52 protein-coding genes and 1 pseudogene (1 of these 53 only partly in view) are annotated in these 56476 nt (G+C 70.2%); 25 read left to right on the forward strand and 28 right to left on the reverse strand.

What is annotated here, in order from left to right; translation table 11 throughout:
* From rlmN to D3273_RS03435, 3 genes are all read right to left on the reverse strand, one after another.
* On the reverse strand, window positions 1-1046 hold the 5' portion of the coding sequence (gene rlmN / locus D3273_RS03425) for a dual-specificity RNA methyltransferase RlmN (protein WP_428977753.1). It extends 265 nt beyond the left edge of the window; 1046 of the gene's 1311 nt are visible here — the first part of the coding sequence; the start codon lies at window positions 1044-1046; its stop codon lies off the left edge, out of view.
* Window positions 1047-1093: 47 nt separating this feature from the next.
* On the reverse strand, window positions 1094-1609 hold the full coding sequence (locus tag D3273_RS03430; RefSeq protein ID WP_129223504.1) for a peroxiredoxin: 516 nt from the start codon (window positions 1607-1609) through the stop codon (window positions 1094-1096).
* Between the two features lie 139 nt (window positions 1610-1748).
* The gene (locus tag D3273_RS03435) at window positions 1749-2636 is read right to left on the reverse strand and encodes a protein-disulfide reductase DsbD domain-containing protein (protein ID WP_165359364.1); all 888 of its coding nucleotides are present in this window, start codon (window positions 2634-2636) and stop codon (window positions 1749-1751) included.
* 73 nt (window positions 2637-2709) lie between these two features.
* On the opposite strand from D3273_RS03435, the gene D3273_RS03440 reads away from it, so the two are divergent.
* Together D3273_RS03440 and D3273_RS03445 are read left to right on the forward strand one after the other, a co-directional pair.
* Window positions 2710-3321 (forward strand): YqgE/AlgH family protein, encoded by a 612-nt coding sequence (locus D3273_RS03440; RefSeq protein WP_245500963.1) that lies wholly within the window; start codon window positions 2710-2712, stop codon window positions 3319-3321.
* 86 nt (window positions 3322-3407) lie between these two features.
* Window positions 3408-4283 carry an SDR family oxidoreductase gene (locus D3273_RS03445; protein ID WP_129223510.1) on the forward strand — a complete coding sequence of 292 codons (876 nt, stop codon included), beginning with the start codon at window positions 3408-3410 and terminating at the stop codon, window positions 4281-4283.
* Between the two features lie 20 nt (window positions 4284-4303).
* Here D3273_RS03445 and D3273_RS03450 read toward each other — a convergent pair whose 3' ends face one another.
* Complete coding sequence (locus D3273_RS03450; RefSeq protein ID WP_129223772.1) at window positions 4304-5047, reverse strand: 16S rRNA (uracil(1498)-N(3))-methyltransferase; 744 nt, start codon at window positions 5045-5047, stop codon at window positions 4304-4306.
* A 169-nt stretch (window positions 5048-5216) separates the two neighbouring features.
* On the opposite strand from D3273_RS03450, the gene D3273_RS29015 reads away from it, so the two are divergent.
* Together D3273_RS29015 and ubiA are read left to right on the forward strand one after the other, a co-directional pair.
* Complete coding sequence (locus D3273_RS29015) at window positions 5217-5690, forward strand: hypothetical protein (RefSeq protein WP_245500964.1); 474 nt, start codon at window positions 5217-5219, stop codon at window positions 5688-5690.
* Window positions 5687-6634: a 4-hydroxybenzoate octaprenyltransferase gene (ubiA, locus tag D3273_RS29020; protein ID WP_428977752.1), complete on the forward strand. Its 948-nt coding sequence runs from the start codon at window positions 5687-5689 to the stop codon at window positions 6632-6634. The genes D3273_RS29015 and ubiA overlap by 4 nt, the downstream gene beginning before the upstream one ends.
* Window positions 6635-6679: 45 nt before the next feature.
* Here ubiA and pcaQ read toward each other — a convergent pair whose 3' ends face one another.
* Window positions 6680-7603, reverse strand: coding sequence for a pca operon transcription factor PcaQ (gene pcaQ / locus D3273_RS03460; RefSeq protein ID WP_129223513.1), 924 nt, complete (start codon window positions 7601-7603; stop codon window positions 6680-6682).
* Window positions 7604-7822: 219 nt separating this feature from the next.
* On the opposite strand from pcaQ, the gene pobA reads away from it, so the two are divergent.
* The 10 genes from pobA (at window position 7823) to D3273_RS03510 (ending at window position 17516) form a co-directional block, all read left to right on the forward strand.
* Complete coding sequence (gene pobA / locus D3273_RS03465; RefSeq protein ID WP_129223515.1) at window positions 7823-9025, forward strand: 4-hydroxybenzoate 3-monooxygenase; 1203 nt, start codon at window positions 7823-7825, stop codon at window positions 9023-9025.
* 109 nt (window positions 9026-9134) lie between these two features.
* Window positions 9135-9935 (forward strand): 3-oxoadipate enol-lactonase, encoded by an 801-nt coding sequence (pcaD, locus tag D3273_RS03470; protein WP_129223517.1) that lies wholly within the window; start codon window positions 9135-9137, stop codon window positions 9933-9935.
* The gene (gene pcaC / locus D3273_RS03475; protein WP_129223519.1) at window positions 9928-10386 is read left to right on the forward strand and encodes a 4-carboxymuconolactone decarboxylase; all 459 of its coding nucleotides are present in this window, start codon (window positions 9928-9930) and stop codon (window positions 10384-10386) included. Before pcaD ends, pcaC begins: the two co-directional genes overlap by 8 nt.
* Window positions 10379-11107 carry a protocatechuate 3,4-dioxygenase subunit beta gene (gene pcaH, locus D3273_RS03480; RefSeq protein ID WP_129223521.1) on the forward strand — a complete coding sequence of 243 codons (729 nt, stop codon included), beginning with the start codon at window positions 10379-10381 and terminating at the stop codon, window positions 11105-11107. The genes pcaC and pcaH overlap by 8 nt, the downstream gene beginning before the upstream one ends.
* The gene (gene pcaG / locus D3273_RS03485) at window positions 11107-11733 is read left to right on the forward strand and encodes a protocatechuate 3,4-dioxygenase subunit alpha (protein WP_129223523.1); all 627 of its coding nucleotides are present in this window, start codon (window positions 11107-11109) and stop codon (window positions 11731-11733) included. Before pcaH ends, pcaG begins: the two co-directional genes overlap by 1 nt.
* A 150-nt stretch (window positions 11734-11883) precedes the next feature.
* Window positions 11884-12924 carry a 3-carboxy-cis,cis-muconate cycloisomerase gene (locus tag D3273_RS03490; protein ID WP_129223525.1) on the forward strand — a complete coding sequence of 347 codons (1041 nt, stop codon included), beginning with the start codon at window positions 11884-11886 and terminating at the stop codon, window positions 12922-12924.
* 9 nt (window positions 12925-12933) lie between these two features.
* The gene (locus D3273_RS03495) at window positions 12934-13764 is read left to right on the forward strand and encodes a 3-oxoadipate:acetyl-CoA acetyltransferase (RefSeq protein WP_129223527.1); all 831 of its coding nucleotides are present in this window, start codon (window positions 12934-12936) and stop codon (window positions 13762-13764) included.
* Window positions 13765-14118: 354 nt separating this feature from the next.
* The gene (locus D3273_RS03500; RefSeq protein WP_129223529.1) at window positions 14119-14538 is read left to right on the forward strand and encodes an SWIB/MDM2 domain-containing protein; all 420 of its coding nucleotides are present in this window, start codon (window positions 14119-14121) and stop codon (window positions 14536-14538) included.
* 84 nt (window positions 14539-14622) lie between these two features.
* Window positions 14623-15849, forward strand: coding sequence for a CaiB/BaiF CoA transferase family protein (locus tag D3273_RS03505; RefSeq protein WP_129223531.1), 1227 nt, complete (start codon window positions 14623-14625; stop codon window positions 15847-15849).
* Entirely contained in the window at window positions 15846-17516 is a 1671-nt protein-coding gene (locus tag D3273_RS03510) for a thiamine pyrophosphate-binding protein (protein ID WP_129223533.1), read from the forward strand. Before D3273_RS03505 ends, D3273_RS03510 begins: the two co-directional genes overlap by 4 nt.
* Before the next feature lie 127 nt (window positions 17517-17643).
* Here D3273_RS03510 and D3273_RS03515 read toward each other — a convergent pair whose 3' ends face one another.
* Complete coding sequence (locus tag D3273_RS03515; RefSeq protein ID WP_129223535.1) at window positions 17644-18297, reverse strand: L,D-transpeptidase; 654 nt, start codon at window positions 18295-18297, stop codon at window positions 17644-17646.
* A gap of 243 nt (window positions 18298-18540) precedes the next feature.
* Between D3273_RS03515 and D3273_RS03520 the strand changes: the two genes are divergently transcribed.
* Window positions 18541-19314 carry a P-loop NTPase family protein gene (locus D3273_RS03520; RefSeq protein WP_129223537.1) on the forward strand — a complete coding sequence of 258 codons (774 nt, stop codon included), beginning with the start codon at window positions 18541-18543 and terminating at the stop codon, window positions 19312-19314.
* Between the two features lie 59 nt (window positions 19315-19373).
* On the opposite strand, the gene D3273_RS03525 is transcribed toward D3273_RS03520, so the two are convergent.
* The 9 genes from D3273_RS03525 to D3273_RS03565 form a co-directional block, all read right to left on the reverse strand.
* Window positions 19374-19991: a TetR/AcrR family transcriptional regulator gene (locus D3273_RS03525; RefSeq protein WP_245500965.1), complete on the reverse strand. Its 618-nt coding sequence runs from the start codon at window positions 19989-19991 to the stop codon at window positions 19374-19376.
* 120 nt (window positions 19992-20111) lie between these two features.
* Window positions 20112-20780: a glutathione S-transferase family protein gene (locus tag D3273_RS03530; protein WP_129223539.1), complete on the reverse strand. Its 669-nt coding sequence runs from the start codon at window positions 20778-20780 to the stop codon at window positions 20112-20114.
* A gap of 32 nt (window positions 20781-20812) precedes the next feature.
* A complete protein-coding gene (locus D3273_RS03535; protein WP_129223540.1) occupies window positions 20813-22507 on the reverse strand; it encodes an AMP-binding protein in 1695 nt (564 codons plus the stop codon).
* A gap of 64 nt (window positions 22508-22571) precedes the next feature.
* Entirely contained in the window at window positions 22572-23480 is a 909-nt protein-coding gene (locus tag D3273_RS03540; protein ID WP_129223542.1) for a hydroxymethylglutaryl-CoA lyase, read from the reverse strand.
* A complete protein-coding gene (locus D3273_RS03545) occupies window positions 23477-25495 on the reverse strand; it encodes an acetyl/propionyl/methylcrotonyl-CoA carboxylase subunit alpha (RefSeq protein WP_129223544.1) in 2019 nt (672 codons plus the stop codon). The genes D3273_RS03540 and D3273_RS03545 overlap by 4 nt, the downstream gene beginning before the upstream one ends.
* A gap of 11 nt (window positions 25496-25506) precedes the next feature.
* Complete coding sequence (locus tag D3273_RS03550; RefSeq protein WP_129223546.1) at window positions 25507-26295, reverse strand: enoyl-CoA hydratase/isomerase family protein; 789 nt, start codon at window positions 26293-26295, stop codon at window positions 25507-25509.
* Window positions 26296-26306: 11 nt separating this feature from the next.
* Window positions 26307-27851, reverse strand: coding sequence for a carboxyl transferase domain-containing protein (locus D3273_RS03555; protein ID WP_428977754.1), 1545 nt, complete (start codon window positions 27849-27851; stop codon window positions 26307-26309).
* 49 nt (window positions 27852-27900) lie between these two features.
* Window positions 27901-28479, reverse strand: a complete 579-nt coding sequence (locus tag D3273_RS03560) for a biotin transporter BioY (protein ID WP_129223550.1) — start codon at window positions 28477-28479, stop codon at window positions 27901-27903.
* A 131-nt stretch (window positions 28480-28610) separates the two neighbouring features.
* Window positions 28611-29783, reverse strand: coding sequence for an isovaleryl-CoA dehydrogenase (locus D3273_RS03565; protein WP_129223551.1), 1173 nt, complete (start codon window positions 29781-29783; stop codon window positions 28611-28613).
* Window positions 29784-29979: 196 nt separating this feature from the next.
* Here D3273_RS03565 and istA point away from each other — a divergent pair.
* A pseudogene (istA, locus tag D3273_RS03570) lies at window positions 29980-30774 on the forward strand (IS21 family transposase); the annotation flags it as partial.
* A gap of 446 nt (window positions 30775-31220) precedes the next feature.
* Window positions 31221-31931, forward strand: a complete 711-nt coding sequence (locus tag D3273_RS03575; RefSeq protein WP_129223553.1) for a transcriptional regulator NanR — start codon at window positions 31221-31223, stop codon at window positions 31929-31931.
* Between the two features lie 10 nt (window positions 31932-31941).
* Here the strand turns inward: D3273_RS03575 and apnL are convergent, their stop codons facing one another.
* The 13 genes from apnL to D3273_RS03640 form a co-directional block, all read right to left on the reverse strand.
* Window positions 31942-33870 carry a D-apionate lactonase gene (gene apnL / locus D3273_RS03580; RefSeq protein ID WP_129223776.1) on the reverse strand — a complete coding sequence of 643 codons (1929 nt, stop codon included), beginning with the start codon at window positions 33868-33870 and terminating at the stop codon, window positions 31942-31944.
* Between the two features lie 29 nt (window positions 33871-33899).
* Window positions 33900-34931, reverse strand: coding sequence for a Gfo/Idh/MocA family protein (locus D3273_RS03585; protein ID WP_129223555.1), 1032 nt, complete (start codon window positions 34929-34931; stop codon window positions 33900-33902).
* Window positions 34928-35992: an ABC transporter permease gene (locus D3273_RS03590; RefSeq protein ID WP_129223557.1), complete on the reverse strand. Its 1065-nt coding sequence runs from the start codon at window positions 35990-35992 to the stop codon at window positions 34928-34930. The genes D3273_RS03585 and D3273_RS03590 overlap by 4 nt, the downstream gene beginning before the upstream one ends.
* Window positions 35989-37548 carry a sugar ABC transporter ATP-binding protein gene (locus D3273_RS03595; RefSeq protein ID WP_129223559.1) on the reverse strand — a complete coding sequence of 520 codons (1560 nt, stop codon included), beginning with the start codon at window positions 37546-37548 and terminating at the stop codon, window positions 35989-35991. The genes D3273_RS03590 and D3273_RS03595 overlap by 4 nt, the downstream gene beginning before the upstream one ends.
* Window positions 37545-38204, reverse strand: coding sequence for a DUF2291 family protein (locus D3273_RS03600; protein WP_129223561.1), 660 nt, complete (start codon window positions 38202-38204; stop codon window positions 37545-37547). Before D3273_RS03600 ends, D3273_RS03595 begins: the two co-directional genes overlap by 4 nt.
* 59 nt (window positions 38205-38263) lie before the next feature.
* A complete protein-coding gene (locus D3273_RS03605; protein ID WP_129223563.1) occupies window positions 38264-39217 on the reverse strand; it encodes a D-ribose ABC transporter substrate-binding protein in 954 nt (317 codons plus the stop codon).
* A gap of 79 nt (window positions 39218-39296) precedes the next feature.
* A complete protein-coding gene (locus D3273_RS03610) occupies window positions 39297-40121 on the reverse strand; it encodes a phosphogluconate dehydrogenase C-terminal domain-containing protein (RefSeq protein WP_129223565.1) in 825 nt (274 codons plus the stop codon).
* A 51-nt stretch (window positions 40122-40172) separates the two neighbouring features.
* Window positions 40173-41510 carry a four-carbon acid sugar kinase family protein gene (locus D3273_RS03615; protein WP_129223567.1) on the reverse strand — a complete coding sequence of 446 codons (1338 nt, stop codon included), beginning with the start codon at window positions 41508-41510 and terminating at the stop codon, window positions 40173-40175.
* Window positions 41503-42783: a 3-oxo-isoapionate-4-phosphate decarboxylase OiaX gene (gene oiaX, locus D3273_RS03620; RefSeq protein ID WP_245500978.1), complete on the reverse strand. Its 1281-nt coding sequence runs from the start codon at window positions 42781-42783 to the stop codon at window positions 41503-41505. The genes D3273_RS03615 and oiaX overlap by 8 nt, the downstream gene beginning before the upstream one ends.
* 5 nt (window positions 42784-42788) lie before the next feature.
* Window positions 42789-44120, reverse strand: coding sequence for an MFS transporter (locus tag D3273_RS03625; RefSeq protein ID WP_129223569.1), 1332 nt, complete (start codon window positions 44118-44120; stop codon window positions 42789-42791).
* 146 nt (window positions 44121-44266) lie between these two features.
* A complete protein-coding gene (locus D3273_RS03630; RefSeq protein ID WP_129223570.1) occupies window positions 44267-45274 on the reverse strand; it encodes a dihydroxyacetone kinase subunit DhaK in 1008 nt (335 codons plus the stop codon).
* 96 nt (window positions 45275-45370) lie between these two features.
* A complete protein-coding gene (locus D3273_RS03635; RefSeq protein WP_129223572.1) occupies window positions 45371-46132 on the reverse strand; it encodes a triose-phosphate isomerase in 762 nt (253 codons plus the stop codon).
* 14 nt (window positions 46133-46146) lie between these two features.
* On the reverse strand, window positions 46147-47076 hold the full coding sequence (locus D3273_RS03640; RefSeq protein WP_129223574.1) for a sugar phosphate isomerase/epimerase family protein: 930 nt from the start codon (window positions 47074-47076) through the stop codon (window positions 46147-46149).
* 128 nt (window positions 47077-47204) lie between these two features.
* Here D3273_RS03640 and derI point away from each other — a divergent pair, with 128 nt between their 5' ends.
* The 8 genes from derI (at window position 47205) to D3273_RS03680 (ending at window position 56432) form a co-directional block, all read left to right on the forward strand.
* Window positions 47205-47663 (forward strand): D-erythrulose-4-phosphate isomerase, encoded by a 459-nt coding sequence (gene derI, locus D3273_RS03645; protein WP_129223576.1) that lies wholly within the window; start codon window positions 47205-47207, stop codon window positions 47661-47663.
* A 238-nt stretch (window positions 47664-47901) separates the two neighbouring features.
* A complete protein-coding gene (locus D3273_RS03650; protein WP_129223578.1) occupies window positions 47902-48855 on the forward strand; it encodes a sugar-binding transcriptional regulator in 954 nt (317 codons plus the stop codon).
* A gap of 146 nt (window positions 48856-49001) precedes the next feature.
* Entirely contained in the window at window positions 49002-50576 is a 1575-nt protein-coding gene (locus D3273_RS03655; protein WP_129223580.1) for an FGGY-family carbohydrate kinase, read from the forward strand.
* Window positions 50573-52075 (forward strand): glycerol-3-phosphate dehydrogenase, encoded by a 1503-nt coding sequence (locus D3273_RS03660; protein ID WP_129223582.1) that lies wholly within the window; start codon window positions 50573-50575, stop codon window positions 52073-52075. Before D3273_RS03655 ends, D3273_RS03660 begins: the two co-directional genes overlap by 4 nt.
* A 25-nt stretch (window positions 52076-52100) precedes the next feature.
* Entirely contained in the window at window positions 52101-52754 is a 654-nt protein-coding gene (locus tag D3273_RS03665) for a DUF2291 family protein (protein ID WP_129223584.1), read from the forward strand.
* Window positions 52754-54301 (forward strand): sugar ABC transporter ATP-binding protein, encoded by a 1548-nt coding sequence (locus D3273_RS03670; protein WP_129223586.1) that lies wholly within the window; start codon window positions 52754-52756, stop codon window positions 54299-54301. Before D3273_RS03665 ends, D3273_RS03670 begins: the two co-directional genes overlap by 1 nt.
* Before the next feature lie 49 nt (window positions 54302-54350).
* Window positions 54351-55424, forward strand: a complete 1074-nt coding sequence (locus D3273_RS03675; protein ID WP_428977755.1) for an ABC transporter permease — start codon at window positions 54351-54353, stop codon at window positions 55422-55424.
* Between the two features lie 60 nt (window positions 55425-55484).
* On the forward strand, window positions 55485-56432 hold the full coding sequence (locus D3273_RS03680) for a D-ribose ABC transporter substrate-binding protein (protein WP_165359365.1): 948 nt from the start codon (window positions 55485-55487) through the stop codon (window positions 56430-56432).
* Window positions 56433-56476 lie beyond the last annotated feature (44 nt).

Consider the following 56476-nt stretch of genomic DNA (forward strand, 5'->3'; position numbering starts at 1 on the left):
AGCAACCGCACCAGGTCGCGGGCGTCCTGGGGTGAATCGTTGACGCCCTTCAGCATCACGTATTCGAAGGTGATGCGCCGCGCGTTGGACGCGCCCGGGTAGGACCGGCAGGCCTCCAGCAGCTCGCGGATCGGGTATTTCCGGTTCAACGGCACGAGCTCGTCCCGCAGCTCGTCGCGCACGGCGTGGAGCGAGATCGCCAGCATGGTGCCGACGTCGCGGCCGAGCGCCTCGATCTGCGGCACGACGCCGGAGGTCGACACCGTGATGCGCCGCCGCGACAGCGACAGGCCGTCGCCGTCCGACAGCACGCCGATGGCGTCGCGCACGTTGTCGAGATTGTAGAGGGGTTCGCCCATGCCCATGAACACGATGTTGGACACGGCGCGCACGCCTTCGCCCGACGGGACCAGCCCGTCCGTCGGGGGCGTCAGGCCGGGGAAGTCGCCGAGCCGGTCGCGGGCGACGAGGAGCTGCTGGACGATCTCGCGCGACCCGAGGTTCCGCACCAGCTTCTGCGTGCCGGTGTGGCAGAACGTGCAGGTCAGCGTGCAGCCCACCTGGCTCGACACGCAGAGCGTCCCGCGGTCGGATTCCGGGATGTACACGCATTCGATCTCGGCGCCGCGGTCGTGCGGGCCGGTGGAGGGCATGCGGATGAGCCACTTGCGGGTGCCGTCGATCGACACCTGTTCGGCCACCACGGCCGGGCGGTCGAGCGTGTAGCGCTCGGCCAGGGCGGCGCGCAGGGACTTGCCGATGTTCAGCATGGCGTCGAAGCGCGTCGCGCCCTGGAAATAGATCCAATGCCACAGCTGCGCCACGCGCATCTTGATCTCGCGCTCGGGCAGGTCGAGCCCGCGGAGCGCTTCGGCGAGCTCGGCGCGCGTCATGCCGGCGAGCGACGCCTTGGCGGAACTCGGGAAGGGCGCCGCGACGGGCGGGGGCAGGGTGGCGGCGACGTCCAAGGGCTGAGGCTCTTCTCGATAGGGCGAGGGCTCAGCCGATGGGGCGGGTGTCGCGAGGCGAAGCCTCGACCGGCGCAGCTGAGTGATGGCGACGGTCTATAGTGTCATGTGCCGCCGGGCACAACTCAAGGGGTGGGGACGCGCGGGGCAGGGGCGCCGAGCGCGGCCAGCACGGCTTCGGCGCCGGACACGCCGACCGCGCCCCGGACCTCCTCCAGCGACAGCGACGTCACGACGCCGTCCTCCACGATCATCGCGTAGCGCTGCGACCGGGTCCCGAAGCCGCGCGCCGAGCCGTCGGCTTCGAGGCCGATCGCGCGCGCGAACGTGCCGTTGCCGTCGCCCAGGAAGCTGATGCGGCCGTCGGGATCGGCCTTGGCGGCCCAGGCCTTGAGCACGAAGGCGTCGTTGACGGCCGTGACCGCGATGGCGTCGACGCCCGTGGCCAGGATGGCGTCGGCGTGCTCGACGAAGCCGGGCAGGTGGTTGCGGTCGCAGGTCGGCGTGAAGGCGCCGGGCACGCCGACGAGGACCACGCGCCGGCCGCCGAACACGTCGGCGGTGGACCGCGTGTCGAGGCCGTCGGGCGTGGTGACGAAGAAGTCGACCTGAGGCAGGCGGTCGCCGGGCTGGATCGCCATGGGAAGGTTCCAAACGGTGAAGGGGGGAAGCGGGCGCCCGCCCGGCGCATGCCGTGCCGTCGCCGACGGGAGCCCGCACGAGAAGCCGAGCCCGTCGGGCTCTCGGCGGACGGTCGTGGGCGGGCCCACGCCGCCCTGTCTAAGGCTTCGGCGCCGCCCCGTCGAGCGTCACAGGCACCTCGACGGAGCCGGCCGGGGCCGTCAGCGTCAGGACGAGGGGTGCGGGCGGAACCTCGGCGCCCTTGGGGCGGTCGAGGCGTTTCACGGGAAACACCGCGTCCCCCCCGGCGACCACGGGCGTTCCCGCCGCATAGGCCCAACCCTCGGGCGCTTCCACGAAGAGCGCGGCGCCCCGCCCCGCCCCGGACGCCGTCACCCTGAAGCCGCCGTCGGGGGCGGGTTCGACGCCGCGCACCGCCGGCGTGCCCCCGCCGCCCACGGTGCCGGGCCTCGGCACGGCCGATAGGGCATCGCCCACCCAGGCCGCCTCGGGCGCGGCCCCGCGGCCGAGGGCCAGGCGCAGGTCGGCGTGGGCCGGCAGGCAGATGTCGTGGCAGGCCGCGTAGTCCAGCGTCACGGCGAGCCCGACGGGCTTCGACGGATCGGCCGGCTCGACCAGCACCGGGAACACCACGTCGTCCCGGTAGCCGAAGGCTTCGGCGCCGGCCTCGTCGAACTTCGACGGCGCGGGATAGCGCACCGTCGCGGTCTTCAGGTTGGTCGAACCCGCGAAGGAGAAGGAGGGGGGCACGCCGGCGTCGCCGGGGTCGCGCCAATAGGTGATGAAGCGCGGCTCGAGCCTGATCTCGACGCCCGCCAGCAGCCCGTGGCCGCCCGGCCCGGGCCCTGCGTCGATCAGCCTGGCGCGCGACTGCGCGCCCTCGGACCAGGGCGAGCGTCCGGCGGCTTCCGCCGCCTTGGACGTCACCGGCGCGGCATCCACCGCCTGGGGCAGGGCGGTGGCGAGGAGGGCCGCGCCGGCGCCGAGCAGGGCCGGCCGGAGCGGGATGGGGAGGAGACGCAGCATGGCGCTGCAGGTAGCGCGCCGGAGCGCGTTCGGCCAGCTTGCGGGCGCGGCGGGCGCCGGCCTAGGATCGCGCATGACGACCGCGTCCCCGTTCGACTCCCCCGAAGCCACCTTCCTCGACGGCCAGCTCCTCGTCGCCATGCCGGGCATGGGCGACAAGCGGTTCGAGCGTGCGGTCATCTATCTCTGCGCGCATTCCGCCGACGGCGCGATGGGCATCATCATCAACCATCCCGCCAAGAGGGTCAGCTTCACGGACCTCCTCGTGCAGCTCGACGTCATCGAGCCCGACGAGGCCATCCGCCTCCCGACCAGCGCCGGAAACGTGCCGGTGGTGAAGGGCGGGCCGGTCGACACGGGCCGGGGCTTCGTGCTGCACTCGACCGACTACCACGTCGACAGCTCCACCATGGAGATCGACGGCGGCGTGTCGCTCACCGCCACCGTGGACGTGCTGCGCGCCATCGCCAAGGGCCTCGGGCCCCACCGCGCCATGCTGGCCCTGGGCTACGCGGGCTGGGAACCGGGGCAGCTCGAGCAGGAGATCCGCCAGATGGGCTGGCTGCACTGCCCGGCCGACGAGGCGCTCATCTTCGATCCCGCCCTCGACACCAAATACGACCGCGCGCTGCGCAAGATCGGCATCGACCCCGGCAGCCTGTCGAGCCAGACCGGACACGCATAGGGGCCGGCGGCGGCGCGGGGGTCGCGCCCCGCGGCAGGAACACCCGACCGTCGGATCGGTTGAAGCGGCATATCAGGAGCCGCATCATGACCGACGATCCGCTGAAGAAATACCCGCGCCCGCCCTTCAAGGCGCAGCCGCAGAGCTTCCCCGGCCTCACCAGCAAGATGTCGCCGGAGCCGGACCACGGCGAAGGCAGCTACAAGGGCTCCGGCCGCCTGGACGGCAAGGTCGCCATCGTGACGGGCGGGGACAGCGGCATCGGCCGCGCGGTCGCCATCGCCTTCGCCCGGGAAGGCGCCGACATCGCGCTCTCCTACCTCGACGAGGAAGGAAAGGACGCCGAGGAGGTCAAGGTCTGGATCGAGAAGGCCGGCCGCCGCTGCCTGCTGCTGCCGGGCGACATGTCGGCGGCGAGCCACTGCCGCGCCATGGCCGAGAAGACCGTGGAAGCCTTCGGCAAGATCGACGTCCTGATCAACAACGAGGCCTTCCAGCACCCGAACGAGGGGCTCGACGACATCGACGACGAGGTGTTCGAGAAGCACTTCCGGGTCAACGTCTTCGCGCCCTTCTACCTCACCAAGGCGGCCGTGAAGCACATGAAGCCGGGCGGCTCCATCGTGGTCACGTCGTCGGTGAACTCGAAGCACCCCATGCCGTCGCTGTTCGCCTATTCGGCCACCAAGGGCGCCCTGAGCAACATGGTCATCAGCCTGTCCGGGATGCTGGCCGAGAAGGGCATCCGGGTGAACGGCGTGCTCCCCGGCCCGATCTGGACGCCCTTCATCCCCGCCGGCATGGACGACGCATCCGTGCAAAGCTTCGGATCGCAGACGCCCTTCGGACGGCCGGGGCAGCCGGCGGAGCTCGCGCCCTCCTATGTCATGCTGGCCTCGGACGAGAGCAGCTACACGTCGGGCGCGCTCATCACCGTCGCGGGCGCGATGCCGATCTTCTGACGCCGGCCGGCCGGGCGTCCTCACCCCCCGGCCAGGTCGCCCAACACGGCGCCGACCAGCGCCAGCGCCGCCACCGCGGCCGTGTCGGCCCGCAGGATGCGCGGGCCGAGCGACAGCCGCAGGTGCCGGGGCAGGGCGAGCAGCGCCGCCCGCTCGGCCTCGTCGAAGCCTCCTTCCGGCCCGATGACGACGGCGGCCGGCCCGCGCGGCGCCGCGCGCAGGGCCGCCAGCGGGTCGGCCACCTCGGCATCCTCGTCGCAGAACACCATCAGCCGTGCCGGGTCCCAGCCGGCCAGGAGGGCGTCGAGGCGCGCGGCCGGGCGTACCTCCGGCACCGCGAGGATGCCGCATTGCTCGGCGGCTTCCACGGCGTTGGCGCGCATGCGGTCCTCGTTGACCCGCGCCGCCTGGGTGCGCCGCGTGATCACCGGCTGCAGCACGCCCGCCCCCATCTCGACCGCCTTCTGCACCATGTAGTCCAGCCGCGCGTGCTTCAGCGGCGCGAACAGCAGCTGCAGTGCCGCCGGGGCGGGCTGGGGGCGGGTCGTCTCGGCCGGGTGCAGGGTGGCGGACGCCTTGCGGCCTTCGAGCGTGCAGCGCCACTCGCCGTCCCGCCCGTTGAAGGCCAGCACCAGGTCGCCGTTGCCCAGGCGCAACACGTTGGTCAAATAATGCGCCTGATCCTTCGACAGCGGAACCGGTGCCCCGGCGGCGAGATCGCCCTCGAGATACAGGCGCGGGGCGGAAAAATCGTAGCGGGCCAAGGCGTTCGGCTCCATCGGCTGCGGGCGGGACGCGTCGCCGTGCGCCGACTGGGGCGACACTGTCAAGCCGGTGTGCCATGAAGCTGCCGCTTTTGGGAGGCCTCCATCGGGCCTACCGACGCTTGCTCCCGCGGCCGCCTCCTCGTGCCGCACACGATGAGATGCCCGCATGACCGTTCGCCAGTCCCCTTCGCGTCGCACGACGGCCCTCCTGGTCGACGTGGTCCGGGCTGGCGCGGTCGCGGCGTCGCTGCTCGCGCCGGCGGCGGCCTGGGCCGACTGCAACGTCGACATGGGCGCCCTGGCGGCGAAGCGGGCTTCGGCCAGCGCCATGCTCGACCAGAACAAGAAGGCGCACGGCGGCAAGCTCGACCCCGTGTCGGCCTGCCCGCAGCTGAAGGCGCTGGCCGCCGCGCAGGGCGCCATGGTGTCCTACATGAAGACCAACAAGGACTGGTGCGGCCTGCCCGACCAGATCGTGTCGCAGGGCGCCGCCGCGCAGGCGCAGATCAGCGGCTTCGCCGTGAAGGCTTGCGGCATGATCGCCAAGATGAAGCAGATGCAGGCCGCGCAGGCCACCGCGGCCGCCCAGCAGCAGCAGGCTCAGATCCCCGCGCTGAAGCTTCCCGCCGGCCCGCTGTGAGCGAGGGCGCCGGCCGCCCCGCCCCGCCCCGCCGCATCGCCGACGACCTCCCCGACGCGGCGCTGCGGCGCTGGCCCGCCGCCGTCCGCCCCTATGCCCAGCTGGCCCGCTGGGACCGGCCCATCGGCTGGCAGCTGCTGCTCGCCCCCTGCTGGTGGGGGACGGCGCTGGTGGCCGACGCCGTGCATTCTTCCCCCGACGTCACGCATCTGGCACTGTTCGCCGTCGGCGCCGTCGCGATGCGCGGCGCGGGGTCGACGGGCAACGACATCGTCGACCGCGACATCGACCGCGCGGTCGAGCGCACCCGCGGCCGGCCCCTGGCGAGCCGCCGCGTGTCGACGCGGCAGGCCGCGGCCTTCCTGGTGGCGCAGTCGCTGGTGGGGCTGGCGGTGCTGCTCTGCTTCGACCGCTACACGGTCGCGCTGGGCATCGCGGCGCTGCTGCCCGTGGCCGTCTACCCGTTCATGAAGCGGATCACCAACTGGCCGCAGTTCGTGCTCGGCCTGGCCTTCGCCTGGGGGGCGCTGGTGGGCTGGTCCGCCACCGCGGGGTCGCTCGCCTGGCCGGCGCTGGCGCTCTACGCCGGCGCGATCCTGTGGACCATGGGCTACGACACGATCTACGCGCTGCAGGACATCGCCGACGACGTCGGCGCCGGGATCGGCTCGACGGCGATCCGGTTCGGCCGGCATGTGCGGGGCGGGGTGGCGGCGCTCTACGCCCTGGCGCTCGTGCTGATCGCCGCCGCGATGGCCGGGGTCGGGGTGGGGGCCTGGGCCTGGGCGGGCTTCGCGTGTTTCGCCGCGCATCTCGGCTGGCAGGTGGCCCGCATCCGCCGTGACGACACGGCGCGCGCCCTGACGCTGTTCCGCTCCAACCGCGACGCGGGGCTCGTGCTCTTCGCCGGGCTTGCGATCCAGGCCTGGGCGTCGATGGGCTGACGCGCCGGCTGTTTCACGGGAAACAGCGCCGCCCGTCGAAACCCGTCAGCTCGAGTCCCGATGCCCCGCCGCCACGGCGCGGATGGCGTCGGCCAACGCTTCGGCGGCCGGCGACAGGGCCGCGCCGACGCGCGTCGTCAGCCCCACGGGCCCCAGCGTGTCCCGCGTGTCGACCGGGAGCAGCGCGAGGGCGCCGATCTCGACGTCGTGCGCCACCACGCCTTCGGAGATGATCCACACGGCGTCGGTGGTCGAAACGGTGCCGCGGCCGAAGGCCGTCGACACGGTCTCGACAGCGTCGTCGGGAGCCGCGACGCCGAGCGACAGCAGGAGCCGGTCGACGGCGGGGCGGATGATGGAGCCGGGCGGCGGGAGCAGCATGGGGAAGCCGGCGAGGCGGTCGGGCAGGGCCCGGCCGCCGCACAAGGGGTGCCCCGGCCTCACCGCCAGCACCACCCGCTCCGAATACAGGTGCTCGAAGCCGAGGCCCGCCATGCGGTCGGGCTCGCCCATGCGGCCCACCACCATGTCGACCTCGCCGTGGCGGAGCTGGGCCTGCAGCACGTCGTTCGGCCCCGTGACGACGCGGGCGCGGGCGGCGAGGCCGAGGCGCCGGAAGTCCTCCACGGCGCGGGGCAGGATGCGCGCCGACACGGTCGGCAGCGCGCCGACGACCACCACGGCGACCGCCGGGCCGCGCGCCTGGCGCGCCGCCGCGACGCCCTGGGCGAGCGCGCCGACCGCCGCGGCGGCATGGCGCTGGAACACCGCGCCGAACGCCGTGAGGCGGAAGGGGCCGGCGCCGCGCTCGACCAGCGGCGGCCCGAGCAGGTCCTCGAGCTCGCGGATGGTCTTGGAGATGGCGGGCTGGCTCACGTGGAGCTCGGCCGCGGCCCGCGCGAAGCCCCGGAGGCGCGCCACCGCCAGGAAGGTGGCGAGGTGGCGCAGCTTGATGGCGGGATCGAGCATGGGGGTCCGCGGGCTTCCGGTGACGCCACGACGAAGGCACGCCTTCCTCGTCCCGTGCCGGAGCACGATGGACGGGGAGGCGAAGCCGCGGCGAGGCACGGCGGGTATAACCCGGCGGTTATCGGCCCGCGTCCAAATCTCATTTTACAGCCGCTCCGCCGCGGGTCTAACCTCCCCGCCATGGCGCCGCGGCGCGCCGGGCAGGGGGGGCGACACCGAATGGCCGAGGGGCGGGGCAGGACGCGGCGGCAGGTCGCCGTCATCGGGGCGGGGCCGGCCGGCATGCTGCTCGGCCACATGCTGCGCCAGCACGGCATCGACGTCGTCGTCCTGGAGCGGCGCGACCGCGCCTACGTCGAGGGTCGGGTGCGCGCCGGCGTGCTGGAACAGGGCACCGCGGCGCTGATGGCGCGGCTCGGGCTCGACGGCCGCCTCAAGCGCGAAGGCCTCGTCCATTCCGGCACGAAGCTGTCGGTCGATGGCGACACGTTCCGCATCGACTTCGCCGAACTCACCGCGGGCGCCACCGTCACGGTCTACGGCCAGCAGGAGGTGATGAAGGACCTGTTCGACGCCGCCGAGGCCCGCGGGCTCGACATGGTGTTCGACGCCGAGGATCTCCGGATCGAGGACATCGACACCGACACGCCGTGCGTGCGCTACCGCCGCGCCGGCGCCGACCATGCGGTCGAATGCGACGTGGTGGCGGGCTGCGACGGGTTCCACGGCGTCAGCCGGGCGGCCATCCCGGCGGGCGTGCTCAAGACCTACGAGCGCGTCTATGGCTTCGGCTGGCTCGGCATCCTGGCCGACGTGCCCCCGGCCGACCACGAGCTGATCTACTGCAGCCATGAGCGCGGCTTCGCCCTGGCGTCCATGCGCTCGGAAACGCGCAGCCGCTACTACCTGCAATGCGCCGTCGACGAGCGGATCGAGGACTGGCCCGACGAGCGCTTCTGGGACGAGCTGTGCCTGCGCCTCGGCCCGGAGGTCGCCGCGCGGGTCACGCGCGGGCCGTCCTTCGAGAAGACGGTGGCGCCGCTGCGGAGCTTCGTGGGCGAGCCGATGCGCCACGGCCGCCTGTTCCTGGCCGGGGACGCCGCCCATATCGTGCCGCCCACCGGCGCCAAGGGCATGAACCTCGCCGTGTCGGACGTGACGATGCTGGGCGAAGCGCTGGTCGCGTTCTTCGCGGAAGGGTCGACGGCGGGCATCGACGGCTATTCGGCCCGCGCCCTGGCCCGGGTGTGGAAGGCCGAGCGGTTCTCGTGGTGGTTCACCGGGCTGATGCACCGCTTCCCCGACACGGACCCCTTCGCCCGCAAGATGCAGGTGGCGGAGCTCGCCTACATCCGCGGCTCCCGCGCCGCCCAGACCACGCTGGCCGAAAACTACGTCGGCCTGCCGATGGGGCCGGCATGACTTCGGACACGAGGACGGCCCGTCGGCGTTCCGACCCGCGGGGCTCCGCCCCGCACCCCGCCGAGGGCCGAAGGCCTGCGGAAAGCGACATGAGAAGGACACGCCGGCCATGATCTTCGTCGAAAGCGGCGACGCCGTCATCCACGCCGAGCTGATCGGCGACCCCGAGGAACAGCCCGTCCTCTGCTTCGTGAACTCGCTCGGCACCGACTTCCGCATCTGGGACCAGGTGGCGGCGCATTTCGCCGAGGATTACTGCCTGCTGCTCTACGACAAGCGCGGCCACGGCCTGTCCGACCTCGGGCAGGGGCCCGTCACGATCGACCGGCACGTCGACGACCTCCTGGCGCTGGTCGACCATTTCGGCATCGACCGCTTCGGCGTCGTCGGCCTGTCGATCGGCGGCATGATCGCCCAGCGCCTCGCCGTCCGCGCCCCGGACCGCCTCGCCGCCCTGGTGCTCTGCGACACGGCCGCCAGGATCGGCGACGCCGAGGGCTGGAACAGCCGCATCGCCGCCATCGAGGCGGACGGCATCGACGCCATCGGCGACGCCGTGATGGAGCGCTGGTTCACCCCCGCCTACCGGGCCGAGGAGGACATGCCGCTGCGCGTGTGGCGCAACATGCTGACCCGCCAGTCCGCCAAGGGCTATGTCGCGTCCTGCGCCGCCATCCGCGACGCCGACCTCACGGCCGACGCCGGCCAGATCGACGTGCCGACCCTCGTGGTGGTGGGCGACGGCGACCTGTCCACCCCGCCCGACCTCGTCCGCGCCACGGCGGAGCTGATCCCCGGCGCGCGCTTCGCCGTGATCGAGGGCGCCGGCCACCTGCCCTGCATCGAGCGACCGGACGAGCTCGCCGCCCTCATCGGCGACCTCCTCGACCAGGTGACCGACGATGACTGACGACGCGCTCTACCGGCAGGGCCTCGCCGTCCGGCGCTCCGTGCTGGGCGAAGCCCACGTGGCGCGGGCGTCGGCGAGCGTCACGCCCTTCGACGCCGATTTCCAGCGCTTCATCACCGAAGGCGCCTGGGGCTCGGTGTGGTCGCGGCCGGGCTTCACCCGGCGCGAGCGGTCGGTGGTGACGTTGGCGCTGCTGGCGGCGCTCGGCCACCACGAGGAGGTGGCGCTGCACGTCCGCGCCACCGCCAACACCGGCGCCACGCCCGAGGACGTCGCGGAAGCGATGCTGCATGTCGCCGTCTACGCCGGCGTGCCGGCCGCCAACAGCGCCATCAAGGTCGTGAAGCAGACCTACGCCGCCATGGCGGCGGAGGCCGCGGGGACCACGGATCCGGCCGGGGAGGCCGGCGCCGCGGCGCCGGCAGAAGACGAGGGAGGACGCCATGTCTGACCACAGGGGCAGCTTCTACGCGCGCGACCGGGACTGGCACCCGCCCGCCTACACGCCCGACTACAAGACCTCCGTGCTGCGCGCGCCCAAGCAGGCGCTGTTGTCGCTCGACAACACGATCTCGGAGATGACGGGGCCGGTGTTCGGCCACGACATGCTGGGGCCGCGCGACGACGACCTCATCACCAACTGGTCGAAGACGGGCGACGCCATCGGGCAGCGCATCGTGGTGCACGGCCGCGTCCTCGACGAGAACGGCCGCGGCCTCCCGGGCGTTCTGCTGGAAGTCTGGCAGGCCAATGCCGGGGGGCGCTACCGCCACCACAAGGAAACCTACCACGCCGCGCTCGACCCGAACTTCGGCGGCTGCGGGCGCTGCATCACGGCCGCCGACGGCTCCTACCGGTTCCGCACCGTGAAGCCCGGCGCCTACCCCTGGCCGAACCGCGTCAACGATTGGCGCCCGGCGCACATCCACTTCTCGGTGTTCGGCCACGCCTTCGCGCAGCGGCTGGTGACGCAGATGTATTTCGAGGGCGATCCGATGATCTGGCAGTGCCCGATCGTCGGCACCATCCCCGACAAGCGCGGCGTCGAGCAGCTCATCGCGGCGCTCGACCGGCGGAACACCACCCACATGGACGCTCTGGCCTACGAGTTCGACATCGTGCTCCGCGGCCGGCGCGCGACCCTGTTCGAGAACCGGATGGAGGGGACCTGATGGTTCAGCGCCGCGACGACCTGAAGGAATCGCCGTCGCAGACGGCGGGCCCCTACGTCCACATCGGCACCAACCCCAACTGGGTCGAGATCACCGGCGTGTGGCAGGGCGACCTCGGCCTCGTGCTGGTCGGGCCCGACACGAAGGGCGAGCGCGTGCTGATCAAGGGCCGCATCTTCGACGGGCTCGGCAAACCCCTCAACGACGCCCTGGTGGAGATCTGGCAGGCCGACGCCGACGGGCTCTACAACAGCCCGGAGGAACGGCGGGGCAGGGCGGACCCCAACTTCGTCGGATGGGGCCGCCAGCCCACGGATCGCGACACGGGCGAGTTCCGCTTCGAAACCATCAAGCCCGGCCGCGTCCCCTACGGGGACGGACGCCCGATGGCGCCGCACATCACGGTCTACATCGTGGCGCGGGGCATCAACATCGGGCTGCACACGCGGCTCTACTTCGGCGACGAGGCGGCCGCCAACGCCGAATGCCCGGTGCTGAACCGCATCGAGCACCCGGGCCGGCGGCAAACCCTGGTTGCGCCGCGGGGCGAGGAAGCCGGCCTGCCGGCCTACACCTTCGATGTCCACCTGCAGGGGCACCACGAGACGGTGTTCTTCGATGTGTGAGGGCGGTGCGGTGCCCGCCTCCTCCCGCGGGAGGGGAGGGGGCGGCCCGGCGAAGCCGGATCGGACGAGGGGGGCCGCCACGCGCCGGGGCTTCCCCGCCCGTCGCCCCTTCGCATCTGCACCTTCTCCCGCGGGCGGGACGAGAAGCTCATGACCCTCCTGTCCGCCCTCGCCGGCGATCCCGAACTCGAAGCGCTCTTCACCGACGCGGCCGACCTCGCCGCCATGCTGCGCTTCGAATCCGCCCTGGCCGAGGCCCAGGCGGCGGCCGGCCTGATCCCGGCGGAGGCCGCCGCCGGCATCGCGGACGTCTGCGCCGGTTTCACGCCGGACTGGGCCGCGCTCCGCGCCGGCCTCGCCCGTGACGGCGTCGTCGTGCCGGAGCTCGTCCGCCAACTCCGCGCGACTTCGAATGCGATATATGCGAAATACATTCACGTCGCGGCGACCAGCCAGGACGTGATCGACACGGGCCTCGCGCTCCGCCTCGCCCCGGCGCTGGACGTCCTCGACCTCCGCCTCGACGCGCTCGATGCCGCGCTGGCCGCCCTGTCGGCCCGCGACGGCGCGGCCCCCCTCATGGCCCAGACCCGCATGCAGCGCGCGCTGCCCTTCACCGCCGCCGACAAGGTGGACACGTGGCGGGGGCCGCTGCCGCGCCACCGCGCGCGGCTCGCCGAGCTCCGCCCGCGCCTGATCCGCCTGCAGCTCGGCGGACCCGTCGGCACACGGGCGGAACTCGGCCCGCAGGCCGGCGCGGTCGCCGAACGCATGGCGGGGCGCCTCGGCCTCGCCGACGCCCCGGCCTGGCATTCGCAGCGCGACGGGGTGGTCGAGTTCGGCGGGTGGCTGGCGCTCGTCTGCGGCAGCCTCGGCAAGATGGGGCAGGACGTCGCCCTCATGGTGCAGAACGAGGTGGGCGCGGCGAAGCTGGCCGGCGGCGGCACCTCATCGGCCATGGCCCACAAGTCCAACCCCGTGCCGGCGGAGCTCCTGGTCGCGCTCGCACGCTACGCCGCCGGCCTGTCGGGCACGCTGACGGGAGCCATGGTCCACGAGAACGAGCGCTCCGGCGCCGCCTGGACGCTGGAATGGCTCGTGCTGCCCGGGCTCGTCGTGGCGGCCGGCGCCGCGCTCGCCACGGCGCTGTCGCTGATCGAGAACCTGTCCTTCCCGTCCCGTCCCGCCTGAGAGTTCGCCATGCCGTCCCCCGTCGTCATCGCCGTCGCCATCACGGGCTCGGTGCCCCGCAAGAAGGACAACCCCGCCCTGCCGGTGACGCCGGCCGAGCAGGTCGAGTCGACCCACGCCGCCTTCGAGGCCGGCGCCACGCTGGTGCACGTCCACGTGCGCGAGCCCGACGAATCGCCCTCGTCGGACCCCGAGCTGTTCCGGCAGGTGCAGGAGGGCGTGCGGAAGCACTGCCCCGGCATGATCGTGCAGTTCTCGACCGGCGGCCGCGGCCGCACCCCGGCGCAGCGTTCCGCCGCTCTGGAGTTCCGGCCCGACATGGCGTCGCTGTCGACGGGCTCGGTCAACTTCCCCTCGGCCGTCTACGAGAACCAGCCGCCGCTCGTCGACGAGCTGGCGGGCAAGATGAAGCTCCACGGCATCAAGCCGGAGATCGAAGTCTTCGACCTGTCCCACATCCACGGCGCCAAGCGCCTCGTCGACGCCGGCCTGATGGACCGCCACGCCCACCTGCAGTTCGTGCTGGGCGTGAAGAACGCCATGCCGGCGATGGAGCGCCTGCTCAAGGCGCTGGTCGAGGAAGGCTACGCGGCGCTGCCCGACATGACCTGGACGGCGGCGGGCATCGGCCGCCACCAGAGCGAGGTGGCCGATTGGGCGCTGGGGCTCGGCGGCCACGTCCGCACCGGGCTGGAGGACAACATCCGCATAGCCAAGGACCGCCTCGCGTCCGGCAACGCCGAGCTCGTGCGGGTCGCCGCCGACCTCGTGGCCAAGCACGGCCGCACCGTCGCGACCCCCGCGGAAGCCAGGGCCCTGCTGCGCCTTCCGGGCGCCTGACCCGCGATCGTCGCGCCGAAGGTGCGTCGGCGTGCCCGGCGCCGCGCGGGGGCATCCTCCTCCACCGGTTCTCGCGGCACCCGCGTGCACGGGCCCGGCGCCGTGGTGAGGCGACGTTAACGATGCCGCGTCTAGGCTCAGGGCGACGGCGGATTGCCGCGTGGGCGCGCTTTCCCCCAGCTTCATCGGGAGTTGTGGGAACGCCGCGCCGCTCGCGCGCATTCGAAAATCCGGAAGGCTCGTTCCATCGGCGATTGCCGCCGCGGGCTTCCCCGGACTACGCTCGAGGATTAGGCCTGTTCCGGTTCGACGGCGCGGGTCCGAGGACGGCATCGGGACAGCAGGAGACCTGAGATGGCGACGAAGAAGGCGACCACCGAGGCGGCCGAAAAGCCCGCCCCCAAGGACAAGACCGAGAAGGTCACCGAGGAGGAGCGGGTGCCGAAGGGCGCCGCCGCCAAGAAGAGCACCGGCAAGGCCCCCAAGGAGGAGAAGGTGTCGGAAGCCGACGCCAAGACGTCGACCAAGGGCCCCGCCAAGGCGCTGGGCAAGCCCGTGACCCCGTCCAAGGACCTCGCCGAGATCGTCGGCGCCGAGCCGCTGCCGCGCACCGCCGTGGTCAGCAAGATGTGGGACTACATCCGCAAGCACGAGCTGCAGAACCCCGCGGACAAGCGCGAAATCCTCGCCGACGACAAGCTGAAGGTCATCTTCGGCAAGGACAAGGCGACGATGTTCGAGCTCAACAAGCTGCTGTCCTCGCACCTCGCCTGACGGGCGGCCGGGCGCGCGGGGCGGGATGCGGTTGATCCGCCCCGCCCTTGGGCCTAGACCCGGGCGACAGCCTCGGGCCTCCCCATGTCGCCACCCCTCCACGGTATCCGCGTCCTCGAACTGGCCCGCATCCTGGCGGGCCCGTGGTGCGGCCAGCTGCTGGCCGACCTCGGCGCCGACGTCGTCAAGGTCGAGCGGGCCGGCGTCGGCGACGACACGCGGCAATGGGGGCCGCCCTTCATCCCCGCCGTCGACGGCACGGACCTCGGCGCCGCCTATTTCCACAGCTGCAACCGCGGCAAGCGCTGCATTTCGGCCGACTTCGATGCGCCCGAGGGCCGGGCGCTGGTCCACAGGCTCGCTCGGCACGCCGACGTGGTGGTGGAGAACTTCAAGGTCGGCGGCCTCGCGCGTTACGGCCTCGACGCCGCCACCCTGCGCGCCTCGAACCCCCGCCTCGTCGTCTGCTCCATCTCGGGCTTCGGCCAGGACGGGCCCTACGCGGCCCGCGCCGGATACGATTTCCTGATCCAGGGCATGGGCGGCGCCATGTCGATCACCGGCGAGCCCGACGGCGCGCCGATCAAGTCCGGCATGGCCATCGCCGACCTGTTCACCGGCCTCTACGCCGCCAATGCCGTGCAGGCGGCGCTGCTCCGCCGGGCCGCCACGGGGGAGGGGGCCACGATCGACTGCGCCCTGCTCGACAGCCAGGTGGCGATGTTGAGCTCCCAGGGGCTGAACCACCTCGTTTCGGGCCGCGATGCGCCCCGCTTCGGCAACGCCCACCCGTCCATCGTGCCCTACGACGTGTTCCCCGTCGCCGACGGCCATATCGTGATCGCCACCGGCAACGACGGGCAGTTCCGGCGCTTGTGCGAGATCCTGGGCGACCCGGCGCTCGGCACCCATCCCGACTACCTCGCCAACCGCGGCCGCGTCGCCAACCGGGCGCCGCTGACCGCCGCGCTCCACGCGCTGACGTCGCGGCGCGAAGCTTCCGAGCTGTTGGCGAAGCTCGACGCCGCCCACGTCCCCGCCGGGCCCATCAACACCGTCGCCCAGGTCTTCGCCGACCCACAGGTCGTGGCCCGCGGCATGGCGCTCGAGCTCGACAACCCCCTCGCCGAGGGCGGCACCACGCCGGGCATCCGCTCCCCCATCGTGATGGACGGGGTGCGCCTGGCGAGCCCGCGCCCCGCGCCGAACCTCGGCCAGCACGCCGACGAGATCCTGGCCGACCCGGCCTGGGGCGGCGCGGGGCCGGGGGCCGCAGCATCGGGAGCCGAGACTTGGGATCCAACGCCATGACCGACATCGCGCCCCGCACCGGCGGCCGCATCCTGGTCGAAGGGCTCGCCGCCCAGGGCGTCGGGCACGTGTTCTGCGTGCCGGGCGAAAGCTACCTCGCGGCGCTCGACGCCCTGCACGATTCCCCCATCGCCCTGACGGTGTGCCGCCACGAGGCCGGGGCCGCCATGATGGCCGACGCCGTGGCGCGGCTCACCGGCCGCCCCGGCATCTGCATGGTGACCCGGGGCCCCGGGGCCTCCAACGCCATGGCGGGCCTCCACGTGGCCGAGCACGATTCCGTGCCGCTGATCGTCTTCGTCGGCCAGGTCGCGCGGGGCATGCGGGGCAGGGGGGCGTTCCAGGAGCTGGACTATCCCGCCGTGTTCGGCACGGTCGCCAAATGGGCCGTCGAGGTCGACGACCCGGCCCGCATCCCGGAAGTGCTGTCGCGTGCCTTCCACGTGGCGCTGCAGGGCCGCCCCGGGCCGGTGGTGGTCGCGCTGCCCGAGGACGTGCTGGCCGAGGCGGCCAGCGTCGCCGACGCGCCGCGCGTCGAGCCGGCGCTGCCCTGGCCGGGCCTGCCGCAGATGGCGGAGCTGCAGAAGATGCTGTGGGGGGCCGAGCGCCCCTTGATGGTGCTGGGCGGCGGCGGCTGGAGCGAGCCCGCCCGCGCCGCCGTGGCGCGTTTCGCGGAGCGCTTCGACCTGCCGGTCGCGACGTCGTTCCGCCGCGCCGGGCTGTTCGACGGATCCCACGCCAACTACGCCGGGGAGATCGGCATCGGGCCGAACCCGCGGCTGCGCGACCGGATCGCCGGGGCCGACCTCGTGCTGCTGCTCGGCGCGCGGATGGGCGAGATGCCGTCCCAGGGCTACACGCTGCTCGACGTGCCGGTGCCGCGCCAAAGGCTCGTCCACGTCCACCCGGATGCGGCCGAGCTCGGCCGCGTCTACGCGCCCGCCCTCGGCATCCACGCCGCGCCGCGCACCTTCGCGGCATCGCTCGAGGCCGTGCAGCCGCCGGGGACGATCCGCTGGGCGGGGGCGGCCGCGGCGGCGCGCGCCGACTACCTCGCCTGGACCGAGCACCCGCCCGCGGTGCCCGGCCCGGTGGACCTGGGGCGGATCGTGTGCTGGCTGCGCGACCGGCTGCCGGCGGACGCCATCGTGGCCAACGGGGCCGGCAACTACGCGATCTGGCCGGGGCGCTTCCACCGCTTCCGCGGTTTCGGCAGCCAGCTGGCGCCCACCTCGGGCTCGATGGGCTACGGCGTTCCGGCGGCGATCGGCGCCAAGCGGCTCGACCCGTCGCGCGTGGTCGTGGCCTTCGCGGGCGACGGCTGCTTCCTGATGACGGGCCAGGATTTCGCCACTGCGGTGCAATACGGGCTCGCCGTGATCGTGATCGTGGTCGACAACGCCATGTACGGCACGATCCGCATGCACCAGGAGCGCGAGTTTCCCGGTCGGGTCACCGGGACGGCGCTGCGCAACCCCGATTTCGCCGCCTATGCGAGGGCCTTCGGCGGCCACGGCGAGACGGTGGAGCGCACGGCGGATTTCGCGGCCGCCTTCGAGCGGGCGCAGGCGTCGGGCCTCCCGGCGATCCTCCACGTGAAGGTCGACCCCGAGGCGATCACGCCCGCCACGACGCTGAGCGCGATCCGGGACCGGGCGACCCGCTAGTGCGCCGCGTCCAAGCGAGTGGGCCGGCTCGACCAGACCGATCAATCATCCGTTCGGGTCGGACCATTCGGACGGATCGCGGGCGGGCGGCATCGCCCGACCGCGTGACGGGGTCCGCCGGACGGGATCAGTAGCCGCTCAGCACCGCGCCGAAGGGGTTCTCCATCCAGTCGCCGTAGCTCGGGGCGCGCCGCGCCGGGGCATAGCCGAGGGCGGGCTCGCCGTAACGGGTCTGGCGGGCGTAGTCGCGGTCGCGGTGCCGGGTGTGGCGCGCCGCGACGGGCCGGTCGTCGTCGGCATAGGCGACGGTTTCGGGCTCGACGCTCCGGCGGCGGGCGACCTGCACGTCGCCGCGGCCGGGGCGGCTCCCGACGATGTTGATGCTGGCACCCTCGGCCTTCACCATGCCGTACAGCTGCGCGGCATGTCCGGGCGACAGCCGCACGCAGCCGTGCGACGCGGCGGCGCCCAGCGACGCGGTCGCGTAGGTGCCGTGGATCGCGTAGCCGCCCTTGAAGAAGATGGAGTGAGGCATCGGCGAATTGTGGTACTTGCGGGAATAATGCATGGCCTGCAGGCTCTGCACGCCGTAATGGCCGTTCGGCGTCACGTATCCCATGCGGGCCGTCGACACGGGCCAGTCGTAGGCCTCACCGGTGCCGGAGCGGACATGCATGGTCTGCGTCGACAGGTCCACCTGGATATTGACGGCGGCCTCGGCCGGCGCAGCCCACACGCCCAAGCCCACCAGAACGGCGGCCACGAACCCCATCACCCGCATCGCATCGCTCCGTGGTCGAAAATCCCGCCTCATTCACGCCATGCTGGCGCCGGCATGCCGCCCTGTAAAGGCGCGACCGCGAACACGGTTTATGGGTTCGGCCGCGGCGCGTTCTGGGACGAGAAGAGAGGCGTGTCTCGCTCCTGGTCGGTGAGCCCGGGATCGGCAAGAGCTGGTATCTGTCGCGCCTCGCCCGCCGCCTCGGCGTGCCGTTCCGGTCCCACCCGATGGACACCTTCACCCTTGAGGGATGGCCTGTCGGGATCGCATCCGTCCCGGCGGAACGCACGGCCGGGCCTCGTCAGGCGGACCTTCCTCTCGGAGACCACGGCCAACCCGCTCTTTCTGGTCGACAAGGCGGACAAGCCGTCGGACGCCTGGCGCGAAGACCCATACAGGCCCTTCTACTCGCTGCTCGAGCCGGAGAACGCCCGGGCATTCGTCGAGGATTTCCTCGGTTTCCCGATCGACGCGTCGAGAATTTCCTGGGTCCGCGCCGGCAACGAGGTCGAACTCCTGCCCGCGCCGGTCCTGGACCGCCTCTCCATCCTGCGGGTCTCATCCATGGATCAGGCGCAGGCGCGGTCCGTCGCCGCCAGCAACTACGAAACAGCCAACGCCGAGCGGGACGGGTTCACCGACAAGCGCGAAGCGATGGAGGGTGCCAGACCCGGCGACGAGGCGCGGACGGTTATCCGATCCGCATCTTGGAGGTCGGTCGACCGGACCGTGGTGTCTCACCCCGACATGCCCCATCACCCGATCGAGGACCTCGGACCCGACCGAGCCGCTGTGCGTGGATCCGGTCATGTTTCGAGACCGGCGTTGGAAGCGGCACTGGATGCATCCTCGGTCGGTCTGGATCGGGTTGGGCCGCCTGCCGGTGCATCGATCCATTCAGAAGGCACGATGAACATTCATCCTGGCACCAGCCCTCGAAGCGGCGCACATTCCGTCCGCATCAGAGCAAGGGATGGGCCGCATTGTCCCGTGCAGGGTGGATCCCCGCATGATTGATGGACGTGACGCCCACGACGAGCGTCATCATATCGAGACCTGCGCATCTCGTCGCTCGGTCAGCCGATGATAGATCGTAGCACCATGTCGGAGAACATTGCGGCCACCTCCTCCTTGGACAGTCTCCCAGCCGATTTGAACCACGTACCCACACTTGAAAGCATGGCCAGGATACCGAATGTCGCAACCCTGGCATCCATGATCTTGAACTTACCCACCCGCTCCCCGTCACGCAGTATGGTGGACAGCTTATCTTCGTATCGTGCCCTTAGCCCGAGTATGTAGGCGAGGTTCTCGGGATCCAGACTTCGAAGTTCTGAATTGATGACGAACATCTCCTCGCTTCGTTCCGCGTGGTACAGGACGTGAAAGTGGACGAACGCCTCCAGCCTCTCGGATGGCGACGAATCCTCGGTGGGAAGATCACGATCCGCGGCGTGCAGGAGGTCATCCATGTGACCCTTGACGATCTGGAACAGGAGATCCTGCTTGCTCTCGATATGATTGTAGATCGAGCTTTTCTGGATCCCGACTTCGGCCGCCAAGTGCTGCAGGCTCGCGGCAGCGAACCCGTGCCGGTAGATGAGGCGGAGCCCAGCTTTATGAATCGCGGCCTCGGTCTGGGGCCCCGACGATCCGATTTTCCGCGCCATCTCCCGTCGGTCCGATCCGAACATTCACGCAACCCGTCGATGGGTCGATACCATCGCGGCGGCTCATGACCAAAGGCCTGGACGCCAGAACCGTCGGCAGCCTGGCCGAATCCTGAGGGTAACCAGCCATGGATGTCGACGCGGTCAGGATGAGACCCGGTCGCCGAAGTCCGTGGGTGTCACGTGCTGGGTCATCAGGGCTGCGTCCTGCGCAGCCTGGGATCTCGCGTAGCCCGGACGATCCGAGAGTCTGGCCCAATAGTCCCTGATATCCGGTGTGAACTGAGCGTCGAGGCCCAGCTTGGTGGCGAGAAGGAGAGCATAGCCGATGGACACGTCGGCCGCGGTGAACCGGCCCGCCGCATAGAACCCACCCTCGAGCCCGCTCAGGCCCTTGCGCAGGCGCGACAGGAACCATCGCGCGTAGTCGTCCGCCACCTCGGGCAGCCGGCGCTCGGGCGGTTCCAGCCGCCGGTAGCGTAAAACGAGCGTCTGCGGGAACGTGAGAGTCGCTTCCCCGAAATGTAGCCCGTTCAGGAATGCCGCGTAGCCGGGCTCTTCCGGGGCCACGTCGAGAGGGGAAGGTCCGTGGCGGCTGACGAGGTATTGGCAGATCGCGGCCGACTCGGTCATCCGCACGTCGCCGTCCTCGAGCAGCGGGATCGTGCCGAGCGGGTTCGTCGACAGGTAGGTGGATGCGGCGACGCGCGGCGGGAAGGGCAGCATGCGCAGCTCATAAGGCAGGCCCATCTCCTCCATCACCCAGAGCGGGCGGAAGGAGCGGGCGTCCGAGCAGTGATGCAGCACGAGCATGTCGCTTTCCTCGCTGTCGGCCCTGTCGATCCTCAGGCGGTTTCGGCGCTCTTCAACCCGAGGCGCTCCTCCATGGTCCGGCGCATGACGAACTTCTGGATCTTGCCCGTGACGGTCATGGGGAACGCGTCCACGAACTCGACGTAGCGGGGAACCTTCTGGTGGGCGATCTGCCCCTCACAGAACGCGCGAACCTTCTCCCGCGACAGGGCCGCGCCCTCGCGCACCCGGATCCAGGCGCAGAGTTCCTCCCCGTACTTCGCGTCGGCGACGCCGAAGACCTGGACGTCCAGGATGTCCGGGTGGCGGAACAGGAACTCTTCGATCTCGCGGGGATACAGGTTCTCGCCGCCGCGGATGACCATGTCCTTCATGCGCCCGACGACGTTGCAGTAACCCTCGCCATCCAGGGTGGCGAGATCGCCGGTGTGCATCCAGCGCTCGGCATCGACGGCGTCAGCCGTCGTGTCGGCGTCGTTCCAGTAGCCGAGCATCACGGAATAGCCGCGCGTGCAGAGCTCGCCGGTCTGGCCGCGCGGGACCACGAGGCCGTCCGTGCCCACGATCTTCACCTCGACGTGGGGATGGACCCGCCCCACCGTGGAGACACGCCGCTCGAGGGGATCGTCCACGGCGCTCTGGAAGCTCACCGGGCTGGTTTCGGTCATGCCGTAGGCGATCGTGACCTCGCGCATGTTCATCCGTTCGGCGACCTGCCGCATCACCTCGATCGGGCATGGAGCGCCCGCCATGATCCCCGTGCGGAGCGAGCGCAGGTCGAAGCGGCCGAACTCCGCGTGGTCCAGCTCGGCGATGAACATCGTCGGCACCCCGTAGAGCGCGGTGCATCGCTCGGCCTGCACCGTTTCGAGGGTGGCCAGGGGGTCGAAGCCCTCGCCGGGGTAGACCATGGCGGCGCCGTGCGTCACCGCCGCGAGATTGCCCATGACCATGCCGAAGCAGTGGTAGAGCGGCACCGGGATGCAGATTCGGTCCGCCGACGTCAACCGCTGTGCCCTGCCGACGAAGTGACCGTTGTTGAGGATGTTGCGGTGCGTCAGCGTCACGCCCTTGGGCGATCCGGTGGTGCCGCTCGTGAACTGGACGTTGATCGGGTCGTCGCACCGGAGTTGGCCGGCGATCTCGCGCAGGGCGGAGCGCTCCGCCTCGCCGCCGAGGGCAGGCACATCGTCGAACGCGATGGTGCCCGGGGCCGGCGGTCCACCGATCTGGATCACGATCCGCAGGTGCGGCAACCGCGCCGCGACGAGCCGACCGGGCGCCGACGTGGCCAGCTCGGGCGCCAGGACCCCGATCATCCCGACGTAGTCGCTCATCTTGAACGCCGTCGCGGTCACCAGGGCCGCGCAGCCGACCTTGTTGAGCGCGAATTCCAGCTCGGTGAGCCGGTAGGCGGGATTGATCGTCACCAGGATCAGCCCCGCCCGCGCGGCGGCGAACTGGGTCAGCGTCCACTCGACGCGGTTGAGCGACCAGACGCCGATCCGGTCCCCTCGCCGCAGTCCGAGCGCGAGCAGGCCGGCCGCGAGGGCCTTGGCGCGCTCCCCCAGTTCGAGCCACGTCCAGTCGATCCCTTGGCGGCGCGAGATCAGGGCGGCGCCGCCGGGCCAGGTGGCGGCGGCCCGGTCCAGCGCCTCGCCTATAGTCCATGCGAGGAGCGGCTCGGACGCCGCACCTTGGACGTAACTGGCCGACGGCTCCGTCATCCTGTCCTCCCTCGATGTCTTCGGTCTGCAGCGGGACGACCGGCGGTGTCGGCCCTTGTTCAGGTCACGGGTCTGCGGTCGCCGCCATCGCCCGCGCCACCTTCGACGCCGGCTCTCGGTCGAGGTGACGCGAGATCGACTGTCCGGCCCGCGCGAGGGCATGGAGGTCGATCCCGGTCTCGATGCCCATCCCGTCCAGCATGTAGACGAGATCCTCGGTCGCGACGTTGCCCGTGGCTCCCCGGGCGTAGGGGCAGCCGCCGAGGCCCACCACCGCGGCGTCCACGACCGAGACCCCGAGGTCGAGGCAGGCGAGAATGTTGGCCAGGGCCTGGCCATAGGTATCGTGGAAGTGGAGCGCGAGCCGATCGATCGGCACGTCGGCCGCCACACGCTCGATCAACTGGCGGGCTTCGCGCGGCGTCCCCGTCCCGATCGTGTCGCCAAGCGAGATCTCGTAGCAGCCCATGGCCAGGAGCGCAGCGGCGACCTTCGCCACCGCGTCGGCGGACACGTCGCCCTCGTAGGGGCAGCCCAGCACGCAGGACACGTAGCCGCGAACGCGCAGGCCGGCCGCCCGCGCCGCCCCGGCGACGGGCGCGAAGCGGTCGAAGCTTTCGGCGATCGAACAGTTGATGTTCCTGCGGGAGAAGCTTTCGGATGCGGCGCCGAACACCGCGATCTCGCGAACCCCGGCGGCGAGGGCCCGGTCGAGGCCCTGCAGGTTGGGGACCAGCACCGGCAGGCTCACGCCGGGCATCGAACGCAGCCGTGCCAGCACATCGGCCGTGTCGGCCATCTGCGGCACCCATCGCGGCGACACGAAGCTGCCGGCCTCTATGGTGGTGACCCCGGCCCCGGCTAGGGCCTCGATCAGCGCGACCTTGACGTCGGCGGGGACGATTACGGGCTCGTTCTGCAACCCGTCGCGAGGGCCGACTTCGACCACGCGCACGCGAGAGGGACAGGTCATGGCTGCGGCACCTCCTCGGCGAAGGTCACGAGTTCGGCGCCTTCCTCGACCATCTCGTCCACGGCGAAGCGGACCTCGGCAACGATGCCGTCCTGCGGCGCGCGGAGCGTGATTTCCATCTTCATCGCCTCGACCACCATCAGCGACGCGTTCCGCTCCACGACGTCCCCGGGTCGCACCATCACGCGGGCGACGCGCCCCGGGATCGGCGCCGTCACCCGGTCGCTGCCGAAAGTCTGGGTGGCGGGGGGCGCCAGCGGGTCGACTTCGACCAGCGCGTGGTTTCGCCCCGCGTGGATGACGGTCAGCTCGGCTCCGCGGCGGATCACCCCGATGCGGCGGGACACGCCGTCGACGAGCAGCGACTGTCCCCTCTCGTCCTCGCTCGACGCCGCCAGGACGGAGCCGCCGGGCCAGTCGACGCGGAGGCTCCCATCTGCCTGAGGGCGCGTCCGCAGGGGGACCGGAGGGGAGGATCCCTGGCGGAAGCTGAGGTCCTGGTGCCCCGGTCCGTTCATGCGCCAAGCGTCGGTGCACCCCCAGGGAGACCAGGCGTCGCCGCCCGCCTGCGCGGCCTCGGCCGCCAGGCGCCGCTCGCCCAGCACGGTCAGCGCTGCAGCCGCCAAGACCACGGGATCGGCCTCCCCCGCGGTCGCGCCCGCGGGCAGGAGGTCCTCGGCGTGGCGTTCGATGAAGCCGGTGTCCAGCTCTGCCGCCGCGAAGGCGGGGTGCCCCGCGATGGCCCGCAGCAGGCCGAGGTTGGTGGCCATGCCGACCACCTCGTATTCCGCCAGCGACGCCACCAGCTGCCGCACGGCGGCGGGACGGTCCTCGCCCCAGACGATCAGCTTGGCGATCATGGGATCGTAGTTGGAGGTGATCCGGTCGCCCTGCACGACCCCGGTGTCCACCCGAACGCGGCCCGGCACCTCGCGCGGCTGGCGCAGATGGGACAGGGTGCCGACCGCGGGCAGGAAGTCCCGCGCGGGATCCTCGGCGTAGACCCGCGCCTCGATGGCGTGGCCACGGAGGCCGATCCGATCTCCGGCCAGCGGCAGGGCCTCGCCCGCCGCCACCCGGAGCTGCCACTCGACCAGATCGAGGCCGGTCACCATCTCGGTCACCGGATGCTCGACCTGCAGGCGCGTGTTCATCTCCATGAAGTAGAAGCCGTCGCCCTCGGCGATGAACTCCACCGTGCCGGCGCCGACGTATCCAACCGCGCGCGCCGCGGCCACGGCGGCCTCGCTCATGTTTCGGCGCCGGACCGGGTCCATGCCGGGGGCCGGCGCCTCCTCCAGCACCTTCTGGTGGCGCCTCTGGATCGAACAGTCGCGTTCGAACAGGGGAACGGTTTCGCCATGGCTGTCGGCGAAAACCTGGATCTCGATGTGCCTGGGCCGTGTCAGGTACTTCTCGACCAGCACGCGATCGTGGCCGAAGGACGCGAGGGCCTCGCGCTGGGCGCCCTCGATCGCGGCCTCGATCTCGCCGGGCGAGCGGACGATGCGCATGCCCTTGCCGCCGCCGCCCGCCGAGGCCTTGATCAGCACGGGATAGCCGATCCGCGCGGCGGCGGCGGCGAGGGTGCCCAAATCCTGCGCCTCGCCGTGATAGCCCGGCACGAGGGGCACGCCGGAGCGCTCCATGAGGGCCTTGGACTCGGCCTTCGAGCCCATGGCGCGGATCGCCGCCACGGGCGGCCCGATGAAGACCACCCCCGCCTCGGCGCAGGCGGCGGCGAAGTCGGCGTTCTCGGACAGGAAGCCGTAGCCGGGATGCACCCCGTCCGCACCCGAGCGCCGGGCCACGTCGAGGATGGTGTCGGCCGCGAGGTAGCTTTGACGGGCCGGGGCGGGTCCGATCGGCCATGCCTCGTCGGCGAGCCGCGCGTGGCGGGCGCCGACATCCGCCTCCGAATAGACCGCCACGGTTGCGATGCCGAGGCGCCGGGCGGTCGCGATCACCCGGCAGGCGATCTCGCCGCGGTTGGCGATGAGGATCTTGCGAAACATCGTGATCCCTCTCAATCCAGCCGCCAGGTCGGTGGACGTTTGTCGAGGAAGGCCGCGATGCCCTCCCGGCCTTCGATCGAGGCGCGGCGCTGGGCGATGCGCCGCCCCGTCTCCTCCCCGAGCGCATCGTCCACGGGCCGTCCTTCGCACAGGAACACCAGCGCCTTGGCGTCGGCCTGGGCCCCGGGGGCGCCCTGCAAGATCGCGCGGAGCACCTCCTCCCCGGCTGCGGTCAGCTCGTCGGCAGGCACCACGTCGTGCACGAGCCCGATCTTCCGGGCTCGGACGGCGTCGAAGACTTCGCCGGTCTGGAACAGGCGACGCGCCCAGCGGGCGCCCACGGCGTTGACCACGTAGGGGCTGATGGTCGCCGGGGAGAGCCCGAGCCTCACCTCGCTCAGGCAGAAGCTCGCCCGCTCCGAGGCGATCGCGACGTCGCAGCACGCGGCCAGCCCGACGCCTCCGCCATAGGCCGCGCCCTGCACCAGAGCCAGGGTCGGCTTGGGCAGTCGGTCCAGGACGCGCAGCAGACCGGCGAGTGCCGCGGCGTCGGCGACATTGTCGTCGAACGAGTGCCCCGCCATCCGCCGCATCCACGCGAGGTCGGCCCCGGCCGAGAAGCTGCGGCCGTTGCCCGCCAGCACCACGGCCCGGACCTTGGGGTCCCCTCCCAGGCGGCGCAGGGCCTCGGTCAGGCCCACGATGAGGGCGTCGTCGAAGGCGTTGTGACGGTCAGGGCGGTCCAGGGTCAGGGTGGCGACGCCGCGAGCGTCGGTCGCCTCGATGAAGGCCGTGCTCATGGTCCCGCTCCTCACATCCTGAACAGGCCGAAGCGGGTCGGCGGAATGGGGGCGTTCAGGCTCGCCGACAGGCCTAGGGCGAGCACGCGCCGCGTGTCGGCCGGGTCGATCACCCCGTCGTCCCAGAGGCGGGCGCTGGAATAATACGGATGGCCCTGGGCCTCGTACTGCTCGCGGATCGGCGCCTTGAACGCTTCCTCCTCCTCGGCGGGCCAAGTGCCGCCCCGGGCTTCGACGCCGTCGCGCCTGATGGTGGCGAGCACGCTCGCGGCCTGCTCGCCGCCCATGACGGAAATGCGGGCATTCGGCCACATCCAAAGGAAACGCGGCGAGTAGGCACGGCCGCACATGCCGTAGTTGCCGGCGCCGAAACTCCCGCCGATGACGACCGTGAATTTCGGCACGGCCGCGGTCGCGACGGCGGTGACGAGCTTCGCGCCGTCCTTGGCGATGCCGCCGGCCTCGTATCGCTTGCCGACCATGAAGCCCGTGATGTTCTGCAGGAACACGAGCGGCACGCCCCGCTGGCAGCACAGCTCGATGAAATGCGCGCCCTTCTGGGAGCTTTCCGAGAACAGGATGCCGTTGTTGGCGATGATGCCGACCGGGTAGCCCCAGATGTGCGCGAAGCCACAGACCAGGGTGGGGCCGTAGAGCCGCTTGAACTCGTCGAACTCGCTGTCGTCGACGATGCGGGCGATGACCTCGCGGACGTCGTAGGGCGTGCGGAGGCTGTCGGGCACGACGGCGTAGATCTCCTCCGGCGCGTGGCGCGGCGGCAGGGGCCGGCGGAGTTCCACGGAGGGACGTTTCACGCCGTTCAAGCTTCCCACGATACGGCGGGCGATGCCGAGCGCGTGGGCATCGTTTTCGGCGATGTGATCGGTGACGCCGGACATCCGGCTGTGCACGTCGGCACCGCCGAGTTCCTCGGCGGAGACGATCTCGCCGGTCGCGGCCTTCACGAGGGGTGGGCCGGCGAGAAAGATCGTGCCCTGGTTGCGCACGATGATGCTCTCGTCCGACATCGCCGGGATGTAGGCCCCGCCCGCCGTGCATGAGCCCATCACGACGGCGATCTGGGCGATGCCCTCGGCCGACATGTTAGCCTGATTGAAGAAGATGCGCCCGAAGTGATCCCGGCCGGGGAACACCTCGTCCTGGTTCGGCAGGTTGGCCCCGCCCGAGTCGACCAGGTAGATGCAGGGAAGGCGGTTCTGCTGGGCGATCTCCTGGGCGCGGAGGTGCTTCTGCACGGTGATGGGGAAGTAGGTCCCGCCCTTCACTGTCGCCTCGTTGGCGACGATGACGCATTCGCGCCCGGCGACGCGGCCGATGCCGGCGACGACGCCGGCCGAAGGGACTTCGCCGCCGTACATCCCGTGCGCGGCGAGCTGTCCGATCTCGAGGAACGGCGAGAAGGGATCGATCAGGGCCCGGACGCGGTCGCGGGGCAGCATCTTGCCACGAGCCAGATGCCGCTCACGAGCCGGCGCTCCCCCGCCGACGCGCACGCGCTCAGCCGTGTCCCGGAGGTCCGCGACCAGGGCGCGCATCGCCCTGTCGTTGGTGCGAGCTTCCGGGGAGCGAAGGTCGATGTCGGACTCAATCGTCGGCATGCGAGTCCCCTGGGTGATGGTGCGCCTTGGTGGTCCTTTGAAGCAGGCGGAGGACGACGGCTGCGAGCAGCAGCTTCAGGGCGTCGCCGGGCAGGAACGGCAGGAGGCCCGCGGCGAGCGTCGCCGGAAGGTCGTGGAGCCAGACCGCGTCCAGCCAGACGAGTCCAGGGACATAGATCGAGGCTTGCCCGAGCAGGAGCGCGCCGAGCAGCCTCGGCCAGTCCCGGCGCGTCCCGCCGCTCCGAACGGCCCAACTGACGACGACGACGGCCAGCAGGAAGCCGGCCAAGTAACCCGAGGTCGCTCCGCCGAAGGGCCGTCCTCCGGCCAGCACCGGAAGGCCCAGCGCAGCTTCCATGAGATAGGCGACGACGGTCGCAGCCCCGAGCCAGGGACGGTAACGCGCGCCGATGACCAGCACGGCGAAGGTCTGCATCGTCGTGGGAACGGGCCACATCGGAACCTGCACCCAAGCGGACGCCGCGAGCAGCGCCGAGCCGGCAAACACCGCGAGGATGCCGCCGACCGGACCACCCTCGGCCAGCGTCCATCCGTGGATCGGCATCGCGAGCGATGGCCTTCCTCCCATTGTCCCCTCCCCCTCCGACCGGCGCTCGGATCGAGCCGACGCGCGCCATGTCCCATGTGCGAGGTCGTCCAGATCGCAGCGTGGACCCGGCGACGATCCGGCGACCCTCAAGCACCCTTGTCGAACAGTTCCCGTCCAATGAGCATGCGGCGGATCTCCGAGGTGCCGGCGCCGATCTCGTAGAGCTTCGCGTCCCGTAGAAGGCGGCCCGTGGAATAGTCGTTGATGTAGCCGTTGCCCCCGAGCAGCTGGATCGCGTCCAGGGCGCACTGCGTCGCCTTCTCGGCGGCGTAAAGGATAGCCCCGGCGGCGTCCTCGCGGGTGGTCTCGCCGCGGTCGCAGGCCTTCGCCACGGCGTAGACGTAGGCCTTGCAGGCGTTGGTCGTCACGTACATGTCCGCGATCTTGCCCTGGACGAGCTGAAACTCGCCGATCGCCCTGCCGAACTGCTTGCGCTCCCGGACGTAGGGGAGGGCCACGTCGAGGCAGGCCTGCATGAGGCCGAGCGGACCGGCGGCGAGCACGGCACGCTCGTAGTCGAGGCCCGACATCAGCACGTTGACCCCGCGCCCGACGCTCGCGAGCACGTTCTCCTCGGGCACCTCGCAGTCCTCGAACACGAGTTCACAGGTGTCGGATCCGCGCATGCCGAGCTTGTCGAGCTTTTGATGGGCGGAGAAGCCCTTCATGCCCTTCTCGACGATGAAGGCGGTGATGCCCCGTGAGCCCGCCTCGGGGTCCGTTTTGGCGTAGACCACGAGCGTTTCGGCGACCGGGCCATTGGTGATCCACATCTTGGTGCCGTTGAGCACGTAGCGGTCGCCGCGTTTGTCGGCCCGGGTTCGCATCGAGACCACGTCCGACCCGGCGCCGGGCTCCGACATCGCGAGCGCGCCGACGTGCTCGCCGGAGATGAGCTTGGGTAGGTACCTGCGTTTCTGGGCGTCGCTCCCATTGCGGCGGAGCTGGTTCACGCAGAGGTTCGAGTGGGCGCCGTAGGACAGGCCCACCGAGGCAGAGGCGCGCGAGATCTCCTCCATCACCACGACGTGTTCGAGATACCCCAGCCCGGAACCGCCGTACTCCTCCTCGACCGTGATTCCGTGGAGGCCGAGCGCGCCCATCTCCGGCCAAAGGTCGCGGGGGAACTCGTTGTCGCGATCTATGGCGTCGGCCCGCGGTGCGATGCGCTCCCGCGCGAAGTCCCGTACCGTGCCCCGGACGGCATCCGCCGTTTCACCCAGGTCGAAGTTGAAGTCTCGCGCGGCATTCGGGATCATTCGGGCGGTCCTCCATCGTCCACGGTGATGGCCGATGGTTAAACTAACGATCGTTCGTATGTTGATCAAGGCCTTTGTTGGGCATCCGCGCCCACCGCCGGAGATTCCTCACGTGCCATCAGGCGTCCAACTTCGACCGCCTCGGGTTCGATCCGAGCAGGCTGCACGTCCTTGTCGCGGGACGGGTGGCGGGGGGATGAAAGGCGCGGACACGATCGCGCGCATCGGGCGCGAGTTCTTCATTCGAAGCCGGTCCATCGAGAAGATCGTGCGGGACCTGCACGTGTCCCGGAACACCGTCCGCAAGGTGGTGCGCACCGGGCGCACCGCGTTCGCATACGAGCGTGAGGTCCAGCCGATGCTCAAGCTCGGGCCGTGGCGGGCCGATCTCGACGAGCTGCTGGCCGCCAAAGACAGCAAGGCGGCCCGCGAGCGGCTCACCACGATCCGTATGTTCGAGGATCTGCGCGGCCGCGGCTACGCGGGCGGCTACGACGCCGTCCGGCGCTACGCCCGGGGCTGGAAGCGCGAGCGGGTCGCCGTGACGGCCGCCCACGGGCCGCTGAGCTTCGATTTGGGCGAGGCCTGGCAGTTCGATTGGAGCCACGAGATCGTGCTGATCGGCGGCACCACCGTCACCATCAAGGTGGCCCACGTCCGGCTCTGCCACAGCCGGATGCTGTTCGCGCGGGCTTATCCGCGTGAAAGCCGGGAGATGGTGTTCGACGCCCACGACAAGAACTTCGCCTTCTTCGAGGGTGCGTGCCGCCGCTGTACCTACGACAACATGAAGACGGCAATCGAGGCGATTCTCGTCGGCAAGGAACGTCAGTATGACCGCCCCTTCCACCAGATATGCGATCACGATCTCGTCGGCTTGGTCGCCTGCACGCCGGCGTCGGGCCGGGACAAGGGTCAGGTCGAAAACCAAGTCGGCTTGGTGCGGGAGCGTTTCTTCACGCCCCGCCTGCGCGTGAAGAGCATCGCGGAGCCGAAGCCGACCACGGCCAAAGCAGACCTTCGCTCGTGCCGGCACCCGTAAACATGAAACTGCTGTGCCCGAGATGTCCCTTCCGCCGACCTCGCCGCCGCCGACACTTGCCACGCGTGGCAGTTCCGCCTTGCCGAAGTGCAACGCGCGTTCCCAATGCTGATGAAGGCGAAGTCGTCAATTCCAATCGCGCCCGACGGCGATGATCACGGAACGCGACACAGGGTTTTCGGCGGCACCTATCGCTGTCTGGCCGGCCAGGTGCGCGCGGGCGGGACGGCGGAACAACATCAAGACGGCAGCTGGCGGGGACCACGGACCGAAAGGCTCCGCATCGTCCTGTCGAGCCCATCGATGCGATGGGCGAAAAGTGGCAGGAATGATATGGACCGATGCTCGGAGCGCCCGGCATTGTGACGGTGGCGCCTCGGCCCTGGAGCCTGCCGTTGCTGTCTGCATCCGAACCGATCCCCCGACGGAAGCTGTCCGACGAGGTTTTCGACCGGCTCAAGCGCATGATCATGTCGGGCGAGGTGAAGCCGGGCCAGACCTTGCCGTCGGAACGCGACTTGATGGACCGGTTCGGCGTCGGCCGGCCGGCGATCCGCGAGGCCATGCAGGCGCTGGCCAATATGGGGCTGATCAGCATCTCCCACGGCGAACGGGCCCGCGTCTGCCAGCTCACGGCCCGCTCGATCACACAGCAGGTCGATCTCACGGCCCAGATCATGCTGGCGACGTCGCCGCAATCGCTCGATCATCTCAAAGGGGCCCGCGCGTTCTTCGAGCGGGGCATGGTGCGCGAAGCCGCGCTGAGAGCCGACAGGACGGATGTCGATCGGCTGAAAGACACGATCGACAGACAGCGCGGGGCGCTCGGCGATGCGGATCGTTTCATCGCCGAGGACATGCGCTTTCATACCGAGATCGCCACGATTTCGGGCAATCCCATTTTCGAAGCGGTGAGCGAGGCCCTGCTCGGCTGGCTTCGGAGCTACCATACCGAGTTGCTGATCTGGAGCGGCAAGGAGACCCTGACGCTGGCGGAGCACGCGGCGATCCTCCAGGCCATCGAGACCCGTGATCCCGAGGCCGCGGAGCGGGCCATGGCCCAGCATCTCGACAGGTCGGCCGCTCTCTACGTCCACCCCGCGTGAGAGCGCTCGTTCAGGCGCTCCGGAAGCGCACGACCGCGTAGGGCGGCAGGTCCACGCGACCGTCGAGGCACGGAGATCCGTCCGGAAAGTCGCCCGCACGAGCCTCAACCAAAGCGCTCGCGTCGAGCACGGCGCGGTCCCACGAGGAGCCGGCCGGTGCCGCGATCCGCAGCGCCTGTGTCCCGTCCGTCAGATTCGCGCCCCACAGCGTCACGCGGCCCTCGCGATCCCGCGACGCCACGCCCAGGACACGGGCCTCATGGCTCGAGCCCAAGGCGACTCGGGCCTGCCCGGCGAGGGCGGCCAAGCCGCGCGCCACGTGAAAGACCGGTCGAACGCGACCCGAGACGTCCTCGTCGAGAAGCCCGAAGTCGCCCGTCAAGGCCCCGACCGTGAGGGTGTCCAGGGCGCCTTCGCCGGTCTGGCTCGCGTAGCCGACCAGCCAGGCCGCGGCGAACAGGCCGCGCTGGCGCGGATCCCACCGCGCCATGCACACCCTGTCGTCGTCGGGATTGTCCATCGTGCGCGAGCCGTAGGGGTTCTGGCGCATGCCGATCGTCGAGGGGCCGATGCGATAGAGCTTGTCGCCGATGATGGCCCGGCAGGAGCGCGTGATGTGAGGCAGGGCTTCGAGCGTCTGCATCACGCTGCGATCGTCGGCCGCGTGAACGATCGGACTGGTGGTGTGGGTCACGAAATCGAGCATCGCCACGGGTGGCCGCTTTCTGTTCAGCTCCGTGAAGGTGCTGAACATGCCGCCGCCGAGGCGTAATCCGGGAAAGGCACGCCGCGCCGCGGCATAAACGTCGGGCAGCGGCGGGCAATCGGGCCAAGCGCTGCCCGGCGGCGTGGACTGCCGGTCGACCGCGGGGCTGACCGCGATCGCGTCGAGCTTCAAGCCGGCCTGTCGCACCAGGGCAGCGATGGCGGCCAGTTCGTCCTCCGGAGCCTCACGCCCCGGAACCACGCATTCGAGCACGGAGCCCGCGTCGACCAGAGCCTGGACGCGAGCGAAGCCATGCAGGGCCTCCGGGCCTTGGCCCACCGAAGGATCGAGGGCAAACAGCAGGCTCTGCGGCGCGACTTCGCGCAGACGGCCCGCCGCGCGCACCGTCGCCTCGACCTCCTCGGGGACGACGACGAGGCCGATGGCGGGCATCGCGCCGGAAACGTCGCCGAGCGTGAGCACGACGGCGTCGGTCGAGGCGGGCCGGGTCGCGGGCGCCATCGGCTTTCCCCAGATCGCGAGGCGCACCGCCTGCCGTTGCGGCGCGCCGTCCGGAAGCCGGTACGGCCACGGCAGCGCGAGAGGCCGGACATAGGTCTTGTAGGAGGTATCGGACCAGTTGCGCTGATCCTCCATCTCGAACGTGTCGCCCTCCAGGCGGCAGGTGGCCGAAAGCCCACGGCGCACCTCGTGCGTGATGGCGCGGATGTCCTTGAACGGCTGCCAGGGTTCGATCAGGTCGGGCATGCGGGTCTCTTCGATCGACCCGTCGCCATGCTCGATCGTCACCGGCCGTCCGGCGAGGTGGCGGATCGGATGCAGGACGCAGAACCCGCAGCGATTGGTTTCGAACCCACCCCGGGCCTCGGCCTCGGCGTCGAAGGCGAGCGTCCCGTCCTCGGCACCGCGAATGGCGACGCGGTAGCTGAGGGTGGCTCCCGAGGTCGAGACGCAGTGGCCCGTATAGCGGACCGTGAACTCGCCCTCGCGCTCCTCGATGCGGAGATCCGCGATGGCCGGCGCGAGGGTTCCCCAATCGGCATCGCGCACCACGTAGGCCACGGCGCGCAGCACCTCCGTGCCGCCGAACCGGATGGCCCGCAGGTTTCCCTCGACGAGCTCCGCCACGAGGGCACCGGCGACGAGCAGGCGCGAGGCCGGGGCCGGGGCGGCGGTTCCGTACCAGGCGATCAGAGTGTCGGCATCCGGCATGTCGCGTTTCCCCGTGCAGGTGGTCTGGACTACAGCGTGTCGGGGTCGATCCGCTGCAGGCTCGCCGCGCTGGCATAGGCGGCCTCGACCAGCGCCAGGGTTTTCAGGTTGTCGCGCCCCGACGTCTGGGGCTCCCGTCCCGCGCGCAGGCATTCGGACCAATGACGCTGGATGGCCAGCACGCTTTCCTGGATGTTGTGCCAGGGCCGCGCCGCCCAGGGCAGCAGGGGCGGCGCCACATCCGTTTCGGTGGCGCCCGTCGCCGTGGCAACGGTGAGGCGGTAGCCGGCCGAAAGCCGGATCGTGCCGAGCGTCCCGTCGACTTCGACGAGGGTCTGCGGAAACGGTTCCTCCCCGAGCGTCGTCGCATAGGAGCAGTCCACCACCGAGGTGGCGCCGGACGCGTGGTCGAGCAGCATGGTGGCGACGTCCTCGCCCCTGATCGCCGGATTGACCCGCCGGGTGCGGGCCGTCAGCCCCGAAACGTCGCCGAACAGGTAGCGGGCTACATCGAGGCTGTGGATGCCGAGATCCTCGATGATGAAGCGGCTCCCCTCCGCGAGATAGGGCTGGCCGGCGAAGACGTCGTAGCCCGAGCGGAACGACACCCGTCCCCAGAACGGCGTGCCGATCTCGCCGCGGTCGAGCACCGCCCGCACGGCCTGGATGGGGCTCTGCCAGCGGAAGTTCTCGTGCACCATTAGGGGAACGCCGGCGTCGGCGCAGGCCGCCACCATGGCGCGGGCATCGTCCATCGTGGCGGCGAAGGGTTTCTGGCAGATCACCGGCAGGCGGTGGCGCGCCACGCGTTCGACGAGCGGGCGATGGCTCGCCACCGTGGTGGCGATATCGACGAAGTCGAGCCCTCCGTCGGCGAGCAGCGCGTCGGCGTCGATGTAGCGCCGGCCGATGCCGAACTGGTCGCCGACCAGCGCCAGCCGGGCGATGTCGCGGTCGCAGAGGGCGACGATCTCGACGCCCGGCACGTCGCGCCAGGCATGAAGCTGGTTGACGGCGAAGAAGCCGCAGCCGACCAGGGCGCCGCGTAGCGGGGGGCTCACGACTGACGCGCCACCTGGAGCAGCGCCACACGCTGCTGGAGTTTCCGTTGCGCCTGGTCGACGACGACGGCCGCGATGATGACGAGGCCCTTGATGACGGTCTGCCAGAAGGAGCTGACGCCCATCATGACGAGGCCGTCACCCAGGATGCCGATCACGAAGGCGCCGATGACGGTGCCGCCCACCGTGCCGCGCCCGCCCGACATGGAGGTGCCCCCGAGGACCGCCGCCGCGATGGCGTTGAGTTCGAAGGTCTCGCCGGTGGCGGGATGCGAGGCCATCAGCTCGGAGGCGATGATCAGCCCCACGATGGCGGCACAGAAGCCCGAGAACATGTAGACGAACATCTTGACCCGATTGACCCGGATGCCCGACAGGCCCGCGGCGCGCTCATTGCCGCCGACGGCGAAGATGTGGCGCCCGAGGGGTGTCGATCGGGCCAGATAGGCGGCCGCCAGCGCCACCACGACCAGCGCCCAGACCGCATAGGGCAGGTCGAGGAAGCGACCTCCTCCGAGGACGTCGAAGCCCTGGTTGGCATGGGCCTCCGTGCCGGCGAGGTTCGGGAAGGTGCGGCCTTCGGACATCAGCAGCGCCGCGCCGCGCGCCACGTAGAGCGTCCCGAGCGTGGCGATGAAGGGCGCCACATTGAGGCGCGTGATGAGCAAGCCGTTGACCACGCCGACCAGGATGCCGATGGCCAGCGTGACCAGCACGGTTTCGGGCACGCTGAACCAGACCGTGTAGCCGATCGGCAGGGCGAGACCGTTCATCAGGAGGCCGCCCGCCACCATGGAGCAAAGCCCGACGATGGAGCCGACCGAGAGGTCGATGCCGCCCGTCACGATGACGAAGGTCATGCCGATGGCCAGGAAGGCGTTCAGCGCGACGTGTTTCGCCATCAGGATCAGGTTGGCGGTCGACATGAAGTTCGGCGCCAGAATGGAAAAGACGATCAGCACGGCGAAAAGCGCGATGAAGGTCCGCAGCTTCATCAGCGTCAGCAGCAGCGTGCCGCCACTCGGTGCGGTGCTCGGGATGGGCTGCGGCACGGCGGTCATGCGGAAACCTTCTCGGGGGCAACAGGACTGGGGCGCGTCGGGGCGTGGCCGGCCGCGGAAGCGGCCACCACCTTGGCCTCGGTCGCGTCGGAGCGATCCATGAGGGCTGTGAGCCTGCCGTTGCTCATGACGGCGATGCGGTCCGACAGGGCCATGACTTCCTCCAGGTCGGAGGTGACGAAGACGATGCCGAGGCCCTGGGCGGCGAGCCGGCGCATGGTGAGAAAGACGTCGGCCTTGGCGCCGACGTCGATGCCGCGCGAGGGTTCGTCCATCAGCAGCACCTTGGGGTTGGTCAGCAGGGCCTTGCCGATGACGACCTTCTGCTGGTTGCCGCCGCTCAGCGACGAGACCGGCAGGTCCGTATCGGCCGCCTTGATGTTGAGGTCCGTGATCGCCCCCGCGACGGCTTGGCGCTCGGCCTTGCGCCTGATGTGGATGCCGCGGACGTAGCGGTAGAGGCTCGCCATGGTGAGGTTCTCGGCGATGGACAGCATGCCGACCTGCCCTTCGCGCTGGCGATCCTCCGGGATCAGGGCGAGCCCTCGCGCAATGCGGCCGGTGGTATCGAGCCGTGTGATCGGTTGCCCGCACAGGGTGAACTGGCCCGTGGCGAGCCGCTGCCGGCCCATGATGCAGTCCAGCAATTCGCTTCGCCCGGCACCCATCAACCCGTAGACGCCGAGGATCTCGCCGGCGCGGAGATCGAAACCGACGTGGTCGACCGACAGTCCGCCCGTCACGCGCGGCAGGCTGACGTCCCGCGCTTCGAAGATCACCTCGCCGATCCGGTGACCGACGCCCTTGGCGAAATCCTTGGCGTCCTGGCCGATCATCTGGCGGACGATCCAATGCGTGTCCACGTCGCGCATCCCGGCCTGGCCGGTGACGCGCCCGTCGCGCAACACCGTGATGTAGTCGCCGATGCGGATCAGCTCCTCGAGCCTGTGGCTGATGTAGACGATGGCGACGCCCTGCGCCTTGAGGTCGGCGATGACCCGGAACAGCACTTCGACCTCGGTGGCGCTGAGCGCCGAGGTCGGCTCGTCCATGATGAGGATGCGGGCGTCCTGGGCGACCGCCTTGGCGATCTCGACCAACTGCTGCTGGCCGATGCGGAGATCCTCGACGAGGGCGCGCGGATCTATGCCGGTCTGCAGGCGCTCCATCAACTTGGCGGCGCGGCGCTCCTGCTCGCGATAATCGATGCCGCGCAGCCCGCGCGTCACCTCCCGCGTCGCGAAGATGTTCTCGGCCACCGACAGGTTGCCGAACAGGTTCAGCTCCTGGAACACCATGCCGATGCCATGCGCCACCGCGTCGGCCGTGGTGGGGAAGCGCACCGTTTCGCCGTCGAGCACGATGCGGCCCAGCGTCGGCTGCTCGACACCGGCGATGATCTTCATCAGCGTCGACTTGCCGGCGCCGTTCTCGCCGACCAGGACGTTGACGGCGCCACGGCGGACCTCGATCGTGGCGTGCTTGACCGCCAGCGTGCCCGAATAGGCCTTGGACACGTCGTCGAGCCTGAGGACGACATCGTGGTCCGGGCTCATGGCTTCGGTCCCACGGTCAGCTCGACCGGCGTCACCAGCGGAGGAGCGTCACCGGAAGCGGATGCGAAGACCCCGGTCGCCGTGACGTGACGGCCGACGAGGTCTTGGCGCGGTGCCACGGCGAGCGCCGTCGCGTTGGCCTTCGTGTTCAGCGCCTTGCCGTATTGCGCGTAATCGACCTGATTCTTGAAGGATCCGAAGGGATGAAGGGACAGGATGTCCCGGATCGCCGTGCCGCGCACCACCGGGCCGAGTTGCAGCGTCACGAGATGTCCGCCTCGCGTCTTCACGTCGAGGGTGGCGGCGCGGGAATCCGTGTTGGCGGCCGTGACGGTGCCGTCGATGTCGGTGGCATAGGTCCAGGACGCGCCCGCCTGGTTCTCCCGAAAGCCGTAGCGCGCGCCGGCGTCGTCCGGCGACGCCTTGATGGCCTCGGCGACGGCGTCGTAGGGGCCGGCCTTGGACCGGATGAACGGGAGGATCTTGCCGCTCCAATCCGCCTCGACCATGGCGGCGGGGTCGAAGGAGCCGTCGTTGATGAAGACGGAGGTCGCCGTCTGGTTCGGGTCGGCCGCCGGGGTCTTCTCGATGCGGCAACCCGAGATCGAGAGCGCCACACCGGTCACGCCGGCGAGGGCCAGGAAGATGAAACGCATCGACGCTCCCGATCGAGGAAGAGGCGGGCGCCCGTCGCGGGCGCCCGGAGGGAGACGGATCAGGGCTTGATCTGGAAGGTCTCGAGCTTCGGCGCGTTGTCCTTGGTGATCAGTACGCAATCCATCAGCTGCTTTTCGGGCTGGCCGGTGGATTTCGTCTTGAGATACTGGTCGGCCTGCTCGACCGCCATCTGGGCTTGGCGAAAGGCGGGCTGCAGGACGGTAGCCTTGATGGTGCCGGCCTTGATCTGGTCGCGGACATCGTTCGAGCCGTCGAAGCCCACCACGATCACGTCGGGGCGATTGGCGGCCTTGAGCGCCGCCTGGGCCCCCATCGCCATCGTGTCGTTGCCGGCGATCACGCCTTTCACGTCGGGATGGGCCTGCAGCATGGCTTCCATCTTGGTGAAGGCCTCGGGCTGGCTCCAGTTCGCCGACTGCGTGGCCAGCATCTTCATGTCCGGATAGTCGTCCATCACGTCGTGATAGCCCTTCGACCGGATATGGGCGTTGACGTCGGCATCGCGGCCGGTGAGCTCGACGTAATTGCCCTTCTCGCCCATCTGCTTGACGAACTCCTGGGCGCCGAGCTGCGCGCCCTGGTAGTTGTTCGAGACGATCTGGGCCACGGCGACGCCGGTGGCGTTGATCTCGCGGTCGATCAGGAAGGACGGCACGCCCGCCTTCTTGGCCGCTTCGACGGCGGCCACGCTGGCGTCCGATCCCGCATTGTCGAGGATGATCGCCTTGGCGCCACGCGCCACGACGGAATCGACGAGTTGGAGCTGCTTGGAATTGTCGTCGTCATGCGAAAGCACGATCGTGTCATAGCCCAGCTGCTCGGCCCGGGCCTTGGCGCCGTCCGCCTCAGCCTTGAAGAAGGGGTTGTCGAAGGACGGCGTGATGATGGCGACGAGGTCCTTGGCCTCGGCGCGGCCTGCGGAGGGCAGGACCGCCCCGGCACCGAAGAACACGGCGCCGGCGAGCAGCGTCGACAGGTAAACGCGGTTCATGGATTTCCTCCTTGGGATGGATCGCGCCAGCCCTCTTGGATGGGGCCGGTCGCGGGACTTCGGTCGCGGTGCCTGCGGGTCAGGTGATCCGCTGAATGCTGGCGGCGATCTCGTCGGGCTCGAAGACGCGCTTCCAGTCGGGCCGCATCAGCACCGGCTTGCCGAACTCGATGGCCTTGTTGCAGGCGTCCGAGAACAGGCCCGGCCGTTCCTCGAAAATGACCGATGCCAACACGTTGAGATGGCCGAGGAGGAAATCGCGCGCCGCTTCGCGCGGCACCCCGCGCGCCACGACGTCGTCCATCGCCTCCTTCATGACGACCAGCAGGGTCGCCGCGACCGTCTCGCTGAGACCCGGCTCGAGCAGCGCCATCTGCTCGACCGTCACGCGATGGGAGCGCATCACCGGCGCCCAGATCACCTTGGCGACCTCCTCGCCGAGCGCATAGTCGCTGTCCGGCCCCTGCATGAGGGCGCTGACGATGTGCTGCTTGGCGGCGATCCCGCCGAAGTAGTCGGTCTTGGCGTACATCTCCGTTTCGTCGTTGAAGATCGGCGGATGGCACGGATGGGTGACGAAATAGGTGAGGTCGTCGCGCTTGGGCAGGTGGCCGGCGAAGGGCGCCGCGGCGTCGAGCACCACCACCATGGTTCCGGCCTTGAGCGACGATGAGATCCCGGCCGCCACCTTGCCGATCACCGTGTCGGGCACGGCTAGGATCACCACCTCGGCGCCGTCCAGCGCCTCGGCCGGGTCGATCGCCGTGACGTCGAGCTCGCGCAGGCGCTCGCGTCCAGCATCGCTCGGCTCGACGTGGCGCACGTCGAAACGGGAGCCCTTGAGATTGGCGGCGAGCCGATAGCCCATCTTGCCGCCGGCTCCGAAGAGAGCGATCGCGGTCATTGGCAGTTCCTCCCGAATTGGCGTCGATCAAAACCCAAGTGGTATGATGAGTCAACCAGCCTGGGCCTGACCGAGACGGATCGCCTCGAAATAATCGTCGTATCCGACCTGTCCGCCCTTCAGGGCGACCTCGAGACCGTCGAAAGCACCGCGGTCACTGAAGGCGGTGCAGAGCGGCGAGCCGGGCGTCTGCGGCAGTGGCAGTCGAGTCGTCAGGGCGAAGACGTCGAGTTCCCTCAAAGCGTGGGACGAGGTGTCGCCGCCGGCCACGACGGCCCGGCTGAGCCCGTGCCGCTCGACCAGAGCGCTGAGGATCCGGCCCAAACCGCGGGCGAGTGCGTGTCGCCCCTCCGGCAGGGCATCGATCGCCCCGCCGAGATCGGTTTCCGGGCCGAGCGCCGTGTAGAGGATCACGCTCCGCCCATCAGACAGCGCTTGCGAGCCCTTCGCGACGGCGTCGGCCAGGGCCTGTTCGGGCGACAGGATCATGTGGCGGACATCGAGCGAGACGCCCGCAAAGCCGTGATCGAGGGCGTAGCGGACCTGCCGCTCGGTGGTGGGGGAACAGGAGCCCGAGACGACGGCGAGCCGGTCGACGGCACCGGGGGCGGAGAATTCCGCGTGGCCCGGAGCGAGCCCCCGGTCCCTCCAGGTGGGGAGCAGCGCATATTCGATGCCGGACGAGCCGACGACGAAACTGCCTCCCGGCTCCCGCCCGCGCCACAGGATCTCTCCGGCGGCGCGCTGGCTCGCTGCATCGGCGACATCGATCATCAGCACGCCCGGCTCCCCCGCGAGGGCCGCGGCGAGGCCGCTGTCGCGGTCCCGAGCCTGGAGGGCGGCGAGGTCGAGGAGCCCGATGCGGCGCTCGGTCTGTTGCGCGAGGTGGCGGCGGAGGTCGGCCTCGTGCATCGGCGTCACGGGATGGCGGCTCATCACGGGATGTCGGTCGATGCGAAACGTCTCGCCCCGGTAGGCGGCGAACAGCGTCCCGAAGGCCGTGTAGCGTTTCAGCTGCGGCGCCCCGACCACGACGGGCACGGTCGCTTGGCCGAAGATCGCCGCACCGATGTCGATCGCGCGGCCGATGCTGCCGATCGTCGGCGCGGAATCGAAGGTCGAGCAGACCTTGTAGTGGCACAGGGCGGCCCCGAGCCCGTGCAGCCATTGCAGTGCCGGGGTGAGATGGTCGCCCATCCAGGCCGGGCTCTGGCTGCGGCTCGTTCCGGCGATGCCGATCGCCGCGCGGGGACCCAGCCTTGCCCGCTGCTCGAGCGTCGGGATGTCGAGGAACAGGGCCGTCGACACGCCGGACGAGGCCAGCGCCTCCATGACATCGGTCGAGCCCGTCAGGTCGTCGCCGTAGAAGGACAGGAGCAGGTCAGGCATCGCCGGACGGCCCTCCGAACTTGGCGAGGCTCTGCGCGAGTTCCGGATGATCCTCGGCGTGACGCGCGAGGGGCACGCCGGCCACGGCCGCCTCCCAGGCCTGCCGAACGGCCCTGACGCCAGCGGCCGGTCCGCCTGGATGGCTGACGACGCCGCCGCCGCAGAGATACATCAGGTCCAGGGTGCGGCCGGTGCGTTCGTAGGTTTCGGGCGCCTGTCCGCCCCACTGGCCCGAGCACACGACGGGGAGCGCCGTGTCACGCGGCGAGAAGATCGGCGTCGTCACATCGGCGAAGGACGACACGAAGGAGCCGTCCGGCTCCCAGTATTTCGCTCCGATTCCGTTGATCTGGAACTGGTCGACGCCGAGCAGGCGCCAGAACTGCTGATAGACCTTGAAGCCGAGGCCGAGGCCGGGGTGGCGGGTGAGCAGGTCCCATCCGGCGCGATGGGCATGAATGACGAGACGGCTCCGCTTACGCAGGAAGCTCAGGCCGCCGAACCCGACCGACTGGATGGCGATCACGGCGGCATTGCCGCCGGCGTCCGCCACGATGTCGTGGTCGCGCAGCATCTGCTCCGGATCGGCGCTGGAGATGTTGAAGGCGTACATGACCTTCTTGCCGGTTTTCTGCTCGTGGTCGAGGACGATCGGCATGATGGCGCGCACGCGCTCGGCCAGGCTCGAATAGGCCGGGCTCATCAGCTTTTCGTCGTCCTTGATGAAGTCGACCTCGGCTTCGACGAGCTCCCGCACCATCGCGGCCGACTCCGCCGGGCGGAGGCCCAGGGCCGGCTTGACGATGGTGCCGATGATGGGGCGCCCCTCGACGCCGGTCAGGCGCAGGCTGCCGGGCGTGCCGAATTGCGGACCCGGATGGGCATCCGCGAAAGCCGGCGGCAGCACCATGTCGACGACGCGGACCCCCGTCAGCTGCTGGATCGAATAGGTGCCCCCGATGGCGATCGTCATGAGCGCGGCGAGGTCGGTCCCGACCGCATCGAGCGGAAAGTCGATATCCACGTCGGCGCGGTTGAAGGTCCGCGGTCGTGCAGGCTCCTGCCCGTGCGGGTCTCCAAACGAGGGCGTGCCGACCGGCGCGAGCGGCCGGATGGCGACGACGCGCGCTGCCACGCGGGCTTTCAGCTCCGGCGTTTCCCCGGGAAGCGCCACGAAGGTCCCGGTCGACTGGTCGCTGGCGATCTTGGCCGCCACCCGCTCGACATCGCCCGGAGCCTCAACCCGGTAGGTGAGGCGGATCACGTCGGGCACGGCGTTCAAACGTCGGCTCCCGTCGGTGCCGCCATGTTTCGGAAGGCCGTCGCTCCCGCACGGCTCCGCTCGGTGACGGTGAGGAAGACGAAGACCACGACGCCGAAACAGGCGAGGGCGCCGCCGAGCGTGATCAGCGCGGCCGGATAACCGCCCGAGGCCTGCCGGATCCAGCCCGTCAGATAAGGGCCGATGAAGCCGCCCAGGTTGCCGATCGAATTGATCAAGCCCAAGGCGGCGGCGGCCGAGACTCCGGAGAAGATCTGCATCGGTACGGTCCAGAAGACGGTGTTGGCGCACCAGATCCCCATCGCCGCCACGCAGATACCGAACAGGCCGACGATCGGCGACGTGCTCAGCGCCGCCAGGACGAAACCACATCCTCCCAGCACCGCCGGCACCAGGATGTGGAAGCGGCGTTCGCCATGCCGGTCGGAGTGTCGCGCGTTCAGCATCATGGCGACGGCGGTGCACAGGAACGGCAGCGCCGAGATGAAGCCGACCTGCAGGTTGGACAGGTTGCCGACACTCTTCACGATCTGCGGCAGCCACAGGCTGATGCCGTAGATGGCGACGATGTTCAGCATGGCGGCGAAAGCCAGCACGACGGCGCGGGGGTCCTTCAGCGTCGCCAGAGCGCCCATGCGGGACTCGACCGGCTTCGCGCTCGCCTCGGCGGCGAGCGTGTCGGCCAACCAGCGCTTCTCCTCGGCATCGAGCCAGGCCGCCTGGGCGGGATGGTCGGTCATCACGAACAGCGTCACGATGCCGAGCATGACGGCCGGCACGCCCTCGACGATGAACAGCCACTGCCAATTGGCCAGGCCGCCGCCCGAGATCGAGAGGATGAAACCTGAGACCGGGGCGCCGATGACCAGGGAGACCACGGATCCGAGCGAGAAGGTCGCCATCACGCGGGCCCGGGCTTCGCGCGGGAACCAATAGGTCATGTAGAGCAGCACGCCGGGGAAAAAGCCCGCCTCGGCGGCCCCCAGCAGAAAACGCATGACATAGAAGGACGTGGTGCCGCTCACCCAGGCCATGCCGACCGCCAGGATACCCCAGGTGACCAAGATGCGGGCGATCCAGCGCCGGGCACCGAAGCGGTGCAGGGCGAGGTTGCTCGGGATCTCGAAGAAGAAGTAGCCGATGAAGAACAGGCCGGCCCCCAGGCCGTAGACTTCCGGCGTGAAACCGAGATCCTGGTTCATCTGCAGGGCAGCGAAGCCGACGTTCACGCGGTCGAGGAAGGCCACGAAGAAGCACAGGATCAGGAAGGGCAGCACACGCCACCGCACCTTGCGGACCACGGCTTCGCCGAGCCTGACGTCGTCCATATCACCCTCCCGGCGCTCGCCGTTGCGAGCTGATTTATTATGTCATCATACCAGTACGGGGCGCTCGGAAGGGTGTCAATGAGCGGTTGGTGGACGCGATGCGGGCGAAGCGCCGCTCGGCCGCTCCGCCCGCGTCGCGTCGGACATCACGCGTCTCCCGTCACGGTAAGGCCAATCGAGCGCGCCTTGACGCCCAGCAGGCGGTCGAGTTCGCCATCGACACGGGTGATCGTGACCGATACCCCCATCATCTCCAGCGAGGTGAAGTAATTGCCGACGAAGCGGTGCCGGATCGTGATCCCCCGGTCCGCCAGGATCTCGGCGACATGGCCGTAGAGTATGTAGAGCTCCATCACCGGGGTCGCTCCGAGGCCCGAGACCAGGACGGCGACATCGTCCCCGCGGTCGAAGGGCAGGTCCGGCAGCACCGTTTCCATCATGGTGGCCGCCATGGCGCGGGCTGGTTCGATCGCCCGGACCGCGATGCCGGGCTCGCCATGGTGGCCGATGCCGACCTCCATGGTGCCGTCCGCGATCCGGAAGTTCGGCTTGCCGGCCGCCGGGATGGTGCAGGGCGTGAGGCCGATCCCGATGCTGCGGGTGGCGTCGATGGTCTTCTGCGCCACGGCGATCACGGCTTCGAGATCGGCACCTTCCGCGGCAAGCGCCGCCGCGGCCTTCCACATCAGGACCTCGCCCGCGACGCCGCGGCGCTTGCCGCGTTCGTCGAGCGGCGCCGAGGCGGCGTCGTCGTTGGCCACGACCGTCCTGACATCCAGCCCTTCCCGCGCAGCGAGCCGGACCGCCATCTTCACGTTCATGTTGTCGCCGGCGTAGTTGCCGTAGAGGCAGGCGATGCCGCGACCGCCGTCGGCCGCCTTGAAGGCGGCCTGGAAGGCCCGGGCCGTCGGGGACGCGAAGACTTCGCCGATCGCGACGGCATCGAGCAGTCCCGGCCCGACATAGCCCACGAAGGCCGGTTCATGGCCCGAGCCGCCGCCCGACACGATGCCGACCCGACCCGCCGATCCCGCGCCCGCGACCCGGATCACGCGCGGATGCGCGGTGCCGGCCAGGAGATCGGGATGGGCGAGCCTGAGACCCGCCAGGGCATCCTCGACGACATCGTCGGGGTCGTTGATGATCCGGTTCATGATCCCTCGCGGCTGCGCGATGTGGAGCCGCCGTCGATGGCGCCGACGGACGACCGGCATCGCTTCATGTCGGGATCGCTAGAGCCGATGGACGGCTTACGCTGCGCCGACCTGCCCGACGATGCCGAGAAAGCCTTCCGGCGCCCAGGCCGAGCGGCCGATGAACAGCCCGTCGATGTGGGGTTGGGCCGCCAGGGCGACGCAATTGCCGGGATTGACGCTGCCACCGTAGAGCACGCGCAACTCATGTCCCGTCACCTCGGCCAGCGTCGCCTTGATGCGGGCGTGCTGCGCGTCGGCGAAGCCCGGCTCGGCCGGCGTGCCGCCCTCGCCGATCGACCAAACGGGCTCGTAGGCGATGACCACGCGCTCGGCCTCGGCGCGGGAAATCCTGGACACCGCGGCCCGCACCTGGCGCTCCAGCGCCTCCGCGGTGCGGCCCGCGTCATGTTCGTCCCGCGTGTCGCCGACGCAGACGAGCGGCGTCAGGCCGTGGCGCAGCGCGGCGGCGACCTTCATCGACACGGTCTCGTCCGTTTCGCCAAAATAGGTGCGCCGCTCGCTGTGGCCGATCTCGGCGATCGTGGCACCGCAGTCGGCTGCCATGGGGGCGGAGATCTCGCCCGTCCAGGCTCCGGCCTCGGCCCAATGAACGTTCTGCACCCCGACCCTGACGCGCGTGCCGGCCAGCAACCCTGCGACCTCGGCGACCGCCGTGAAGGGCGGGATGACGAAGAGCTGCGCGGCCGTGTTGCGTGCGAGGTCGGTCCCCACCAGCGCCTCGGCGAAGGCCCGCGCTTCGGCGCGCAGCTTGTTCATCTTCCAGCTCGTGCCGATCCAGAGCGTGTCGAAGGCCATGTGGTCGCTCCGGTTCAGGCGGCGCGCGACGGGCGCGCCTCGATATGGGCGGACCAGAAGGCCACCGACTCCCGCATTTCCGATACCACGGCCCGGTCGGCCGGCTCGCGCTCGCGCCAGGCGAGCTCCAGGCAAAGCTCGTTGTCGGTGCCGCCTCCGTCCCGCACCGCGGCGAGCAGAGCGTCCGGCTGGATGCGGCCGTCCCGGTTGCGCTCGGCGGTGAAGGGCCAGTGGCCACCCTTGTTCATGGTGGACTGCTTGATGTGGATGATGGGCGAACGCGTCGCGAAATTGCGCGCCCAGGCATAGGGGTCGGTGTCGGCGGGGTCGGAGGACGACACGTCGCCATGGTCGATGTCGACCATGGGCAGCAGCGGCAGCGGCAGGGCGCCGTCGTCGATCTCGGCCTGGAGGGTCCGCGTCCCGGCCTGGGTGTGGCCGAGTTCGCGGCCGACCGACATCGGCTCCCAGAACAGCCAGGTGAGGCCGCGTTTCGCCGCATGGTCCGCCACGTCGCGCCAGCACTCCAGCGCCTGTGCCAGCCGCGCCGCGCGCCGGGCCGGGTCGTCGTGATCGCGGAAGGTCAGGATGGCATATTGCGTGCCGATCGCCGGGCAGCCGAGGTCGGCGGCGATGTCGGCCAGCCCCTTGAACCAGGCGACCGAATGAGCCCGGGCTTCGGGGTCGGGATGACCGAAGTGGTTGAGCCGCCCGTAGGGCCCGGTCATCATCGACGTCACCGCCAGACCCTCGGCGGCACAGCTCTGCGCCATGCGGTCCGTCGTGCGCCGAACCAGCGCGGCGGGCCAGGCGGGGTCGATGAACTCGTGGGTCAGTTGGATCCGGCCGATGCCGACCTCGCCGGCCAGCACGCGCGCCAGTTCCTCGGGCTCGGCGAAGCGGTTCACGAAAGGGTTCGTGCTCAGCGACAGCGTGAAACCCATGCCCTCCCCCGATCGTCGCGCGGCTTGCTGCCGTTGCCTGTGAAAAGAAGCAGGCTTGAAAAAATTTTGCAACTGCTGAAATTTAACACAGCGCCCGGCATGTCCGGGCAGATCATCGGGAGGATCACATGAAGCTCGTCATCGGTGCCGACAGCGCCGGCAAGCCGTTGCTCGACGTCCTCGCCAAGCACCTCGCCAGCAAGGGCCTCGATGTGACGGACCTGTCGCCCGGCTCCGGCTCCACGCCGGAGTTCTATGCCGACACCTCGGAGCGCGTCGGCACGGCGATCACACGGGGCGAGTTCGATCGCGGCATCCTGTTCTGCGGCACGGGGATCGGGGTCTGCATCTCGGCCAACAAGGTGCCCGGCATCCGCGCCGCGCTGACGCACGACACCTACTCGGCCGAGCGGGCAGCCAAGAGCAACAACGCCCAGATCATCACCCTCGGCGCCCGCGTGGTCGGGCCGGAACTCGCCAAGGCCGTGGTGGACACTTGGCTTGCCTCGGAGTTCGACCCGGCCGGGAGCTCCGCCGGCAATGTCGGCGCGATCGACAAGCTCGACGGGAAATACTCGAAGAGCTGAGGCGGCCCCGCCTTTCCCACCTCCGTCTTGGCGAGGAGCGCGGCGCCGAAGCCACCCAGCCCACGGGTTCCGTGGAGCACGGCCGTCACGGCCCTCCACGCTTGCTGGGCGGCTTCGCTGTGCTCGCCATGACGGCACAGGTCCGCTTGACGCAGGCTCCGGGCCGTGAAATCTTTTACACAACAAGAATGTTTTTGCAGGGCAGGACAGAGTGAGCCGCACGCCGGATCCGAACCCGATGGCCGAAGACGACGCGAGCTTGGCGGCCCGCGCCGCCTGGCTGCATCACGTCGGGCGGCTGACGCAGGGCGAGGTCGCGACCCGGCTGAACGTCCCCAATGTGAAGGCGCATCGCCTCATTGCGCGCGCCGGCCGGGAAGGCATGGTGCGCGTCTTCGTCGACGGCGAGATCGCGAACTGCTTGCAGCTCGAGCAGCAGTTGTGCCGCGCTTACGGCCTTGGCTTCTGCGAAGTGGCCCCTAACGTCGACGATGATCCCTTGCCCCTGCGCTCGCTGGGCGTGCTCGGCGCGCGCTACCTTCGCCTCATCTGCGAAAAGGGCGAAGACGCCGTGATTGGCATCGGCCATGGCCGCACGCTCGCGGCCTGCGTCGAGCACCTGCCCCGGATCGACGCGCCGCGGTTGAAGTTCGTGTCGCTCCTCGGCGGCTTCACCCGCCGCTTCGCCGCCAACCCGTTCGACGTCATCAACCGCATCGTCGAACGCACGAGTGCCGAAGCCTATGTGCTGCCGGTGCCTTTCGCATTGAATTCCGCCGAGGACCGCGCCGTGCTGATGGCGCAGCGCGGCATTGCCGATGTCTTCGCGCTGGCCCGCAGCGCCACATTGCGCTTCGCCGGGATCGGCATCGTGGACGGCCACGCGGCCTCGCTCGCCACCTCCGGGATGATCGAGCCGGCGGAATTCGACGAGGTCGCGCGCGCCGGGGGCTGCGGCGAGATCCTGGGCCATTTCTTCGACGAGCGCGGGCGCCCCGTCGAAACCGAACTCTCGCCGCGCATCGCGGCCCTCGACCTCGACGATCTGCGCAGCGGCAAGCTCGTCGCGGTGGCAGGGGGCACCGCCAAGCCGGATGCGATCCGCGCCGTCCTGTCGAGCGGCCTGCTGCATGGCCTGCTGACCGACGAGCGCACCGCCACGGCGTTGCTGGGACCGAAACCGAAGACCTGACGCCCCGAGCGGGTTCTCCCGAACCTGCCCGGATCTCGAAACCGCGAGGGCCCAATGCCCCGCAACACGGATGGGAGGGAGATCGGCATGAGCCACGCGCGACACGCTTGCACCGTCGCCGTCCCCGCGTGGCGGGAGGGTCATTGATGGCCCGCGACCTCCTGATCGGCGTCGACGCCGGCACCTCCGTGATCAAGTCGGTGGCCTTCACGGCCTCGGGCGAGCAGGTCGGCGCCTGCGCCCGGCCGAACCGCTACCGCACCGTCGAGGGCGTCGGCGCCGAACAGGACATGGCCGACACCTGGGCCGATGCCGCGGCGACGCTGCGCGGCCTCGCCGACGTCGTCCCCGGCCTCGCCGACCGCGTCGCCGCCATCGCGGTGACGGCGCAGGGCGACGGCACCTGGCTGGTCGATGCGGAGGGGGAGCCCGCCGGCCCGGCGTTGATCTGGCTCGATGCCCGCGCAGCCGCCATCACCGAGGATCTCCGTGCGTCGCCGGTCGGCCGCCGGCACTTCGAGAGCACGGGCTCGGGCCTCGCGGCCTGCCAGATGGGGCCGCAACTGCTGTGGCTGGAACGGCACCGGCCCGACGTCATGGCCCGCGCCGCCACGGCCTTCCACCTCAAGGACTGGCTCTACTTCAAGCTGACGGGGGACCGTGCCGCCGATGCCTCCGAGGGCGTGCATTCCTTTGGCGACTTCCGCACGATGGCCTATGCGCCGGCGGCGATCGATGGCCTCGGACTGCGCGGCTCGCTGCTGCCGCCCATCATCGACGGCTCGTCGCGCACCGGATCGCTCGGATGGGACGCCGCCCGCGCCATCGGCTTCGGCGAGGGCCTGCCGGTGTGCCTCGGCCCGATCGACATCGTCGCGACGGCACTCGGCGCCGGCCTCTACGATCCGGAGCGTGACACCGGCTGCACGATCGTGGGCTCGACCGGCATGCACATGCGCATCGCCCGTTCGGCCGAGGCGGTGCGGCTCAACCCGGAGGGCACCGGCTACACGCTGGCCTTCCCGGTGCCGGGCACCTTCGCCCAGCTCCAATCCAACATGGCCTCGACGCTCAACATCGATTGGCTGGTCGACCTCGCGCGCGGGGTGCTGAAGCAGCACGGCGTCGAGAAGTCCCGCACCGACATCTTCCTCGACCTCGACGACCACGTGCTCGCCGCCGAGGCCGGCACCCTCCTCTACCACCCCTACATTTCGGAGGCGGGCGAGCGCGGCCCCTTCGTGGATGCCGCCGCGCGGGCGCAGTTCCATGGCCTGTCGGCCCGCCACGACTTCAACGACCTGATGCGGGCCGTCTACGAAGGGCTCGGGTTCGCGGCACGCGACTGCTACGCCGCCATGGGCCCCATCCCGCCGGAGGTTCGGATCACCGGCGGGGCGGCGCGCTCGAAGGCGTTACGCGTCATCCTCGGCGCGGCGCTCGGAACCCGCATCCGCTCCTCCCGGCGCGAGGAGGCGGGCGCCGCCGGCGCCGCCATGGTGGCCGCCGTCGCGACCGGCCTCGCCCCCGACATGGAAAGCTGCATCGACCGCTGGGTGACGCCGACCCTCGGCGAAGCGCAGAACCCCGACCCCGCCTTGGCGGAACGCTACGACCGGCTGTTCCCCGCCTACACGGCAGCCCGCCGGGCGTCGGCCCCGGTCTGGCGGGCGATGCGCGCCGCGGCGGACGACGAGAACGACAGAAGGAACGCGCCATGACGGACTACGGGATCGTCGACATCGCGATCATCGGCGGCGGCGTCAACGGCGCCGGCATCGCCAGGGATGCGGCCGGGCGTGGCCTCAAGGTGCTTCTGTGCGAGAAGGGCGACCTCGCCGAGGGCACGTCGTCGCGTTCCGGCAAGCTCGTCCACGGCGGCCTGCGCTACCTCGAATATTACGAGTTCCGCCTCGTGCGGGAAGCGCTGATCGAGCGCGAAGTGCTGCTGCGCGCGGCCCCGCACATCATCTGGCCGATGCGCTTCGTGCTCCCCCATTCGCCCGAGCAGCGCCCGGCCTGGATGGTGCGCACCGGCCTGTTCCTCTACGACCACCTCGGCGGCCGCAAGATGCTGCCCGGCTCGCGCAAGCTCGACCTGCGGAAGGCTCCGGAAGGTCGCGCCATCAAAAAGGACTACACGACCGCCTTCGAATATTCCGATTGCTGGGTCGACGACGCGCGCCTCGTCGTGCTGAACGCGCTCGATGCCAAGGAGCGCGGTGCCACCATCCTCACCCGCACGGCCGCCACCTCGGCCCGCCGCGGCGAGGACGGGCTGTGGCTCGTGTCGATGAAGGGCGCCGACGGCACGAGCGGCAGCGTCAAGGCGCGGGCGCTGGTCAACTCGGCCGGTCCCTGGGTCGAGGACGTGGTCGGCCGTGTCGCGGGCCGCAACACCTCCTACAGGGTGCGGCTGGTGAAGGGCTCGCACATCGTGGTGCCGAAGTTCTGGGACGGGCCGCAGGCCTACCTGTTCCAGAACGACGACAAGCGGGTGATCTTCGTCAATCCCTACGAGGGCAACCTGTGCCTCATCGGTACGACCGACATCCCCTACGAGGGCAATCCCGCCGACGTGTCGATCGAGCAAGCCGAGATCGACTACCTGCTTAGGGTCGTCAACCGCTACGCCGCCAAGCCGCTGAAGCAGGAGGACATCGTATCCTCCTTCTCGGGCGTCCGGCCCCTCTACGACAACAATGCGGAGGCCAACGCCTCCGCGGTGACGCGCGACTACGTCTTCGAGGTCGACGACCCCGAAGGTTTGCCGCCGCTGCTCAGCGTCTTCGGCGGCAAGATCACCACCTTCCGCAAGCTCGCCGAGCACGCGCTCGACAGGCTGACGAAGACCTTCCCGCAGATGGGCAAGGCGTGGACCGCCGACGCCACTCTGCCGGGCGGCGACCTGCCCGACGCTGACTTCCCGGCCTTCCTGTCGGCCCTCCGGGCCGAGTTCCCCTGGCTGCCGCCCAACCTCGCCGAGCACTACGCCCACCTTTACGGCACGCGGGCGCGGGCACTTCTGAGCGGTGCCAAGGGCATGGACGCCCTCGGCCGTCACCACGGCGCGCTGCTCTACGGCCGCGAGGTGGACTTCCTGCGCGACACCGAATGGGCGCTGACCCCCGCCGACGTGCTGACCCGCCGCACCAAGCACGGGCTGCACATGAGCGTCGACGAGCGGCTCGCCTTCGAGCGCACCATGGAGGCGGCGTGAAGCCGCGAAACAGGAGGTCCTCCCGATGAGCACCGTCGCCTCCGCCGCGCCGCGGCGCAACAAGGCCCGGATTCGCGCGGCCGTGGCCGCCACGATCGGTGCCGCTCTCTGTGCCGCCATGGCGCTCGACACCACCTGGGTGAGGAGCGGCGGGGCCGCAGACGTGCCGCCCGGCACCTTCTCGCCGCTGGCCTATGGCCAGAAGACGTTTCCCGCCGTGCAGAAGGCGATCCAGGGCCGCGCCGTGCCGGCGCCCGCGCTGGCCGCCGCGATCGCCAAGGATCCGGCCGCCGCCGCCAAGCAGTATGGCGTGGAGTCGGGCGTCGGCGTCGAATACCCGGTTTCCTTCACCGGCACGCTCGGGGACGGCGACTTCGGCAATTACGAGGTCAGGGTCGACGGCATGCCCGACACCCCGAAGGTGGCGTTGCAGACCGGCCCCGCCGTCATGGGCACCGACCTGCGCGACGCGACCGGCACGATCCAGTTCGGCCAGTTCACCAACCAGATCGACTACCAGAACGCCGGCTCAGCGCTGAACAAGGAGATGAAGAAGCAGGTCCTGTCGAAGCTCGACACCACAGACCTGAAGGGCAAGACCGTATCGGTGGTCGGCGTCTTCCAGCTCACCGACCCGGCGAAGTGGCTCGTCACCCCCGTGTCGCTGGAGGTGAAGTGATGGGGCCCCAAACCGCCGACCGGGACGGCGATGTCGTGCTGACGGCCCGCAACGTCGCCAAGTCCTACGGCAACATCCACGCGCTGAAGGGCGTCAACTTCGACATCCGCGCCGGCCGGGTGACGACGCTGTTCGGCGAGAACGGTGCCGGCAAGTCGACGCTGATGAAGGTGCTGTCGGGCGTCGTCGGGCCGACCTCCGGCACGATCGAGCTCCGCGGCGAGCCCGTCGTCTTCGCGTCCTCGTCGGAGGCGCGGGACCGGGGGATCTCGATCATCCACCAGGAGCTCAGCCTCGCGCCGAACCTGTCCGTGCGCGACAACATCTTCATGGGCCGCGAGATCACGGGTCCTGCCGGCATCGACTATGCCGAGGAAACGCGCCAGGCCGCCGCGCTGATGGCCGAACTCGAGGAGGAGATCGATCCCGCGACGCCGGTCGAGGACCTGCGCCTCGGCCAGCGGCAGATCATCGAGATCGCCCGCGCGCTGTCGGTCGATTCGCGCATCCTGATCATGGACGAGCCCACCTCGGCGCTGAGCGCGTCCGAGGTCGAGGTGCTGTTCAAGGTCATCCGCGACCTCACGGCCCGCGGCGTCGCCATCGTCTACATCTCCCACCACCTCGAGGAAGCGCTGGAGATCACCGACTTTGCGGTGGTGCTCAGGGACGGCGCCATGACGGCCAAGGCCGACCGGGCCGACATCGACCTCGAATGGATCGTCCGCAACATGGTGGGCGAGGGCTACGACCTCGGCTCGCCGCCGGCCGGCTACCCTTTCGGCGGGGTCGCGCTGTCGGTGCGGGACGTCAGCGTCGCCGATAAATCCGGCCACGGCGCCATGGTGGTCGACGGCCTGTCGCTCGACGTGCGGGCTGGCGAGATCGTCTGCATCTACGGGCTGATGGGGGCCGGGCGCACCGAATTGCTCGAATGCGTCTTCGGCAAGGTGGCGAAGGTTGCGGGCGAGGTGTGGCTCGAGGGACGCGAAATTTCGCGGCTGTCGATCGCGGAGCGCATCGCGAACGGCCTCGCCCTGGTGCCGGAGGACCGGCAGCGCGACGGTCTGGTCCAGACGATGTCGGTGGGCGAGAACCTGTCGCTCGCTTCCATCGGGGCCTTTGTCAGGGGCCTGCTGCTGTCGCGCCCGGCCGAGCGCGCCGTGATCGATTCCTCGATCCGCGCCGTCACGGTGAAGACGTCCGGCCCGTCCGCCGCGATCGGCTCGCTGTCGGGCGGCAATCAGCAGAAGGTGGTCATCGGCAAGATGCTCGGCACCCATCCGCGCGTCATCATGCTCGACGAGCCCTCGCGCGGCATCGACATCGGCGCCAAGGCGGAAGTGTTCCGCATCCTGGCCGAGCGCGCCCGGGCCGGGCTGGCGGTCGTGTTCTCGACCTCGGAAGTGTCCGAGTGCCTGTCGATCGCGCACCGGGTCGTGGTGATGAGCCGCGGCCGCATCTCGGCCGAGTTCGGCCGGGATGCCGACCACACGGTCACCAAGGAACAGATCATGGCCGCCTCGGGCGAAGCCGTGGCGGCCTGACAACGACGAACCGAGGGAGCCCGAGACCGTGACCCAAGCCAGCCCATCCCTGGACCGCGCACGCCCCGAGGCCAAGGGTGCCGGCTTCGACATCGGCCGGGTGCTTCTGGAAGGCCGCGCCTATTTCGCGCTGATCGCCATCGTGGTCGTCTTCTCTGCGTTGTCGCCCTACTACCTGTCGGTGTCGAACTTCCTGACCATGTCGTCGCACGTGGCGTTGTTCGGCATCCTGGCGATCGGCATGCTGCTCGTCATCCTCAACGGCGGCATCGACCTGTCGGTCGGCTCCACGCTGGGCCTGTCGGGCGTGGTGGCGGGAGCCCTGATGCAGGGCGTTTCCATCGGGGCACTCGGGGTCGTCGCCTATCCGCCGGTCTGGGTCGTGGCGGTGCTGTGCTGCCTGCTCGGCGCCGCCATCGGCCTCGTCAACGGCGTGCTGGTCGCGCGCTTCAAGGTCCCGGCCTTCGTGGCCACCCTCGGCGTCATGTACATGGTCCGCGGCGTGGCGCTGCTGATGACCAACGGCCTGACCTACAACAACCTCGGCGGCCAGCCTGCGCTCGGCAACACCGGCTTCGACTGGCTCGGCTTCAACCGCATCGCGGGGGTTCCGATCGGCATCCTCGTGCTGGTGGTGATCGCGGTCGTCGGCAGCCTGCTGCTCACCCGCACGCCCTTCGGCCGTTGGCTCTACGCGTCGGGCGGCAACGAACGGGCCGCGGAGCTGTCGGGCGTGCCCGTCAAGCCCGTGCAGGTCGCCGTCTACATGATGTCGGGCGTCTGTGCCGCGGTGGCGGGGCTGATCCTGTCCTCGCAGCTCACCTCGGCTGGGCCCACGGCCGGCACCACCTACGAGCTGACCGCCATCGCGGCCGTGGTGATCGGCGGCGCGGCGTTGACGGGCGGCCGGGGCAACGTCCGCGGCACCCTGCTCGGCGCTTTCGTGATCGGCTTCCTGTCCGACGGCCTCGTGATCATCGGCATCTCGTCCTACTGGCAGACGGTGTTCACCGGCGCCGTGATCGTGCTCGCCGTGCTGCTCAACGCCGTCCAGTACCGCGGCCGCGCCAAGCGCCCCGCCGCGGCCGGCGGCCGAACCCCTTCCCCGCGACCCGCGGCGTGAGCTGCCGCCGGCCGGCGAACGGCCGGCGGCCGACAATCCAAGAAAACCAGGGAGACAACCATGTCCATCAAGGCAAGACTTCTGGCCGTCACGGCCCTCGCGCTGGCCCTCGGCGCGACCTCGGCCCAGGCGGCCGGCGGCCTGATGACGATCATCGTCAACGACCCCTCGAACCCGTATTGGCTGACGGAAGGCAACGTCGCCGCCGCTGAGGCCAAGAAGCTCGGCTACGAGGCCAACGTCGGTGCGTCGAAGGGCGACACCAACACCGAAAGCAACCTGATCGACACGGCCATCACCAACAAGTCGGTCGCCATCATCCTCGACCCCGCCAACGCGTCCGGTTCGGTCGGTGCCGTGAAGAAGGCGATCGCGGCCGGGATCCCGGTGATCCTCGTCAACGCCGAGATCAACCAGGAGGGCCTCGCCAAGGCGCAGCTCGTGTCCAACAACGCGCAGGGCGCGGCGCTCGGGGCGCAGCAGTGGGTCAAGGACGTCGGCCAGAAGGGAGACTACGTCGAGCTGCTGGGCTCCCCGTCGGACAACAACGCCGCGACCCGCTCCAACGGCTACGACACCGTGCTCAGCCAGTACGACAACCTGAAGAAGGTCGGCTCCCAGGTCGGCAACTGGGACCGCACCCAGGGCCACGACAAGATGCAGAACCTTCTCCAGGCCCATCCCGGCATCATCGGCGTGATCTCGGGCAACGACGAGATGGCGCTCGGCGCCATCGCGGCCCTGAAGGAAGCGGGCAAGCTGGCCTCGGTCAAGGTCGGCGGCTTCGACGGCTCGCCGGACGCGGTGTCGGCCATCAAGGCCGGCGAGCTGCAGTATACGGTTCTGCAGCCCGTCGCGACCTTCGCCGCCAAGGCGGTGGACGAGGCCGACAGCTTCATCAAGACCGGCAAGACGGGCGCCCCGCAGGAGAAGCAGCTCTTCGACTGCGTGCTCATCACCAAGGCCAACGCCGGCAACATGACGGCGCCCTTCACGCTGACGAAGTGAGGTCGGGGCTGCATCCGGCCGCTCCGGTGGCCGGATGCGGCTGC

This window comes from Lichenibacterium minor (assembly GCF_004137685.1).
Taxonomy (GTDB): domain Bacteria; phylum Pseudomonadota; class Alphaproteobacteria; order Rhizobiales; family Beijerinckiaceae; genus Lichenihabitans; species Lichenihabitans minor.

Coding starts and splice junctions, on each gene's coding strand:
- D3273_RS03430 (WP_129223504.1), bottom strand. CDS start 1,609: ATGGCGATCCAGCCCGGCGACCGCCTGCCTCAGGTCGACTTCTTCGTC.
- D3273_RS03665 (WP_129223584.1), top strand. CDS start 52,101: ATGAGCACCGTCGCCTCCGCCGCGCCGCGGCGCAACAAGGCCCGGATT.
- D3273_RS03565 (WP_129223551.1), bottom strand. CDS start 29,783: ATGATCCCGAATGCCGCGCGAGACTTCAACTTCGACCTGGGTGAAACG.
- pcaC (WP_129223519.1), top strand. CDS start 9,928: ATGACTGACGACGCGCTCTACCGGCAGGGCCTCGCCGTCCGGCGCTCC.
- D3273_RS03515 (WP_129223535.1), bottom strand. CDS start 18,297: ATGCGGGTGATGGGGTTCGTGGCCGCCGTTCTGGTGGGCTTGGGCGTG.
- D3273_RS03635 (WP_129223572.1), bottom strand. CDS start 46,132: ATGGCCTTCGACACGCTCTGGATCGGCACGAGCTGGAAGATGAACAAG.
- derI (WP_129223576.1), top strand. CDS start 47,205: ATGAAGCTCGTCATCGGTGCCGACAGCGCCGGCAAGCCGTTGCTCGAC.
- pobA (WP_129223515.1), top strand. CDS start 7,823: ATGGCCGAGGGGCGGGGCAGGACGCGGCGGCAGGTCGCCGTCATCGGG.
- apnL (WP_129223776.1), bottom strand. CDS start 33,870: ATGCCGGATGCCGACACTCTGATCGCCTGGTACGGAACCGCCGCCCCG.
- D3273_RS03615 (WP_129223567.1), bottom strand. CDS start 41,510: ATGCCTGACCTGCTCCTGTCCTTCTACGGCGACGACCTGACGGGCTCG.
- D3273_RS03540 (WP_129223542.1), bottom strand. CDS start 23,480: ATGACCTGTCCCTCTCGCGTGCGCGTGGTCGAAGTCGGCCCTCGCGAC.
- D3273_RS03435 (WP_165359364.1), bottom strand. CDS start 2,636: ATGCTGCGTCTCCTCCCCATCCCGCTCCGGCCGGCCCTGCTCGGCGCC.
- D3273_RS03590 (WP_129223557.1), bottom strand. CDS start 35,992: ATGACCGCCGTGCCGCAGCCCATCCCGAGCACCGCACCGAGTGGCGGC.
- D3273_RS03530 (WP_129223539.1), bottom strand. CDS start 20,780: ATGCTCGTGCTGCATCACTGCTCGGACGCCCGCTCCTTCCGCCCGCTC.
- D3273_RS03625 (WP_129223569.1), bottom strand. CDS start 44,120: ATGGACGACGTCAGGCTCGGCGAAGCCGTGGTCCGCAAGGTGCGGTGG.
- D3273_RS03610 (WP_129223565.1), bottom strand. CDS start 40,121: ATGACCGCGATCGCTCTCTTCGGAGCCGGCGGCAAGATGGGCTATCGG.
- D3273_RS03630 (WP_129223570.1), bottom strand. CDS start 45,274: ATGAACCGGATCATCAACGACCCCGACGATGTCGTCGAGGATGCCCTG.
- D3273_RS03560 (WP_129223550.1), bottom strand. CDS start 28,479: ATGCCGATCCACGGATGGACGCTGGCCGAGGGTGGTCCGGTCGGCGGC.
- D3273_RS29015 (WP_245500964.1), top strand. CDS start 5,217: ATGACCGTTCGCCAGTCCCCTTCGCGTCGCACGACGGCCCTCCTGGTC.
- D3273_RS03655 (WP_129223580.1), top strand. CDS start 49,002: ATGGCCCGCGACCTCCTGATCGGCGTCGACGCCGGCACCTCCGTGATC.
- pcaH (WP_129223521.1), top strand. CDS start 10,379: ATGTCTGACCACAGGGGCAGCTTCTACGCGCGCGACCGGGACTGGCAC.
- D3273_RS03650 (WP_129223578.1), top strand. CDS start 47,902: ATGGCCGAAGACGACGCGAGCTTGGCGGCCCGCGCCGCCTGGCTGCAT.
- D3273_RS03595 (WP_129223559.1), bottom strand. CDS start 37,548: ATGAGCCCGGACCACGATGTCGTCCTCAGGCTCGACGACGTGTCCAAG.
- D3273_RS03525 (WP_245500965.1), bottom strand. CDS start 19,991: ATGTTCGGATCGGACCGACGGGAGATGGCGCGGAAAATCGGATCGTCG.
- D3273_RS03535 (WP_129223540.1), bottom strand. CDS start 22,507: ATGACGGAGCCGTCGGCCAGTTACGTCCAAGGTGCGGCGTCCGAGCCG.
- D3273_RS03505 (WP_129223531.1), top strand. CDS start 14,623: ATGTCGCCACCCCTCCACGGTATCCGCGTCCTCGAACTGGCCCGCATC.
- D3273_RS03680 (WP_165359365.1), top strand. CDS start 55,485: ATGTCCATCAAGGCAAGACTTCTGGCCGTCACGGCCCTCGCGCTGGCC.
- D3273_RS03495 (WP_129223527.1), top strand. CDS start 12,934: ATGCCGTCCCCCGTCGTCATCGCCGTCGCCATCACGGGCTCGGTGCCC.
- D3273_RS03600 (WP_129223561.1), bottom strand. CDS start 38,204: ATGCGTTTCATCTTCCTGGCCCTCGCCGGCGTGACCGGTGTGGCGCTC.
- pcaD (WP_129223517.1), top strand. CDS start 9,135: ATGATCTTCGTCGAAAGCGGCGACGCCGTCATCCACGCCGAGCTGATC.
- D3273_RS03500 (WP_129223529.1), top strand. CDS start 14,119: ATGGCGACGAAGAAGGCGACCACCGAGGCGGCCGAAAAGCCCGCCCCC.
- D3273_RS03640 (WP_129223574.1), bottom strand. CDS start 47,076: ATGGGTTTCACGCTGTCGCTGAGCACGAACCCTTTCGTGAACCGCTTC.
- D3273_RS03670 (WP_129223586.1), top strand. CDS start 52,754: ATGGGGCCCCAAACCGCCGACCGGGACGGCGATGTCGTGCTGACGGCC.
- D3273_RS03555 (WP_428977754.1), bottom strand. CDS start 27,851: ATGCGCGCCCTGGTCGCGGACCTCCGGGACACGGCTGAGCGCGTGCGC.
- D3273_RS03510 (WP_129223533.1), top strand. CDS start 15,846: ATGACCGACATCGCGCCCCGCACCGGCGGCCGCATCCTGGTCGAAGGG.
- pcaG (WP_129223523.1), top strand. CDS start 11,107: ATGGTTCAGCGCCGCGACGACCTGAAGGAATCGCCGTCGCAGACGGCG.
- D3273_RS03490 (WP_129223525.1), top strand. CDS start 11,884: ATGACCCTCCTGTCCGCCCTCGCCGGCGATCCCGAACTCGAAGCGCTC.
- D3273_RS03550 (WP_129223546.1), bottom strand. CDS start 26,295: ATGAGCACGGCCTTCATCGAGGCGACCGACGCTCGCGGCGTCGCCACC.
- D3273_RS03440 (WP_245500963.1), top strand. CDS start 2,710: ATGACGACCGCGTCCCCGTTCGACTCCCCCGAAGCCACCTTCCTCGAC.
- pcaQ (WP_129223513.1), bottom strand. CDS start 7,603: ATGCTCGATCCCGCCATCAAGCTGCGCCACCTCGCCACCTTCCTGGCG.
- D3273_RS03545 (WP_129223544.1), bottom strand. CDS start 25,495: ATGTTTCGCAAGATCCTCATCGCCAACCGCGGCGAGATCGCCTGCCGG.
- D3273_RS03445 (WP_129223510.1), top strand. CDS start 3,408: ATGACCGACGATCCGCTGAAGAAATACCCGCGCCCGCCCTTCAAGGCG.
- D3273_RS03605 (WP_129223563.1), bottom strand. CDS start 39,217: ATGAACCGCGTTTACCTGTCGACGCTGCTCGCCGGCGCCGTGTTCTTC.
- D3273_RS03660 (WP_129223582.1), top strand. CDS start 50,573: ATGACGGACTACGGGATCGTCGACATCGCGATCATCGGCGGCGGCGTC.